At 68.8% G+C, this 56,159-nt stretch carries 58 protein-coding genes (1 of these 58 running past the window's edge); 33 read left to right on the plus strand and 25 right to left on the minus strand.

Features of this window, described 5'->3' with window-relative positions; all coding sequences use genetic code 11:
• The first annotated feature begins 297 nt into the window (after window positions 1–297).
• From DEU38_RS24410 to DEU38_RS24425, 4 genes are read left to right on the plus strand one after another with little or no spacing between them, the layout of a single operon-like run.
• Complete coding sequence (locus tag DEU38_RS24410; protein ID WP_397484753.1) at window positions 298–693, plus strand: VOC family protein; 396 nt, start codon at window positions 298–300, stop codon at window positions 691–693.
• 33 nt (window positions 694–726) lie between these two features.
• On the plus strand, window positions 727–1,383 hold the full coding sequence (locus DEU38_RS24415; protein ID WP_114723975.1) for a carboxymuconolactone decarboxylase family protein: 657 nt from the start codon (window positions 727–729) through the stop codon (window positions 1,381–1,383).
• The gene (locus DEU38_RS24420; protein WP_114723976.1) at window positions 1,380–1,739 is read left to right on the plus strand and encodes a DUF6285 domain-containing protein; all 360 of its coding nucleotides are present in this window, start codon (window positions 1,380–1,382) and stop codon (window positions 1,737–1,739) included. Before DEU38_RS24415 ends, DEU38_RS24420 begins: the two co-directional genes overlap by 4 nt.
• Window positions 1,736–2,926, plus strand: a complete 1,191-nt coding sequence (locus tag DEU38_RS24425) for an acyl-CoA dehydrogenase family protein (RefSeq protein ID WP_114723977.1) — start codon at window positions 1,736–1,738, stop codon at window positions 2,924–2,926. Before DEU38_RS24420 ends, DEU38_RS24425 begins: the two co-directional genes overlap by 4 nt.
• 140 nt (window positions 2,927–3,066) lie before the next feature.
• On the opposite strand, the gene DEU38_RS24430 is transcribed toward DEU38_RS24425, so the two are convergent.
• Window positions 3,067–4,068 carry a phosphotransferase family protein gene (locus tag DEU38_RS24430; RefSeq protein ID WP_220181964.1) on the minus strand — a complete coding sequence of 334 codons (1,002 nt, stop codon included), beginning with the start codon at window positions 4,066–4,068 and terminating at the stop codon, window positions 3,067–3,069.
• 59 nt (window positions 4,069–4,127) lie between these two features.
• Between DEU38_RS24430 and DEU38_RS24435 the strand changes: the two genes are divergently transcribed.
• Complete coding sequence (locus DEU38_RS24435; protein ID WP_114723978.1) at window positions 4,128–5,063, plus strand: hydroxymethylglutaryl-CoA lyase; 936 nt, start codon at window positions 4,128–4,130, stop codon at window positions 5,061–5,063.
• Here DEU38_RS24435 and DEU38_RS24440 read toward each other — a convergent pair.
• Window positions 5,031–5,762, minus strand: a complete 732-nt coding sequence (locus tag DEU38_RS24440; protein WP_114723979.1) for a GntR family transcriptional regulator — start codon at window positions 5,760–5,762, stop codon at window positions 5,031–5,033. The genes DEU38_RS24435 and DEU38_RS24440 overlap by 33 nt on opposite strands.
• Window positions 5,763–5,907: 145 nt before the next feature.
• Between DEU38_RS24440 and DEU38_RS24445 the strand changes: the two genes are divergently transcribed.
• Window positions 5,908–7,122 carry a CaiB/BaiF CoA-transferase family protein gene (locus tag DEU38_RS24445; RefSeq protein WP_114724048.1) on the plus strand — a complete coding sequence of 405 codons (1,215 nt, stop codon included), beginning with the start codon at window positions 5,908–5,910 and terminating at the stop codon, window positions 7,120–7,122.
• A 47-nt stretch (window positions 7,123–7,169) separates the two neighbouring features.
• On the opposite strand, the gene DEU38_RS24450 is transcribed toward DEU38_RS24445, so the two are convergent.
• Window positions 7,170–7,931, minus strand: coding sequence for an SDR family NAD(P)-dependent oxidoreductase (locus DEU38_RS24450; RefSeq protein WP_114723980.1), 762 nt, complete (start codon window positions 7,929–7,931; stop codon window positions 7,170–7,172).
• 302 nt (window positions 7,932–8,233) lie between these two features.
• On the opposite strand from DEU38_RS24450, the gene DEU38_RS24455 reads away from it, so the two are divergent.
• From DEU38_RS24455 to DEU38_RS24490, 8 genes are all read left to right on the plus strand, one after another.
• Window positions 8,234–8,761 carry a hypothetical protein gene (locus DEU38_RS24455; RefSeq protein ID WP_114723981.1) on the plus strand — a complete coding sequence of 176 codons (528 nt, stop codon included), beginning with the start codon at window positions 8,234–8,236 and terminating at the stop codon, window positions 8,759–8,761.
• 41 nt (window positions 8,762–8,802) lie between these two features.
• Window positions 8,803–9,813 carry a hypothetical protein gene (locus DEU38_RS24460; RefSeq protein WP_114723982.1) on the plus strand — a complete coding sequence of 337 codons (1,011 nt, stop codon included), beginning with the start codon at window positions 8,803–8,805 and terminating at the stop codon, window positions 9,811–9,813.
• A gap of 143 nt (window positions 9,814–9,956) precedes the next feature.
• Window positions 9,957–11,510 (plus strand): succinic semialdehyde dehydrogenase, encoded by a 1,554-nt coding sequence (locus DEU38_RS24465; protein WP_114723983.1) that lies wholly within the window; start codon window positions 9,957–9,959, stop codon window positions 11,508–11,510.
• A 152-nt stretch (window positions 11,511–11,662) separates the two neighbouring features.
• Entirely contained in the window at window positions 11,663–12,322 is a 660-nt protein-coding gene (locus DEU38_RS24470; protein ID WP_258558137.1) for a response regulator, read from the plus strand.
• Window positions 12,319–14,055 carry a hypothetical protein gene (locus tag DEU38_RS24475; protein ID WP_114723985.1) on the plus strand — a complete coding sequence of 579 codons (1,737 nt, stop codon included), beginning with the start codon at window positions 12,319–12,321 and terminating at the stop codon, window positions 14,053–14,055. The genes DEU38_RS24470 and DEU38_RS24475 overlap by 4 nt, the downstream gene beginning before the upstream one ends.
• Before the next feature lie 171 nt (window positions 14,056–14,226).
• Entirely contained in the window at window positions 14,227–14,904 is a 678-nt protein-coding gene (locus DEU38_RS24480) for a GAP family protein (RefSeq protein ID WP_114723986.1), read from the plus strand.
• Between the two features lie 29 nt (window positions 14,905–14,933).
• Window positions 14,934–16,496: a carboxylesterase/lipase family protein gene (locus DEU38_RS24485; protein ID WP_114723987.1), complete on the plus strand. Its 1,563-nt coding sequence runs from the start codon at window positions 14,934–14,936 to the stop codon at window positions 16,494–16,496.
• Between the two features lie 137 nt (window positions 16,497–16,633).
• Window positions 16,634–18,271 carry a DHA2 family efflux MFS transporter permease subunit gene (locus DEU38_RS24490; protein ID WP_114723988.1) on the plus strand — a complete coding sequence of 546 codons (1,638 nt, stop codon included), beginning with the start codon at window positions 16,634–16,636 and terminating at the stop codon, window positions 18,269–18,271.
• Between the two features lie 20 nt (window positions 18,272–18,291).
• Here DEU38_RS24490 and DEU38_RS24495 read toward each other — a convergent pair whose 3' ends face one another.
• Together DEU38_RS24495 and DEU38_RS24500 are read right to left on the minus strand one after the other, a co-directional pair.
• On the minus strand, window positions 18,292–18,705 hold the full coding sequence (locus DEU38_RS24495) for an SPW repeat protein (RefSeq protein ID WP_397484754.1): 414 nt from the start codon (window positions 18,703–18,705) through the stop codon (window positions 18,292–18,294).
• Window positions 18,706–18,817: 112 nt separating this feature from the next.
• Window positions 18,818–19,681, minus strand: a complete 864-nt coding sequence (locus tag DEU38_RS24500; RefSeq protein ID WP_114723990.1) for an SDR family NAD(P)-dependent oxidoreductase — start codon at window positions 19,679–19,681, stop codon at window positions 18,818–18,820.
• A 263-nt stretch (window positions 19,682–19,944) separates the two neighbouring features.
• Between DEU38_RS24500 and DEU38_RS24505 the strand changes: the two genes are divergently transcribed.
• The 3 genes from DEU38_RS24505 (at window position 19,945) to DEU38_RS24515 (ending at window position 22,322) form a co-directional block, all read left to right on the plus strand.
• Window positions 19,945–20,460 (plus strand): hypothetical protein, encoded by a 516-nt coding sequence (locus DEU38_RS24505; protein WP_114723991.1) that lies wholly within the window; start codon window positions 19,945–19,947, stop codon window positions 20,458–20,460.
• 66 nt (window positions 20,461–20,526) lie between these two features.
• Window positions 20,527–21,549 (plus strand): DUF916 domain-containing protein, encoded by a 1,023-nt coding sequence (locus tag DEU38_RS24510; RefSeq protein ID WP_258558139.1) that lies wholly within the window; start codon window positions 20,527–20,529, stop codon window positions 21,547–21,549.
• Between the two features lie 2 nt (window positions 21,550–21,551).
• Window positions 21,552–22,322, plus strand: coding sequence for a hypothetical protein (locus tag DEU38_RS24515; protein ID WP_114723992.1), 771 nt, complete (start codon window positions 21,552–21,554; stop codon window positions 22,320–22,322).
• A gap of 10 nt (window positions 22,323–22,332) precedes the next feature.
• Here DEU38_RS24515 and DEU38_RS24520 read toward each other — a convergent pair whose 3' ends face one another.
• From DEU38_RS24520 to DEU38_RS24540, 5 genes are read right to left on the minus strand one after another with little or no spacing between them, the layout of a single operon-like run.
• The gene (locus DEU38_RS24520) at window positions 22,333–23,277 is read right to left on the minus strand and encodes a CopD family protein (protein WP_114723993.1); all 945 of its coding nucleotides are present in this window, start codon (window positions 23,275–23,277) and stop codon (window positions 22,333–22,335) included.
• 19 nt (window positions 23,278–23,296) lie between these two features.
• Window positions 23,297–23,842, minus strand: a complete 546-nt coding sequence (locus DEU38_RS24525) for a copper resistance CopC family protein (protein ID WP_114723994.1) — start codon at window positions 23,840–23,842, stop codon at window positions 23,297–23,299.
• The gene (locus DEU38_RS24530) at window positions 23,839–24,501 is read right to left on the minus strand and encodes a YcnI family protein (RefSeq protein ID WP_114723995.1); all 663 of its coding nucleotides are present in this window, start codon (window positions 24,499–24,501) and stop codon (window positions 23,839–23,841) included. Before DEU38_RS24530 ends, DEU38_RS24525 begins: the two co-directional genes overlap by 4 nt.
• 43 nt (window positions 24,502–24,544) lie before the next feature.
• Window positions 24,545–25,072, minus strand: coding sequence for a hypothetical protein (locus DEU38_RS24535; RefSeq protein ID WP_114723996.1), 528 nt, complete (start codon window positions 25,070–25,072; stop codon window positions 24,545–24,547).
• Between the two features lie 19 nt (window positions 25,073–25,091).
• Window positions 25,092–25,721 (minus strand): DUF6474 family protein, encoded by a 630-nt coding sequence (locus tag DEU38_RS24540; protein ID WP_114723997.1) that lies wholly within the window; start codon window positions 25,719–25,721, stop codon window positions 25,092–25,094.
• 214 nt (window positions 25,722–25,935) lie between these two features.
• On the opposite strand from DEU38_RS24540, the gene DEU38_RS24545 reads away from it, so the two are divergent.
• Together DEU38_RS24545 and DEU38_RS24550 are read left to right on the plus strand one after the other, a co-directional pair.
• Window positions 25,936–27,495 (plus strand): TM0106 family RecB-like putative nuclease, encoded by a 1,560-nt coding sequence (locus DEU38_RS24545; protein WP_397484755.1) that lies wholly within the window; start codon window positions 25,936–25,938, stop codon window positions 27,493–27,495.
• Between the two features lie 159 nt (window positions 27,496–27,654).
• Window positions 27,655–28,164: a pyridoxamine 5'-phosphate oxidase family protein gene (locus DEU38_RS24550; RefSeq protein ID WP_114723998.1), complete on the plus strand. Its 510-nt coding sequence runs from the start codon at window positions 27,655–27,657 to the stop codon at window positions 28,162–28,164.
• Window positions 28,165–28,168: 4 nt separating this feature from the next.
• Here DEU38_RS24550 and thrS read toward each other — a convergent pair whose 3' ends face one another.
• From thrS to DEU38_RS24585, 7 genes are all read right to left on the minus strand, one after another.
• Entirely contained in the window at window positions 28,169–29,422 is a 1,254-nt protein-coding gene (gene thrS / locus DEU38_RS24555) for a threonine--tRNA ligase (protein WP_258558148.1), read from the minus strand.
• Between the two features lie 153 nt (window positions 29,423–29,575).
• Window positions 29,576–30,343 (minus strand): SDR family NAD(P)-dependent oxidoreductase, encoded by a 768-nt coding sequence (locus DEU38_RS24560; RefSeq protein WP_114724000.1) that lies wholly within the window; start codon window positions 30,341–30,343, stop codon window positions 29,576–29,578.
• Window positions 30,344–30,435: 92 nt separating this feature from the next.
• Entirely contained in the window at window positions 30,436–31,623 is a 1,188-nt protein-coding gene (locus DEU38_RS24565; RefSeq protein WP_114724001.1) for a VWA domain-containing protein, read from the minus strand.
• Window positions 31,620–33,893: a DUF5682 family protein gene (locus DEU38_RS24570; protein ID WP_114724002.1), complete on the minus strand. Its 2,274-nt coding sequence runs from the start codon at window positions 33,891–33,893 to the stop codon at window positions 31,620–31,622. Before DEU38_RS24570 ends, DEU38_RS24565 begins: the two co-directional genes overlap by 4 nt.
• Window positions 33,851–34,954 carry an AAA family ATPase gene (locus tag DEU38_RS24575; RefSeq protein WP_114724003.1) on the minus strand — a complete coding sequence of 368 codons (1,104 nt, stop codon included), beginning with the start codon at window positions 34,952–34,954 and terminating at the stop codon, window positions 33,851–33,853. The genes DEU38_RS24570 and DEU38_RS24575 overlap by 43 nt, the downstream gene beginning before the upstream one ends.
• Window positions 34,951–36,366, minus strand: a complete 1,416-nt coding sequence (locus DEU38_RS24580; RefSeq protein WP_258558140.1) for a DUF5691 domain-containing protein — start codon at window positions 36,364–36,366, stop codon at window positions 34,951–34,953. Before DEU38_RS24580 ends, DEU38_RS24575 begins: the two co-directional genes overlap by 4 nt.
• Complete coding sequence (locus tag DEU38_RS24585; RefSeq protein ID WP_114724004.1) at window positions 36,363–37,652, minus strand: SWIM zinc finger family protein; 1,290 nt, start codon at window positions 37,650–37,652, stop codon at window positions 36,363–36,365. The genes DEU38_RS24580 and DEU38_RS24585 overlap by 4 nt, the downstream gene beginning before the upstream one ends.
• 357 nt (window positions 37,653–38,009) lie before the next feature.
• On the opposite strand from DEU38_RS24585, the gene DEU38_RS24590 reads away from it, so the two are divergent.
• From DEU38_RS24590 to DEU38_RS24635, 10 genes are all read left to right on the plus strand, one after another.
• Window positions 38,010–38,600, plus strand: coding sequence for a hypothetical protein (locus tag DEU38_RS24590; RefSeq protein WP_114724005.1), 591 nt, complete (start codon window positions 38,010–38,012; stop codon window positions 38,598–38,600).
• 5 nt (window positions 38,601–38,605) lie between these two features.
• A complete protein-coding gene (locus tag DEU38_RS24595) occupies window positions 38,606–39,298 on the plus strand; it encodes a hypothetical protein (protein ID WP_114724006.1) in 693 nt (230 codons plus the stop codon).
• 102 nt (window positions 39,299–39,400) lie between these two features.
• Complete coding sequence (locus tag DEU38_RS24600) at window positions 39,401–39,769, plus strand: RidA family protein (RefSeq protein WP_114724007.1); 369 nt, start codon at window positions 39,401–39,403, stop codon at window positions 39,767–39,769.
• Window positions 39,770–39,939: 170 nt separating this feature from the next.
• Window positions 39,940–41,397, plus strand: coding sequence for an NAD(P)/FAD-dependent oxidoreductase (locus DEU38_RS24605; RefSeq protein WP_258558149.1), 1,458 nt, complete (start codon window positions 39,940–39,942; stop codon window positions 41,395–41,397).
• Window positions 41,398–41,607: 210 nt separating this feature from the next.
• A complete protein-coding gene (locus tag DEU38_RS24610) occupies window positions 41,608–42,192 on the plus strand; it encodes a hypothetical protein (RefSeq protein WP_114724009.1) in 585 nt (194 codons plus the stop codon).
• Window position 42,193: 1 nt separating this feature from the next.
• Window positions 42,194–42,829, plus strand: a complete 636-nt coding sequence (locus DEU38_RS24615) for a DUF6308 family protein (RefSeq protein WP_114724010.1) — start codon at window positions 42,194–42,196, stop codon at window positions 42,827–42,829.
• Between the two features lie 82 nt (window positions 42,830–42,911).
• Complete coding sequence (locus tag DEU38_RS24620) at window positions 42,912–43,103, plus strand: hypothetical protein (protein WP_147283585.1); 192 nt, start codon at window positions 42,912–42,914, stop codon at window positions 43,101–43,103.
• A gap of 337 nt (window positions 43,104–43,440) precedes the next feature.
• Window positions 43,441–44,190 (plus strand): type I restriction-modification enzyme R subunit C-terminal domain-containing protein, encoded by a 750-nt coding sequence (locus DEU38_RS24625; RefSeq protein WP_309473116.1) that lies wholly within the window; start codon window positions 43,441–43,443, stop codon window positions 44,188–44,190.
• Window positions 44,191–44,362: 172 nt separating this feature from the next.
• Window positions 44,363–45,580, plus strand: a complete 1,218-nt coding sequence (locus tag DEU38_RS24630) for a TerD family protein (protein WP_114724013.1) — start codon at window positions 44,363–44,365, stop codon at window positions 45,578–45,580.
• A 10-nt stretch (window positions 45,581–45,590) separates the two neighbouring features.
• Window positions 45,591–47,144 (plus strand): TerD family protein, encoded by a 1,554-nt coding sequence (locus tag DEU38_RS24635; protein ID WP_181818932.1) that lies wholly within the window; start codon window positions 45,591–45,593, stop codon window positions 47,142–47,144.
• A 63-nt stretch (window positions 47,145–47,207) separates the two neighbouring features.
• On the opposite strand, the gene DEU38_RS24640 is transcribed toward DEU38_RS24635, so the two are convergent.
• Together DEU38_RS24640 and DEU38_RS24645 are read right to left on the minus strand one after the other, a co-directional pair.
• The gene (locus DEU38_RS24640; RefSeq protein WP_258558141.1) at window positions 47,208–47,474 is read right to left on the minus strand and encodes a hypothetical protein; all 267 of its coding nucleotides are present in this window, start codon (window positions 47,472–47,474) and stop codon (window positions 47,208–47,210) included.
• 118 nt (window positions 47,475–47,592) lie between these two features.
• Entirely contained in the window at window positions 47,593–48,126 is a 534-nt protein-coding gene (locus DEU38_RS24645) for a DUF3558 domain-containing protein (RefSeq protein WP_258558142.1), read from the minus strand.
• A 154-nt stretch (window positions 48,127–48,280) separates the two neighbouring features.
• On the opposite strand from DEU38_RS24645, the gene DEU38_RS24650 reads away from it, so the two are divergent.
• A complete protein-coding gene (locus DEU38_RS24650; protein WP_147283586.1) occupies window positions 48,281–48,751 on the plus strand; it encodes a hypothetical protein in 471 nt (156 codons plus the stop codon).
• On the opposite strand, the gene DEU38_RS24655 is transcribed toward DEU38_RS24650, so the two are convergent.
• Together DEU38_RS24655 and DEU38_RS24660 are read right to left on the minus strand one after the other, a co-directional pair.
• A complete protein-coding gene (locus DEU38_RS24655; protein WP_114724018.1) occupies window positions 48,743–49,249 on the minus strand; it encodes an SMI1/KNR4 family protein in 507 nt (168 codons plus the stop codon). The genes DEU38_RS24650 and DEU38_RS24655 overlap by 9 nt on opposite strands.
• The gene (locus DEU38_RS24660; RefSeq protein WP_114724019.1) at window positions 49,236–50,030 is read right to left on the minus strand and encodes a DeoR/GlpR family DNA-binding transcription regulator; all 795 of its coding nucleotides are present in this window, start codon (window positions 50,028–50,030) and stop codon (window positions 49,236–49,238) included. The genes DEU38_RS24655 and DEU38_RS24660 overlap by 14 nt, the downstream gene beginning before the upstream one ends.
• A 180-nt stretch (window positions 50,031–50,210) precedes the next feature.
• Between DEU38_RS24660 and gnd the strand changes: the two genes are divergently transcribed.
• The 3 genes from gnd to pgi are packed head-to-tail and all read left to right on the plus strand — an operon-like array spanning window position 50,211 to window position 53,763.
• Window positions 50,211–51,104 (plus strand): phosphogluconate dehydrogenase (NAD(+)-dependent, decarboxylating), encoded by an 894-nt coding sequence (gnd, locus tag DEU38_RS24665; RefSeq protein WP_114724020.1) that lies wholly within the window; start codon window positions 50,211–50,213, stop codon window positions 51,102–51,104.
• Complete coding sequence (gene fgd, locus DEU38_RS24670; protein WP_114724021.1) at window positions 51,101–52,108, plus strand: glucose-6-phosphate dehydrogenase (coenzyme-F420); 1,008 nt, start codon at window positions 51,101–51,103, stop codon at window positions 52,106–52,108. Before gnd ends, fgd begins: the two co-directional genes overlap by 4 nt.
• A complete protein-coding gene (gene pgi, locus DEU38_RS24675) occupies window positions 52,108–53,763 on the plus strand; it encodes a glucose-6-phosphate isomerase (RefSeq protein WP_114724052.1) in 1,656 nt (551 codons plus the stop codon). Before fgd ends, pgi begins: the two co-directional genes overlap by 1 nt.
• Before the next feature lie 73 nt (window positions 53,764–53,836).
• Here the strand turns inward: pgi and DEU38_RS24680 are convergent, their stop codons facing one another.
• The 4 genes in view from DEU38_RS24680 to DEU38_RS24695 are tightly spaced (at most 14 nt apart) and all read right to left on the minus strand, a layout consistent with a single transcriptional unit that may run on beyond the window.
• Entirely contained in the window at window positions 53,837–54,304 is a 468-nt protein-coding gene (locus DEU38_RS24680) for a nuclear transport factor 2 family protein (RefSeq protein WP_114724022.1), read from the minus strand.
• Window positions 54,305–55,456: a CaiB/BaiF CoA-transferase family protein gene (locus tag DEU38_RS24685; protein WP_220181965.1), complete on the minus strand. Its 1,152-nt coding sequence runs from the start codon at window positions 55,454–55,456 to the stop codon at window positions 54,305–54,307.
• Window positions 55,453–56,067, minus strand: coding sequence for an NADPH-dependent FMN reductase (locus tag DEU38_RS24690; protein ID WP_114724023.1), 615 nt, complete (start codon window positions 56,065–56,067; stop codon window positions 55,453–55,455). Before DEU38_RS24690 ends, DEU38_RS24685 begins: the two co-directional genes overlap by 4 nt.
• Before the next feature lie 14 nt (window positions 56,068–56,081).
• On the minus strand, window positions 56,082–56,159 hold the 3' portion of the coding sequence (locus DEU38_RS24695) for an acyl-CoA dehydrogenase family protein (RefSeq protein WP_114724024.1). The gene runs 1,095 nt beyond the window's last position; only the last 78 of its 1,173 coding nucleotides appear in the window; its start codon lies off the right edge, out of view; it ends in the stop codon at window positions 56,082–56,084.

Genomic DNA, 56,159 nt, shown 5'->3' on the forward strand with positions numbered 1-56,159 from the left:
TCAGTGCCCGCGGGCGGTTGAGGGTGATGATCGCGACGCTGCCGCGGCGCTCGTACAGCGCGGCGGGCTCAGTGTTGGTCGGCTCGTCGGCCATGCGGCCTCCTTCAAGAAGAAAGGGGGGTTATTTAGCGATCGCTAAATAGCTATCATGATGACACTGGATGGTCAACGCCGGGATCTCGCAGTGAACACGATCGGCCCCGGCGTCCTCACCTCTCGACGGAGGCATCCTGCGCATCACCATCGACCGCGCCGCTGTCACAGCGAGACCTCATGCCCGTGAAAGGAGCCTGGACCTTGACGAATGCCGAGTTCGACATCAGCGGAATCAATCATCTGGCGCCCGTGTGTTCAGACATGGAGCGCACCGTGGACTTCTGTGCCAACGTGCTGGGGATGCCTCTGGTCAAGACCCTCGAGCTTCCCGACGGTAGGGGGCAGCACTTCTTCTTCGACCTCGGTGGGGCGAACCACCCGGCGTTCTCCTGGTTCCCCGATGCCCCGCCGGCTGCGCCGGGTATCGCCTCGGCTGTGACCATTCCCGGTACGGGCGAGATCGCCAGTGCCGTCGGCTCGACGAACCACGTGGCGTTCACGATCCCGGCGGACAAGTTCGCCGCCTACACCCGTGAGCTGACCTCTGCCGATGTCCGACACCGTCCGGCCAAGTCCGCCGAACCGGCTGCGATCTGACCGACACCACCACAACCACGGAAGGACCCTTCGATGCCCCGTTTGAAGCAGGTTTCACGGAGTGAGGCCCAGGCCGACATCGTGCTCACCATGTACGACAAGTTGTTCGGGCCGGACCGCGATCCGGTGGCCGAGCCCGGAACCGAGGCCGGCACCCAGGGCGACTGGTGGACCGTCTTCGCGTTGGTGCCGGACGTACTCGAGCATGCGGTGCGAGGCTTCTCGCTCTACCGGAGCCCCGATCGGCTTCTCGACCCGGTACTGCGCGAGCTCGGTCAGACACGTGCGGGATGGCTGCGTGGCAGCCAGTTCGTCTTCTCCCAGCACTGCAAGTCGCTCCGCTCGCTCGGAGTCAGCGAGGAGCGGATCGCGGCCATCCCGTCCTGGGGTGTCTCGGATCTGTTCACCCCGCTCGAACGAGCGGTGTTGTCCTACGCCGACAGTCTGGTGACCGGTGGCGGCCGTGTCGACGACGGTACCTTCCAGGTGCTGAAGGACGGGCTGACCGACGAACAGATTCTCGAGCTGACCTACGTTACGTGCCTGTACGACATGCACGCGGTGATGAGCCGGGCGTTGCGGCTGGAATTCGACGACCGGGACGAGCCCGTCGTCGAGGTCGCCGCACCCGAAGGATACGCCGCCGTCGATGTCGGCGCGGCAATCAGTCTGTCCGAGGATCGCCGATGACTGCACCGGAGACGTTGTACGACGTTCCGACCGCCGCCGAACTCGTCACGGCAGTTCGAGAGTTCCTCGCCGACAAGGTTATCGACGAGTTGGACGGAGCGATGCGATTCCACACCCGGGTGGCGATCAACGCGTTGGCGATCGTCGAGCGAGAACTCGAACACGGGGCGGTCGATACCTCCGAACACCGAGACAGACTGGCCCAGCTCGGATACGCCGACGATGCCGGCCTCGCCGAGGCCATCCGCACAGGTCGCGAAGACTCACGATTGGCTGAGGTCAAACGCCTCGTCACCGCGAGCGTGGAGGCCAAGCTCCGCGTGGACAATCCCGGCTATCTCGGAGGGCCCGCATGACATTCGATGTCCCCGATCACATTCGCCCCATGCGCGACAAGGTCTACCAGTTCATGGTGGAGCGGGTCGAGCCGAGCGAGCCGATTCTGGATGCGGGCGGGTCGGAGGCCCGCAGCCTCATCGCGAACCTGCAGAAGGAAGCCAAATCCGAGGGCCTGTGGGCGCTGGGGCATCCGGCCGAGCTCGGTGGCGGAGGGCTTCCGTTCCTCGACTACGTCTACATCAACGAGGTCCAGGGGCGCAGTGAGTACGGCCAGCTGGCGCTGGGCACCTGGACGCTCCAGGACTCGATCATGCTGAACCGGCACGCCAGTCCGAGGTGGCGAGAGGCCTACCTCGAGCCGCTCGTGCAGGGAGAGATCTCGCCGAGCTTCGGCATGACGGAGCCGGATGTCGCGGGGTCGGATCCGACGCAGCTGCAGACCACCGCCACGCTCGACGGTGACGAGTGGGTGATCAACGGCCGCAAGTGGTTCACCACCGGGGCCGCGGACGCCGCGTACACGACGGTCATGTGCCGCACCGAGACCGACGCTGCGCCACATGCTTCGTTCAGCATGATCATCGTTCCGACGGATCACCCCGGTTACCGGATCGTCAGGGACACACCCGTACTCGGTCTGTCCAGCGGACACTACGAGGTCGAGTACGACAACGTACGGGTGCCGGCCGAGAACCTGCTCGGCGAGCGGGGCAACGGGTTCGTGATCGCGCAGGAACGATTGGGCCCCGGCCGGATCTTCCACTCGATGCGATGGCTCGGCCAGGCGCAGAGGGCCTTCGATCTCATGTGCCACCGCCTCAACGAGCGAGTCGCGTTCGGCGAACCGCTCGCGAACAAGCAGCTGATGCAGCAGCACGTGTTCGACTCCTACACCGAGATCCAGGCCAGCCGGTTGCTCACCCTGAAGGCCGCCGAACAGGTCGACAGAGGTGACCAGGCGCGGGTGGAGATCGGCGCCGTCAAGGTCTTCGGCGCGCGAATGCTGCACAACGTCGTCGATCGCGCTGTGCAGGTCTTCGGTGCGGCCGGCGTCACCGAGGACACGCCGCTGAGCCACATGTACCGTGCCGCACGGTTCGCGCGGATCTACGACGGCGCCGACGAGGTGCACATCCAGAGCGTCGGCCGCAGGATTCTCAGTGAGTACCGCCGCGGCGGAAACTGGGAGTTCGGGCTGCGCTGACCGCGGCACCGTTCCCGGAAAGGGTCCCGAGGGCCGGAGTGTCGACGTTCGAAGTCACACTCGAATTCCCTCGGGGCCCTTCGTATCCGACGGGGTCGTCGGATACCGGCCACCGACGGTGGCGCAGACGCCCGGTGTGGTCAGGGAAGAAGCTCGAGGAGGTCCCATTCGGTCTCACTGACGCGGCGTCCGATCGCTGCGAGTTCCACCGAGCGGGTGGCCCCGGAAAGGTGCCGTTCCGCCTGATGGAGGCACAGGATTCCCCACTTGAGCGTGCCGAGAACCAACCACCAGTGGAGGGCGTCGCGATCGACGGTCGATCCGCTCTCTGCTTCGTAGGCTGCGACCAGATCGTCGACGGTTCCGAATCCACCCACCGGAGGCTGCTGGCCGAAGCGCCACGTCTTCACGCACAGCCAGCCGAGGTCTTCGAGTGGATCTCCGAGGTGGGCCAACTCCCAATCGAGCACGGCACGAATGCCTTCGGGGCCGACGATGAAGTTCCCCAGACGGAAGTCGCCATGGACGACGCGGCGTGCCGCGGCAGGCGGACGGTTCTGGTCCAGCCATCGAATCGCGAGCTCGAAAGCGGGGTGCGCTCGACCGGTGTCCGACAGGGTCTTGCGCCACGTGTCGAGCTCGTCGCGCTCCTCGAGGCCGGCGACCGATGCGGGATCGATGCTATGGATGCGTGCCAGGATCTGGCCACACTGTCCCGCCATTCGCGGACGGGCCGACGAGTATTCGCTGTCGCGCAGGATTTTTCGTGGGATGGACTCGCCCTCGACTCGGCTCATCACGATGTACGCGGCACCGAGTTCGTCGTCACCGCTGCCGGAGGTTACAACCCTCGGGGACGGCACCCGGGCGCGGCCCGCGGCCGTCATCAGGGCGGACTCGCGGTTCATCGACTCGGCCTCGAACGCGCCGGGCGCGTCGATTCGCAGAATCAGTTCCTCGCGCTCGGTCGTCTCCCCGTATGCATCGAACGACCAGGTGTGTCGTGATGCTCCTGCGGGGACGCGGCGCAGGTTCTCCACGCGCAGTGATGGGTCCTGGGTGGCGCGCCTCATGATGAGCGTGAGCCGGCCTTCTATCACGCCGGCCTCGTTTGCGACCGGGGTCGATTCTGCGGTGGACACGGCAATCCCTTTCGAACGACGGCACGGCGCATCGGCCGGATTCGCTCATTGTATACAATATGCTCGGGACTCGGGCGTCGAGCCACGGATCGGGAAGGGCTGGAGTGACGGTGGAGATTGTTGAGGTAAGCCCCCGCGACGGGCTGCAGAACGAGTCGGTGCCGGTGTCGACGGCCGACAAGATCGAGTTGATCGAGCGGGCCGTCGACGCGGGACTCCGTCGTATCGAGGCAACCAGCTTCGTGCACCCGAAATCGGTGCCGCAGATGGCCGATGCCGAGGCCGTGATGGCCGGCGTCCCCCGCCGCAGCGAGGTGTCGTACAGCGGTCTGGTGCTCAACCGTCGAGGATTCGACCGCGCGCTGGCAGCGGGTGTGGACGAGGTCAATTGCGTCGTTGTCGCCTCCGAGACCTTCAGCCAGCGAAACCAGCGCATGTCGGTCGCGGACTCGGTCCGGACCGTGCAGGATCTCGTCGACGACGCCAGGTCGGCCGGTGTGCTGGTGTCGGTGACGATCGCGACCGCTTTCGGGTGTCCCTTCGAGGGCGAGGTCTCCGAGGCCACCGTCGTCGAACTGGCGCGGCGGACAGCGGATTTCGGGGTGGACGAGATATCGCTGGCCGACACCATCGGTGTCGGGGTGCCGCGCCAGGTGACCCGGCTGGTCGCGGGTGTTGCCGCGGTGGCGCCCGGCGTTCGTCTGCGTTGCCATTTCCACAACACCCGCAACACCGGCTACGCCAATGCGGTCGCGGCGCTCGATGCCGGTGTGACCGTGCTCGATTCGTCCATCGGCGGCATCGGTGGTTGCCCCTTCGCCCCGAACGCGACCGGCAACATCGCGACCGACGACCTGGTCTATCTCCTCGAGCGCAGCGGCGTGGTCACGGGTGCGCGGTTGCCGCAGCTGATCGACGCGTCGAACTGGCTCGGTGGGGTACTCGGCACGCCGGTGCCCGGCTTACTCGTCCGTGCCGGAGCCTTTCCGGGTTGACGGGATCGCGAACAACTCGTCCACCTTGGTGTCGTTTGCCGCGAGGTGTCCGAGCAGGACGTCGCGGCCCTGGAGGACATGCTCGTGCATCAGGGCGGACGCCCGCAGGCCGTCGCCGGCGACGATCGCGTCGCGGATGAGTTGGTGGAACAGATGTGACCGCTCGATCTGGACACGGTCGTACTGGCGGAAGGCCTGGAAGACGAGGGGGACGTCGGTAGTGCGTTCGAGTAGGCGGGAGAGCCGTTCGTGCCTGGCCGCCCTCAGGATTCCGCGATGGATCTGGCCGTTGGCCGCGTCCACGGCCCGAACCAGGTCGAGTGGATCGGCGGCGTCCATGCCGAGCGCGACGGCGAACGCTTCGATGCCGGCGTCGATCTGCTCACGCTGCGCATCTTCGATGCGTTCCGCTGCCAGTTCGGCGGCGTACGCCTCCAGCCGTGCCCGGAGTCCGTACAGGTCGGCCACATCGGACAGCGAGAGGGTTCGTACCATCGCACCGCGGTTCGGCTCGCTGTGAACAAGTCCTTCCGCCTCGAGTCGGCGCAGTGCCTCACGGACGGGTGTCCGTGAGAGCGAGAACTCCTCGGCGATCCGTTGCTCGATGAGACGCTGTCCCGGCCGGTATCTACCCTCGATGATCGCTTGCCGGATCTGTTCGTAAGCGACTCGACTCGGTGTCGATGGTGTCGTCGTCACGTCGCCCCTCTTGCAGTGGTCGGTGCATGGTCGCTGATCAGACTAGCTCCCCCGGAGGGGCTGGCCCGAACCCAGTTTGTATGCAGTCACGCCCGTTTTATCCCGAGATGGCGCCACATCGACTTGGATTGTGTACAATTCGGAGATGACTAAGACTGCTGGTCCGCTCAGCGGACTTCGGGTGCTCGAGCTGGGAAGTTTCATCGCCGGACCCTTCGCCGGGCAATTGCTGGGCGACTACGGGGCCGAGGTCCTCAAGGTCGAGTCGACCGGCGCCGGTGATTCGATGCGACGGTGGGGCGTCACCGTCGACGGTGAAAGCCTGTGGTGGCCTTCGATTGCACGGAACAAGAAGTCCGTCGCGATCGACCTGCGTCGCCCCGAGGGTCAGGACCTGGTCCGCAAGCTGGCCGCCGAGGCCGACATCGTCCTGGAGAACTTCCGGCCCGGCACGCTGGCGAAGTGGGGACTCGACTACCCGGCTCTCTCGGAGGTCAACCCGCGAGTGATCCTCGTGCACGTCTCCGGATTCGGGCAGACCGGGCCACGCTCGGGCGATGCGGGATTCGGGAGCGTGGGGGAGGCCATGGGCGGCATCCGGCACACCACCGGCAATCCGGATCTTCCGCCGACCCGCAGCGGAGTCAGCCTGGGCGATTCCCTCGCCGCCCTGTTCGCCGTCATCGGGACGCTGGCCGCTGTCCATGAGCGCTCGGTCAGCGGCAGGGGCCAGGAAGTTGACGTGGCGATCTACGAAGCCGTGGCCGCCTTGATGGAGTCCACGATGGCGGATCACGCGATCGGCGGCGTGACCCGAGGACGGACCGGGTCCGTGCTTCCCAAGGTCGCGCCTTCGAATGTCTACCCCACCTCCGACGGTGCGGAGGTTCTGATCGCCGCCAACGCCGACACGGTCTTTCGACGGCTCTGCGTCGCAATGGGCCGACCCGAACTGGCCGACGACCCGAAGTTCGCCGAACACGGCCCTCGTGGCGACAACATGGCCGAGATCGATGCGGTGATCGGTGCCTGGACTCGGGCGATGACCGCCGACGAGTTGCTGAAGACCATGGAGGACAACGGCGTTCCGGCCGGCCGGATCTACACGGCCGCGGACATGCTCGCCGACCCGCACTATGCTGCCCGGGACATGGTGGTGGAGCTGGTCAACCGGTTCGGTACGGCCGTCCCTGCCACCGGCGTGGTTCCGAAGTTCTCCCGCACGACGCCGCAGACTCCGGTTCCGGGACCGATCCTCGGTGACCACACCCGCCAGGTCCTCGCCGAGCTCGCGGGCATCGACGAATCCCGTTGGGCTGATCTCGAGTCCACCGGTGTCGCGTTCCAGGCGCCCAGCTGACGAGCGTGGGATCGGATGGCGGGAACGCCATCCGATCCCACGTGCACTCAGACGGCGCTCATGCCGCCGTCGACGACCAGTGATGCTCCGGTCATGTACGACGACGCATCGCTGGCGAGGAACAGCAGCGCCGAGTCGAGTTCCTCCTGCGTCCCGAAACGGCCGAGGACGGACTGATCGGCCACCATCTCACGTAGGGCCGATTCGCCCTCAGCGGTCATCTCACTGGCGAAATACCCCGGGCACAGCGCATTGACGCGAATTCCCTTGCGGCGTGACCACTGCTGTGCCAGATCGCGGGTCAGTCCGAGCACGCCCGCCTTGCTGGCGGCATACGCGGCCTGCGGGAAACGGGACGCCACCAGGCCGTGAACGCTGGCGATGTTGACGATGGATGCGCCCTCGTTCATCACCGCGGCGCAGGCCTGCGCCATCCAGAACGTGCCGTTGAGATTGACGTCCACAACGGCCCGGAATCGATCGGGGTCCTCGCGGAGTGCCGGGGTCGACCCGCCGAGACCGGCGTTGTTGACCAGCACGTCGATCCGCCCGAACTCGGCGGCCGCGGCGGCGGCGAGTGCCCGACAGTCATCGACCGAGCTCACGTCGGTGGCGTGGGTGAGGACGGACGAGCCTTGCGCGCGTAGCTCTTCGGCGAGCGCGACGAGCCGATCCTCGCGCCGCGCCGCGAGAACGACGGTCGCGCCCACCGCGGCAACCGCCCGGGCGAAACCTGCACCCAGCCCGGAGCTTGCCCCGGTGATGAGCACGACTCGGTCGTCGAGGCGAAATCTGGACAACGGATCCATCGGAGGATTCCTTCCGGTCGGAGGTCGGTGGGGTGAAGTAGTGAGGCGGCAGGTGACAGTGCGCCGCGAGTACCGGTGATTGTATACAAAAAATGCCTCGCGGAGGCGCCCCGTGACCCCGAGGCGGTGGGGGTGCGGATGTGAAGGAAGTTGCGACCGCAGGCTTGGCCGGGACCTGCCCGGATCTCGATCAGCGAAAATAGACAAGCGTCCAATTGTTTGTTGAAATGAGTCGCTTCGAGCGCATCGTGACCGTCGTCTCGGTAGCCCCTGACTTCCGTAGACCTCACTGGAGGAACCAGATGCGTAAGACGACGGCAGCGCTCGGCGCCGGAGTCATGGCGGTCGCGTTGGCAGTCGTTCCTGCGTCGATCGCCGGCACGGCCTCGGCCGACACCAGCGGTACCACCGATGTGACGTTCACCGTCGCCGGGCAGAGCGGTCCTCTCGAGTTGTCCGTTCCGCGAACAGCTCCCATGGTCTGGGTGAGCGGGCAGAACAACGTCAGCGGGACGGTTCCCACCTCCGCAGTTCGGGACCGTCGTAGCGGGACCGGCCGCTCGGTCACCGTGTCCGCCTCGATCTCCGACTTCACCAACGGCGCCACGACGATCCCCAGGTCCAAGGTGACCTATACGGCGGGCGGCGAGACGATGGGTTTCCGGAGCGCCGGCCCTCGGACGCTGGATTCGACCAAGGCCGTGGCCGGGATCGCGCGCCACGACTGGCCGGACGCGACGTTCCTCTGGACCCCGATGCTCTCCATCGACGTATCCGACGGTGTGACCATCGGGAACTACAGCGCGACACTTACCCACTCCGCGGTGTAGGTCGACACCGGCCTCCATCGATATCTCACGAAAGCGTCTACATGCGTCTCCTGCTTCGGAACCTGCTCGCACTCCTCGCCCTGCTCGCGTCGTTCGTCGCGGCAGCTACGACGGTCGTCCACGCCGCCCCCGTCGTGGGTGGGATCGGTATCAAGATCGTGGATCCGCAGCGCGATCCGACCTTTCCGAGTTGGGAGACGGAGGTCGGCGGCACCCGTGCGCCCGGCGACACGCTCGAGCGAACCGTGCGGGTCTCGAACGACGGGCTCACGGCCCGGACGGTCGACTTCTACACGGGTGCGGCGTCGATGAAGACCGGCGCGTTCACGGTCGAGGACCGCGGTGGCGCCAACCGGCTCACGTCGTGGACGAGCCTGGACAAGCAGCAGATCTCGCTGGCGCCCGGGGAGGACACCGACGTCAAGGTGACCGTTCGGGTTCCGGCGGACGCGCCGACGGGCGACCGGTCCGCGGTGGTCTGGGCGCAGCCCGCTTCCGGTGCTGGTGGCGGGGTGGCGACCCGCGTCGGCGTTCGCGTGAATCTCCGGGTGGAGCCCCGCGCCGGCACGATCGCGGACTTCGCGATCGACCGGTTGACGGCCGAACGGGATTCCGACGGTCAGGCCGTCGTCGTCGCCGGCATCCGCAACACCGGTGGCTGGGCCGTCGAGGTCGGCGGCGAACTCACGCTGTCCGACGGGCCCGGCGGTAGGATCCTCGGCCCGGTGTACGCCGAGGAGGCGGTCGTCGCCGTCGGCGCCGCCGGGACGGTTCGGTTCCGGATCGCGGACAGCGCCGACCTGCCGGCCGGACCGTGGCAGGCATCGGTGAAGTTGCGGAGCGGTGCGATCGAGCGTGCACACACCGCATCGGTCACGTTCCCGACGCCGGACACCGGCGGGACCGGTTCGCTCGGCAGCCTCGGATCGGCCGGCCTCGGATCGTCGAACTCGCCGTTGATGTGGGTTGCCGGCGTCGGCGCGGCCGCTGCGGCCGTCGGCGCGATCGGGTGGACGGTGTGGCAGCAGCAGGACGCCCCGGCAGTCCGCTAGGGGACGGTTCTACGCGGCCTGCGTGCCGCGGAGTCCTGAGCCGGGCCCGGGATCCGGGGCGTTCGACCCGGATCCTGTGACGACGGCCACCGACGGGGTACGTTGTGTGTAACTCGAAATCTACTCACCAGTAGGGGTGCGAAATGCCTGCTCCGTCAGCGGCAACGTTTGCTCGTCTTGCCGATCTCATCGCGATCCCGGACGCGGCAAGCCGTCCGACGAAGCCGATCGTCGAGGCCTTCACCGGGCGCCAGCTCGCGACCGTCCCGGTCGGTACGGCGGCGGACGCGCTCGCCGCGATCGAGAAGGCGCGCGTCGCGCAGAAGGCGTGGGAGAAGCGATCTCCCGTCGAGCGTGCGCAGATCTTCCTCCGCTACCGCGATCTCGTGCTCGAGCACAAGGATGCGCTGATGGACATGGCGCAGGCCGAGACCGGCAAGTCGCGGGCGTCGGCGCAGGAAGAGGTCCTCGACATCGCCATGACGTCGCGATTCTATGCGCGTCTGGCGCCGAAGCTGCTGCGCCCCAAGCGCGTCCAGGGCATGCTGCCGGGCCTGACGAAGACGGTGGTGCGGCACCACGCGAAGGGCGTCGTCGGTGTCATCTCGCCGTGGAACTACCCGATGACCCTCGCGGTGTCCGACGCGATCGCCGCGCTGCTCGCCGGCAATGCCGTGGTGATCAAGCCCGACAGTCAGACGCCGTACTGCGCGCTCGCGTGCGCCGAGCTCCTGTACCGGGCCGGCCTGCCGCGTGAGCTGTTCGCCGTGGTCCCGGGCCCGGGATCGGTGGTGGGCACCGCGCTGGTGGAGAACACCGACTACCTCATGTTCACCGGCTCCACCGCGACCGGCCAGCTGCTGGCGGAGCAGGCCGGACGCCGACTGATCGGCTTCTCCGCCGAGCTCGGCGGCAAGAACCCGATGGTCGTCACGGCCGGTGCGAACCTGCGCCAGGTGTGTGACGCGGCCGTGCGCGCGTGCTTCTCCAACTCGGGTCAGCTGTGCATCTCGATCGAGCGCATCTACGTCGAGGAGACCATCGCGCCCGAGTTCATCCGCCTCTTCGGGGAGCGGGTCCGGAACATGAGCCTCGCGCCCGGCTACGAGTTCGGCATCGAGATGGGCAGCCTCGTGTCCGAGGCACAGGTCAAGACCGTGTCCGGCCACGTCGACGACGCCGTCGCGAAGGGTGCGACCGTCGTCGCGGGCGGCAAGGCCCGACCCGATCTCGGTCCGCTGTTCTACGAGCCGACCGTGCTCACCGGCGTCACCGAAGAGATGGAGTGCTACGCCGCCGAGACGTTCGGACCGCTCGTGTCGATCTACCCGGTCGCGGACGTCGAGGAGGCGATCCGTCGCGCCAACGACACCGAGTACGGCCTCAACGCGAGCGTGTGGGCCGGCAGTCACGCCGAGGGTGAGGCCATCGCGGCCCGCGTCATGGCCGGAACCGTCAACGTGGACGAGGGCTACGGCCCGACGTGGGGCAGCACCGCCGCCCCGATGGGCGGGATGGGCGTGTCCGGTGTCGGCCGCCGTCACGGACCCGACGGCCTGCTCAAGTACACGGAGGCGCAGACGGTCGCCACCACCCGTGTCGTCAATCTCGGTGGCCCGCGGTGGCTTCCGGCCAAGGTGTGGGCCAAGCTGCTGCCGCCGTTCATCAAGGCGATGAAGTACGTACCGGGGCGCTGATCCGGGCCTGAACGGACGGGCGTCGTGCGCATCGGTCGCACGGCGCCCGTGTGCGTTGTCGTTCCGGCGGCCCGCTCCCGTCCGCGATCGGCATTTCGTTAGGCGCGGTCACCACCTCCTGGAGTCGGATCAGGCCCGTTAGTCTTTTTCCTGTGAAAGAAGCCATGTGGGTGCGGACAGCCCTGGTCGTCGAGGACCAGCCGCTGATGCGCTCGCTGGTCGCCGACGCGCTCCGTCACGCGGGCTTCGACGTGCAGGAGCGGTCCTCCGCGGCGGCCGCGCTCGCCGACTTCGACGAGATCGATCCCGACGTCCTCGTGACCGACATCGATCTCGGGGCACGCCCCAACGGCCTGGAGATGGCGACGATCGTCCATGCTCGGGCGCCGCACTGCGCCATCGTGTTCCTGACGAATTACCCGCGGGCGGGGATCGCTCCGGGCGAGGGCGGCCCGGCGGGTTCGGTGTTCCTCGACAAGGTCGCCCTGGAATCAGTCGAGGATCTGGTGGCGGCTGTCGAGTCGGCACTCGCGGAGAAACCTGTTCCGACCGGCCCTGTGCGCGAGGGCAATCCGGACTCGGTGCTCGACCGTCTCACCCGGACGCAGCTCGACGTGCTGCGCTGCATCGCACTCGGCTGGTCCAACGCCGAGATCGCGCGCCGACGCGAATCGAGTGTGCGCAGCGTCGAGAAGATGGTGACCCGCACCTTCGACGCCCTCGGGGTCGGTCACAGCCCCGAGCTGAACCCGCGGGTCGCGGCCGCCCAGCTGTACGTGCGCCGCTTCGGCATGCCGGTGGAGATCGGTTGAGCAGTCGGTTTTCCTGGCTGACACGGATCGGCGGCAGTTCGGCCGTCACCGCCTGGTCGTGGATCCTGACCGCGCCGTTCGCCGTCACGGTGATGGGCAGCTACATCGCCGCCCGCAGCCCACGGGACTGGCCGGCGTACTTCGGTATCGCGGTGATCGTGCACCTGGTGATGGGTGCGGCCATGCTGATTGCCTGGCTCACGGTCCTGCGCGGCAACCGGATCCGTCCACGACCACTGGTGTCGCTGTCGGTCTTCGCCGCGCTCGGGGCGTGCCGGCCGATCCTGCTCGACGTCCTCGTCGGGTTCCAGGGCCTACCGACCGATCCGCGCACCTTCGGGGTACGGATGGCCATCAACGTGACGACGGCGGTGGTCGCGCTGTCGCTCATCGCGATACTCGTCGACTCGGTGCGCGAGCACAACGCGGTGAGGCAGCGCCTGCGCGGCGCCCGCGCGGCGCTCGACGAGCAGCGCCGGATCGACGAGGAGTACCTGGCCGGGATCGGTCGTCGGTGCGCCGAGGACCTGGCGGGCCGGATCGGCTCGGCGCTGTCGCAGACCGATCGGGTGAACATCGATCCGGCGCGTGCGGCGCGACTGCTGAGGGCGATCTCGGAGGATGTCGTGCGGCCCATGAGCCATGCGCTGTTCCGGGACGTCACGCCGCTGCCGAAGCCGCCGGTCGCACCTCCGCTGACCCGCCGGGAGTGGCTCGCGAACGTGCTCCGCGCCGTGGAACCAGCACCCCTGGTGCTGCCTGCGGCCCTGTACACATCGGTGATCCTGACGTTTCTGCTGACGAGCTACGGGCTCCGGACAACGGTGCTCCAGGTCGTGCTCGGGATCGCGCTGTGCGTGGCGGGGAACTGGGTGGTGCGGCGCTTCGCGCCCCGGGCGCGCAGCACGACCGTCCGGCTGAGCCTCATGGTGACCGCTTACACGGTGGTCGCCGTGGCTACCGCGCTCGGGTTCTACGTCATCCTCGGCGGCACCGGATTCCCGCCGGCGTTCCTGGTCCCCGGAATCGCCTTCTACCCGTTCGCGGCCGTCGCGGTGTGCGTGATCCGGGCCGCGAACGTGCAACGCGCAGTGGAGGAACAACAGCTCGCGACGGCCCTCGGTGAGCAGAGTCGTCTCGCCGCCGAGGTGCACCGACAGGTGCTGTCCGCGCGCCGGCGCCTCGCGCACGTGCTGCACTCGTCGGTGCAGGGTGAGCTGGTGGCCGCGGCGCTGGTCATGCACGGTGCCTCGACGGGTGCGCCGACGGCCGCGGCGCCGACCGCCGTGGACGCGAGGGTGGACGAGATCATCGACCGCCTCGTGGGCGAGGTGGCACGGGAGGAGGCGCTGCCGACTGTTCCGCGGGCAGACGCCGAGCGGCAGATCACCGAACTGATCGGGATGTGGTCGGCCGCCGTTCCGATGCAGGCAGACATCGCTCCGGAGGTGTGGCCGCTGCTGTCGGACAGCCCTGTTCGCCTCGAGCATGCGATCGACGTGCTGTCCGAGGGATTCACCAACGCGATCCGGCACGGAACCGGCGGGTCGCTGCAGCTGACGATGTCGGTGGATCCCCGAACATCGTTGATCTGCATCGGGATCCGCTCTCCCGGCCGGATCGCCCGCGACCGCGGCGAGGGACTGGGGCTGGCGTCGCTGTCGAGCAAGGTCGACGCCGCCCAGTTGGTCGAGGAGTCCGGATCCGTGCTGCTCTCCGTTCGCCTCGACTGACCGCGCGCACCCCGTCGTGACGGCCGCTACAGGCCGGTGTCGCAATACCCGAACATCGGTCGATGGTCGTGTCCCGCGGTTCCTATCGTTCGTGTCGGATGTCGGCGACGACACCGTCGAGCTGACGATCGACCCCGGCATCCCGCACGAGACGAAGGGATGTGAGCCGCTATGGGACACACAGTGGCGCAATTGGTTCCGCTCGGGGTCGGCATGATCGTGAGCCCCATTCCGCTGGCCGCGTTGATCGCGATCCTGCTCTCCGCTCGCGCCAGGACCAATGCCCTGGCGTTCACTGCGACGGCGCTCGCTGCCTCGACCCTCATCGTGGGCGTGACCGTGTTCACGAGCAAGGGCGGCGCGGACAGGGCGGGCAGTGCCGCCCATTCCAGTCAGATCGTGTTCGCCTCCGTGTTCGGTCTGGCGTTCCTGATGCTGGCCGCACTCAGCTGGAGGAGCCGGCCGAAGAACGGTGCCGTCGCTGCGATGCCGTCGTGGATGGCGCAGATCGACACGATGAACGCCGGCAAGACCGCGGTCCTGAGTCTGCTCCTGACCGTCCCCAACGCCAAGAACCTGCCGCTCGAATTGAAGGCGGGCGCCCTCATCGCCGAGGCGCACCTGCCGACCACCCAGGCGGCGCTGCTGACCGTCGCGTTCGCGGCGCTGGCGGGGCTCGGGCTGATCGCCCTCACCGTTCTGGCGGCGGTGCCGTCGAAGCGGGTCACCGCCGCGCTCGGAGTGGTCAAGGAAGAACTGATCCTGCACAACGCCGCCATCATGACCGTCCTGTTCCTGCTGTTGGCCGGGCTGCAGGCCTCGCACGTCGTCACCGCGCTCACCGCGTGAGTTCCCGCCGATCCGAAGGAGTCAACGACATGACACTCATCGCTCCCGACAGCACCACCGTCGTCCGCACCACCAACGGACCCGTGCGCGGCACCACCGACGGGCCCGTCCACGTGTGGAAGGGAATTCGCTACGCGGCCGCACCCACCGGGGACCTCCGGTTCCGGGCGCCGACGCCCCCCGAGCCGTGGACGGAGGTGTTCGAGGCGGACCGCTTCGGCGCAGTCGAACCGCAGAGTCGGCTCGCCGCGATCCCGCTCGGCGACGACATCCGGATGGACGAGGACTGCCTCTCGCTCAACGTCTGGGCCCCGGGCGCCGGAGCGGCGGGGCCGTCCGGCAAACCGGTGATGGTGTGGATCCACGGGGGCGCCTACTTCCGCGGCGCGTCGAGTCAGCCGGTCTACGACGGGCGCGCGCTCGCGGAGAACGGCGACGTCGTGGTGGTGACCCTGAACTACCGTCTGGGGGTGTTCGGGTTCGTCGACTTCTCGTCGCTGACCACCGACGAGCATCGCTTCGACACCAATGTCGCGTTGCAGGACATGATCGCTGCGCTGCGCTGGGTGCAGGCGAACATCGCCGCGTTCGGCGGTGACCCGAACGCCGTGACGCTGTTCGGTGAATCGGCCGGTGGCGGTGCAGTCACGACGCTGATGACGATGCCGTCCGCGCACGGGTTGTTCCACCGTGCGATCGCCGAGAGCTCACCGGCCACGTCCGTCTACAACCAGGATCGGGCGGCGGGTATCGCGAACACCTTCCTCGAAATACTCGGTGGCGCAGGTGATGCTGCGGATCGGCTGATGTCGGCGACCACCGATGAGCTGCTCGCCGCCTCCGAGGAACTGTTCGCGCGGATTCCGCGCGAGACCCCGGGGACACTGGCCTACGTGCCGATCGTCGACGGTGAACTCGTGCCCGACTATCCGGTCAACGCCTTCTGGAACGGCACCGCCGAGCGGATCCCGTTGCTGATAGGCACCAACAAGGACGAATCGTCGTTGTTCAAGTTGATGAAGTCGCCGCTCATGCCGATCGAGCCGGACGTGATCCGCGCGATGTTCGCGGAGATCTCGGCCGAGCACCCCGACCTCGAACTGCCCGACCAGGCGCGGATCGAGGCGGCGTACTCGGGGCTGGCCACCGAGGACGACGCGTTGGGCCTGACCCGGGACTTCGGGTTCCGGCTGCCGACACTGTGGATCGTGGAGGCGCACAGTAGGTATGCCCCCACCTGGCTGTACCGCTTCGACTACGCCACCCCGATGCTCAGGGCGCTCGAGATCGGCGCCACCCACGCGACCGAGCTTCCGTACGTGTTCGGCAACATCGCGCACGGCCCCAAGGAGATCACCTACCTGCTCGGCGGCCTGTCGACCGGACGCAAGGTGTCGGCACGCATGCAGCACCGGTGGATCGAATTCGCGAAAACCGGTGCGCCGGTCGGTCTCGACGGTGAGCCGCGATGGGACGCCTATGACCGGTTCGGCCGCGACTCGCTGGTGATCGACAAGCACGACCGGGTGGTCCGCGACCTCGACGGCCCGCTCCGCGAGGCGTGGGGCGAACAGGTCATCGCCTTCACATGAGGGCAGGCCCGGTTCAATCGAAAGATTGAAATGCCCGAATTGTGGCCGTCATTCGCCGGTGCGCCCCCGTGTCCTCTGCCGGAATCGCGGTAGCGTCGACGGATGGCGAGCCACATCGTCGGAGGAGGGGCGCAGCAATGACCATGGACCCGGCTGAAGTCGAACCCCGTGTGGGACGACGGGACTGGATAGGTCTGGGGGTTCTCGCTGCCGGACTGTCGCTGATCGTCGTCGACGGCACCATCGTCAACGTCTCGCTGCCGGTGATCATCGATGAACTGGACCTGGACCTCACCGACGCGCAGTGGATCAACAGCATCTACTCGGTGGTGTTCGCGGCGCTGCTGCTCACCGCCGGACGGCTCGGCGACCGGCTGGGCCGGCGGCTGCTGTTCATCGTCGGCGTGGTCGTGTTCATCGTCGGCAGCCTGATGGCCGCGGCGTCGGACAGTTCCACCGCGCTGATCGTGGCCCGTGTCGTGCAGGGCGTCGGCGGAGCCCTGGTGCTGCCGTGCACGCTGTCGACGGTCAACGCGACGTTCCGGGGCCGGGACCGGGCCATCGCATTCGGTGTGTGGGGCGCGGTGATCTCGGGCATGGCGGCCGTCGGCCCGCTGCTCGGCGGCTGGCTCACGACGTCGTTCACGTGGCCGTGGATCTTCCTGGTCAACGTCCCGATCGGCATCCTCGTCATCATCGGCGCGTTCCTAGCGGTCCCCGAGACGCGGGCGAAGATCACCGTCCCGGGACTGGACGTGGTGGGACTGCTGCTGAGCGCAATCGGGTTCGGCGCGTTGATCTTCGCGCTCATCGAGGGCCAGACCCTCGGCTGGTGGAAGCCGATCGCCGAGCTCAACGTGTTCGGGGCGACGTGGCCCGTGACCGCGCCGATCTCCGCGACGCCGGTGATGGCGGCGGTCGGCGCCGTGGCACTCGTGGGGTTCGTGGTGTGGGAGCGGCACCGCGCCCGGATCGCGCATTCGGCGATCCTGGATCTCGCGCTGTTCCGCTTCCGGACGTTCAGCTGGGGCAACTTCACCGCGATGGCCGTCGCGATCGGCGAGTTCGGTCTGCTGCTGGTGCTGCCGCTGTTCCTGGTCAACGCGTACGGGCTCAGCACACTGGGGGCCGGCTACGTCCTCGCGGTGATGGCGGCCGGTGCCTTCATGTCCGGCGCCGCGGCCCGGCACGTCACCGCGAGGTTCGGTGCCCCGCGGACCGTGATGATCGGTCTGGCGCTCGAGGTGATCGGCGTGCTGGCCTTCGCGCTGTACCTGCGGCCGTCGTCGTCGGCGTGGCTGCTGGCGCTGCTGTTGGCAATCTACGGGCTCGGCCTGGGCCTGGCGTCGGCGCAGCTCACCGGCACCGTCCTGGTCGACATTCCCACCGAGGAATCCGGTCAGGGGTCGGCGACGCAGAGCACCGTCCGCCAGCTGGGTGCCGCTCTGGGTACCGCGATTCTCGGCACCGTCCTGTCGCTGGGGCTGGCGCACAGCCTCACCAACCGGCTCGAGCCGGTCGCGTTGCCGCCGCAGGTGTCGTCACAGCTGGTCGACAGCACCCGCGACTCGGCCGGCGGCACCATCCCGCCGATTCGCGAGCAGGGCGACCACGGCAAGCTCGGCCCGGCCGGACCGGAGACCGCCGACGCGCTGTCCGACGGGTTCGCCGACGCCACCCGGTGGTCGCTGTTCGTCGCAGCCGGATTCCTGGCCGCGGGCCTGGTCTCGGCCACGCAGCTACAGCCGCGCCGGCGCGAGGAGGCCGCGGCGTAGGGCTGCTCGATCGGGTACCGCTATCGGCGCATCCGTCCTCGGGTCATGCCCATGCCCATGATCCCGGCTCCGAGAGCGAGGACCACGGCGCCGACCACGACGTTCGACCAGATCATCCCCGTGCTCCTGCTCAAGCCGGAGACCAGCCACGGCGAGACGATCAGCCAGATCCCGAGCAGCGGGGCGACGAACGCGAGGCCGTGGGTGCGGCCGAACGTCGTGGCGTGACCGACGGCCAGCAGCGCGACCGCGAGACCGGCGAACAGGTTGCACATCATCAGCGACGTCTGCCCGCTGAAACCGACGATCCACGGTGACGCGGCCGCGTACAGACCGGCGAGAACCATCAGCCCCTCGGCGACCTGCGGAACCGGGCTCTCACCGAATTCGTCGTAGCGGGCGCGTAGCTCGGCGATGTCAGGGTGGGTTTCCATTGACGTGGACGGCGATGTTGGTGTTGTCGACATGGCGAATCATCTCCTCGACCTTGTGTCCTAATGTCGAGACTAGTCCGCTTCCGGGGTGTCGAGTGGGGCCGAAGAGGGCTCAGATACCCGACTTGAACCGGCGGTGCCGTGCGGTGTCGGCCCGTTCCGGATTGATCACGTCCACCAGCTGCTGCAGCCGTCCGAACGTGGGGCCGATGCGGCGCGGACGGTCGACGATCGCGTCGCAGAGGACCCGGCCGGCCTGCTCGGGCGTGAGCGCAGCGGCCTCGAGGTACTGCGCGTTGGGCGCGATCATCGCCGTCCGCACCAGTGGCATGTATACCGACGTGAAAGTGATGTTCTCGTCCAGGGTTTCGGCCTGGAACGACGTGGAGACCTCGTCGAGTGCCGCCTTGGACGCGACGTACGCGGAGTACCCGGGGCCACCGAACAGGTTCGCCGCCGACAGCACGTTGATCACCTGGCCGAAGTGTCGTTCCCGCATTCCCGGTAGCACCGCCAGCATCAGCCGCACCGCCGCGAAGTAGTTGAGCTGCATGGTGCGTTCGAAGTCGTGGGCCCGGTCGTACGACTGGGCGAGGTCCCGCCGGATGGAGCGTCCGGCGTTGTTGACGAGGATGTCGACGCCACCGTGCTCGTCGAGGATCTGGCCGATCGTGGCGTCGGACGCCTCCGCGTCGTTCAGGTCGCACGGATAGGCGAACGCCTTGCCGCCGCGACCGGTCACGGCGTCGACGAGCTCCTGCAGCTCAGGTTCGCGGCGGGCCACCAGCAGCACGACTGCGCCGGCGTCGGCGAGGTCGATCGCGGCGGAGCGACCGATGCCGGACGACGCCCCGGTGATGAGGACGCGACGCCCGGCCACCGCGTCACCGAGCGTGCGGCGCCGCCGCCGCCGCGGGAACGGTCCCCGCGTGTCGAGCCCATGCTTGGCCTGGAACCACCACCCCGTCGAAGTCATGGTGACGGATCCTAGTGCCGCCGGAGGGCTGCAAGTGGGAAAGTAATCAGAGTCGGTGCCCGACAACGGCATCACCTCGGCCCTGCGGGCACGCCCGCCGGGCCCGGCCCGACTAACAAACGCTCTGCAAATATATTTCACGCTCCCTACTGGACACTTGACCAACTGTCGAGTATCAATAATCGACCCCCGAATCGGGCCGTTTGGTTCTATTCGGTACGGGCAGCTGTCTGTTCGACCCGAACGCCCCCCGAAGAGGAATCATGCGCAAAGTAACGCTTCTCGCCGCTGGTTTAGCCGCTGCCGCCGGACTTCTGGTCCCGGCCACCGCCGCCAATGCCGCTGACTCGGCCGACACCACCGTCACATTCGCCATCGCCGGCGCAGGCGGGAACCTGTCGCTCATCACGGGCGGGCCGGTCGGCACCATCGTCCCCGGCGCCGGCAAGGCGACCGGCACCCTGCCCACCGTCACGGTGAGCGACAACCGCAACGGCGCGCCGCGCGGGTGGGTCGCCAGTGCCACGTCGACGGACTTCGGGACCATTCCCAAGAGCGCGGTCGTCTACAAGGCCACGGCCCTCGCCGGCAAGGTCGGCCCGGGCACCCTCGAGTCGACCGGTGACCAGGCGCTGGACGCGGCGAAGACGGTCGTCAATCGCACCGGCCTCACCTGGCCGCTCGAGGTCATCACCTGGACCCCGGCGCTCACCGTCAACTACCCCGACGGTGCCGCCATCGGAGAATACTCCGGCACCATCACCGTCTCGGTCGCCTAGAACGACCGGCACCCATCGGCCGGGGACGCTGCATGCGTCCCCGGCCGTTCGGCCAGAAAGTGATCCATGCGTTCTCTCCCCGCGCTGCGTAACCTCCTCGCGTTCCTCGCCGTCGTCCTCGTCGCGGTCGGCGTCCCCGCATCCGCGCTCGCCGCCCCGGATCAGCCCGCGGGCGAAACCCCCGCCGGGTCCATCGGCATCCGTCTGCTCGACGCGCCGGTCGCACTCAAGGACGATCCTCGGGCGCTGCGATACATCGTCGACAACCTTCCGCCCGGGACCACCATCACCCGACATGTGTTGGTGTCCAACGACACCGGCGCGCCCGCGAAGATCGACGTCTACCCCGGCGCCGCCCGCGTCGCCGACGGCGCGTTCGCGCTGGCGGAGCCCGGCGAGAAGAACGCCCTCACGTCGTGGATCACCGTCGATCGCCCGACCGTGGAACTCGCCGACGGTGAGCAGGCCGAGGTGGCGGTGACGATCGCGGTGCCGAAGGATGCGCCGGAGATCGAGCAGTACGCGGTGATCTGGGCGTCGCACAAGGCCCCTGCCTCCAACGGCATCACCAACGAATCGCGGGTAGGGGTTCGCGTCTACCTGTCGGTGGGGCCGGGCAACGGGCCGCCCGCCGACTTCACCATCTCCAGCCTCACCCCGCGGCGCGGGCCGGACGGCCTCGCGTCCGTCGTCGCGACCGTCACCAACACCGGCGGCCGCGCGGTCGATCTGTCCGGCGCACTCAACCTTTCGGGTGGACCCGGTGGGCTGTCCGCCGGCCCCATCGACAGTGCGGTCGCGACCATCGCACCCGGCGAGGACGGCGAGGTCGTCATCTCCGTGCCCGACAGCACCGCCCTGCCCGCCGGTCCGTGGAACGCCGACGTCAAGCTCGAGAGCGGAATCCTCGAGCACGACATGTCGGCGACCCTGATGTTCCCCGACAAGGGTGACGGCGACTCCGTCGGCGCGTCCGATTCGACGTCGTGGCCGCTGATCGGCGGGATCGTGGTGGCGGTGCTCGCTGTCGCCGGAGTCGGTGCCTACCTGGTGGTGCGGAAGCGTCGTCCCTCGGGAACGGATCAGTAGACATGTGGCACAGCAGGATGCCCCGCGCGCTTCGGCTGTCCCTCGCTGCCGCCGGCGTGTTGGTTCTCGCCTGTGCGCCGACCGCGACGGCCGCACCTTCGGACGTGTCGGACGAGGCGACGACGGAATCGACGGCAGAATCGACGACGACGACGACGGCGCCGACGACTACGACCGCGGCGCCGACGACGACCCCTCGTCGGTACGTCTCCCGGGAAGATTCCGAGGAAGCCACGACCACGCCGTCCACGACCACGAGCGCACCGACCACGACGGCTTCGACGACCGCGGCGCCGACCACGTCGAGTGCGGCTCCGACGACTACCACCGGGCAGACCCGGAGCGGCGCACTTACTGCCACTGCGGGCCGAGCTGGGCTGTCGATCACCGTCGCCGGGAAGTGGGGCACCATCGTCCCCGGGGCGGAGAGGGCGAGCGGAACCCTGACACTCATCTCCGTGACCGCGACCGGTGGTGTGGTCGGCTCGCCGGTCGATTGGACCGCCACCGCGTCGTCGACCGACTTCGTCGGACCCAACGGCACGATCCCCAAGAGCGCGGTCACCTATTCTGCGACCGCCCTCGCCGGCAATGTCGGCGGCTCGACATCGGCGCCGACGCAGACGCTCGAAGCCCCGAAGACCGTCGTCGCGCGTACGGGCAGCATCTGGCCGTCGGAGACGGTCACCTGGACTCCGGCGCTGCGGGTCGACTACCCCGACGGTGCGGCGGTCGGGACCTACACCGGAACGATCACAGTCTCGGTCGCCTGACCGTTTCGGATCAGGCGGTGGTCGCCAGCGCGGCCGCGAGTCCGAATGCGATTGCCATCGCGGCGGATTCACCGACCGCGCGGCGCAGGGACGCGTCGGCCCCCATCCGGTGCGCGGCGGCCGGGACCACCCACGTGCGGCGCAGCCACCAACCGGCCGCGACCAGTGCCGCGAGCGCGGCCACCTTGGCGAGCACCACCCGGCCGTATCCGGTGGTCACCAGGGGTGCCACGCCACCGAGGCGGACCGCGGCGTTGACGACGCCGGTGGCCGCGAGCACCCACACGCACCGCCACGCGACGGTCGAATAGCGCGGCAGCAGCGTCGACCACGCACCGCGGGAGCCGGCGGTCAGCGCGAGCGCCGCCAGCATGCCGAACCACGTGGCGGCCGCGAGGACGTGTCCGGCGTCGAGCAGGGATCCGAGCGTCTGCTGCGACATGTGCCCGCTGATCGGGCGCGCGATGAGGGCCAGGCCCGCCAGTGCCAGGACGGGGGCGGCCGGCCACGGCAGGCTGCGGCGGTACGCGATCGCCGAGATCAGGGCCACCAGCGCCGCGCACACCACCGTCGCGGCGCCGAGACGACCGGTGTTCACGATCCGCACGAAGTCGATGACGGTCTCCGGGGCGACCGCGAACCGGGACCGCCCCTCTGCCTCGGCCGCCTCGAGCACCAGCAGCACGGTCTCGGCCGCGGTCCATGCACCGGCCACCGCGGCGGTGGTCTGCCACAGCAGGCCGGGGTCCAGTGCGGGCCGACGCTCGTCGCGCTGCAGCCACTGCCACGCGGCGAGACCGAACGCCGTCGCGCCCAGGCCGACGGCGAGCACCCGCACCACGCTGGTGGGGGAGGGCCCGTCGGGAGTGGCGAGCAGCCACCCGATCGCCACCCCGGCCAGCGCGGTGAGGACGGCGAACAGCAGCCAGGGGCGGCCGATGTTCACCGTCCTCATCCGCGCGCTGTCCGGCCGGTCAGTTCTCGCCGCGCGGCTTGCGCAGCGCGAACCACAGGCCGCCGCCGAAGACGACGACGCCGACGCCGACGAGTCCCCAGACCAGCAGGTTCGGTCCGGAGTCGTCGGTGCTGCCGGTCTCGTTCTGTCCGTTGACCTTCGGGCCAGGCGTGCCGGTGCCCTCCTGCGTGAGGGTGAACACCCGGGTACCGCTGACGGGGTGGCCGTCGGCGGAGGTCACCCGGAACGCCATCGTGTACTCGCCGACCGGTCCGAGGCCGTCGAGCGGGACGCTGACGCTGTCGCCCTGGACCGTCGGGTCGCCCTTGGACCACAGGTTGCCGTCCGGGCCGACGACGGTGAGCGACGCGAACTTCTGCTGCAGCGCCTCGTTGAACGTGACGGTGACCCGCTCCGGGGCCGTCGCGATCTGCGCCGCGTTCTCGGGATTGCTGGAGAGGACGGCCGAGTGCGCGGACGCGGTGCCGGCGCCCAGCATGGTCGCGAGCATCGCGACGAATCCGACGGCGATGATGCGGACGCGGTGGACCTTGTGCGCGCTCATGAGCGGCGGTTCCGGATGGTCGCGCCGATGCCCAGGGCAGTGCCCAGCGCGCCCAGCACCAGGCCGATGCCGCCCAGCCAGCGGGCGGTGGTGTCGGCGTTGTTCGTGGTCGCGTCGACCGTGACGGCCGTGTCGGCCGCGGCGTGTGCCTTGCCGCCGCCGCTGCCCGCGGCGAGCGTCAGCGTCGGGGCCGGCTTGTCCGGCTCGCTGCCGTCGGCGCCGGGCTTCTGATCCCACTGCACGACGGTGCCGTCGCTGTAGGTCTGGGTGGTGGGGAACTCCACGGAGCCCTGCTCGGGCAGCGGTCCGGCCGAGAGCACGAACTGCTGGAACTGTCCGGGCCCGACGCTCACGCCGGGATCGGCCGTCCAGGTCACCGACGTCGCGGTGGCCGACGCCGGATCCTTCTGGACCGTCGAGGTCCAGCCGGGCATCGGTTCGGTGCGGGCCGACTTGAGGTTCGGCAGCTGCACCGTGACCGCGGTGGTGCCCGCGGTCTCGGACTCGGTGGGGACGCGGAAGGTGAGGACGGAGTAGCCGCCCTGCTCGGCGCCGGGTGCGGCGACCGAGACGTGGGCGGAGGCCACGCCGGTGGCCAGCAGCAGCGCGCCGCCGGCGGCGCCCACCGTGAGGAGGGCGCGGGAGAGGATTCTCTTCATTGCTCGGGTGTCGTTTCTGTGCGGAGGGTGCGATGGACGCGGCTTACGCGTGCACCGGCGGTCCGCGCCGGGTCAGCCCGGCGGCAAGCACAGTCAGACGGGGTGCGCGGCGGTCGAGCGGCCGCGGCGCGGGTGCCGACGTCGGATCGACGTCGCGAAACAGCGGCGCCAGGACCGTGCGCAGGACACGGGTGATCGGCCCGTACAGGCGTTCGGCACCGTGGACCAGGCTCGCGCACACGACGGTGGCTGCGGCGTGCGCGGCCAGCATCGCGGCGGCGGGCACGCCGGCGTGCGCGTGGGCGTCCGACGCGAGCGTGAGCGTGAGGTGCCCGGCACCCTGCCCGGCCGCGAGCGCCGCGAACAGCGCCGTGCGGCTCCGGCCCAGGACGGGCAGACCGCCGACGATCACGCCGACGCCGGCACACGACGCGAACAACAGGGTCAGGGCCGCCGAGTCGGGGAAACCGCCGCCGGCGATGCCGTGCGCGGCGATGGCCAGGGCGGCCGCCGCCGCGCCCACCGCGCCGCCGCGGAGCGCGGCGGTCGGGGCGGGACGCGTGACGGACACGGCGATCGGGCGGTGACGGCTAGCGGACGCCGAGGCGGGCCAGGATGTCGGCCTCGACGCCGTCGAGTTCGGCAGAGATGGCGTGGTGGGCCTGCTTGCGGCGGGCCGGCGGCATCTGCTCGGCGGCGTGGACCGCGGTGCCGAGGTCGGTGAGGCGGGCGCGGATCGCAGTCGCGAACTGCTGCGTCTCCGCGTCACCGGGGTGGCGGGTGACGATCTCGTCGACGGACTTCTCGGCGCCGGCGATGCGGGCACTGAGCTTGGCGCCGTGGCCGGTGTACTCGCCGAGCTGGTCGACGGCGATGCCCATGCGCTGCGCGCGCTGGGTGTCGAGCTGGCCGCGCAGGGCGGTCGCGCCGCGGTACGCGAGAGGCACTACGACCGGCGCGAGCAGGCGGGCCACACCCAGGTATCGGCGCAGCTGAGCGACCGTCAGACCCTTCTCGGCGGCCTTGACGGCGGCCTTCTCCTGGGCCTTGAGCGCCGAGATCTGGGCCTTGTCGACCTTCTTCTGGGCCTTCGAATCCGACCGGTGCTTCTTGCGGTCGTTCTTCGCACCGAGCTTTGCCTCGAGCTTCGCCTTGTGCTTGAGCGCCTTCGCCTCGGCCTTGCGCGTGGCGCGCCGCTTACGTTTCTTGAACAACCCCACTGGAAAGGCCCCTCCATCTGGTGTTTCGGCGCGGCGGCGGACTGCGTCACAGCTTATCCGTGCTTGTTTATGCTCTGCCGCTTTCGGCTTTACCCTAGGTGAGCACATAATCTTCCACATCGTGTGTTCCCCGATCGGCCCGCAGGACGGCGCCGACACCGCTGATACGGCGGCGTCGGCGAGACTCGGCGCCTCCCTGGTCCCTGTGCCCCCCGTGCTTCTGGAGCCGGGCGCACTGACGCGGTGCCGCCATCGGGTGCACCTGGATGCCGCCAACCCGGATCTGCTGGTGGCCGCGCCCGAGAACACCGGGGTCAAGCAGCGGCAGGAGGCGGCGGCCGCGCAGCGCGAGGCGGTCCGGGTCCGGCTGATGGACGCCGACCCCGACGCGTGGGTGCGGATCGCACCCGACGGCCCGGCCGGGCAGCGGGCCCGCGACACCCTCGAGGCCTGCCGAGCCGGAGCCGACAAGATCTGGGGCGCGATGCTGCCCGCCGAGCGCGATACCGGACGACGCGGCCGCATCGAGATCCTGCTGCGCGACGTCGACCGCGGCGGCTATATCCCGGTGATCGTCGTCAACCACAAGGTCACCGATCCGGGTCGGGGCGCCACCACGTCGGGGCTGTTCGAGTGGGCCCCCGCCGTTGACGAGAAGCGCAAGGTGCGCGCGCAGCTGCGCGACCAGATGCGGCTGGCGCAGGTGTACCGGATGCTCGAGCGGCACGACCTCGCCAGCCCCGCCCTGCTGGGCGGCGCCATCGGCTACGGCGCCGACTGCGTGCTGGTGCACGATCTGTCCACCGTGCTGAGCGACTACGACGAGCGCTTCGCGGACCGGATCGCCGTCGCGCGCGGCGAGATCGTGACGGTGCCGTCGCAGATCGGCGAGTGCCGGTCGTGCCCGTGGTGGTCCGGATGCCGCGCGAAGCTCGAGGAGACCCGCGACGTGTCGCTGGTCGCGACAGGCTCCCGCGCCGACGTGCTCCGCGAGCACGGCGTGACCACCATCGAGCAGCTCGCCGCGTGGGAGGGCGATCCCCCGGAAGAGTGGCCGCACAATTCGTTCCACGACACCGTCGTCACCGCGAAGGCGTGGCTGTCCGGTGCCGCGCTGGTGCGCCGGCACGAGACGGTGACCGTGACCCGCGCCGACGTCGAGGTGGACGTCGACATGGAGAGTTACCAGGAGCACGGCGCCTACCTGTGGGGCACGCTGCTCAACGTCGCCGGCACGTCGGTGTACCGGCCGTTCGTGAGCTGGGACCCGGTGCCGACCGCCGACGAGGCCCGGTCCTTCGCCGAATTCTGGACCTGGCTCATGGCCGAACGCGCCGGCGCCGCCGCCGTCGGGAAAACCTTTGCCGCCTACTGCTATTCCCGCTCCGCCGAGGACAAGTGGCTGCTCGACTCGGCGCGCCGCTTCGCCGGCGCCCCGGGCATCCCCACCGTCGCCGAGATCCGCGAGTTCATCGACAGCCCGCAGTGGGTGGACATCTACCAGGCCGTCGGCGACAACTTCGTGTGCCCGAACGGCAAGGGGCTCAAGAAGATCGCCCCCGTCGCCGGATTCCACTGGCGCGACGCCGAGGCCAGCGGCGAGGCGTCGATGAGCTGGTACCGCGAGGCCGTCGGCTACGACGGCGACCCCGACCTCACCCAGCGGCAGCGACTCCTCGAGTACAACGAGGACGACGTCATCGCCACCAAGGTGCTGCGGGAATGGATGTCCGACCGGGCGATGGACGAGATCCCACACGAGTCGGAGCTGTAGCGCGGGTATCTCGAGCCCCGGTTCCCCGCGTTTTGCGCACTTATCGCTCTTTCGCGGCCCTCGATTCCGCGTTTTGCGCACTTAGCGCGGGGGCGATGAGTTCTGGGGACGTTGCGGGTCTGTACCTGTGACAGCACCCCACGAGACGGGAGACACCCCATGACCGCGCAGTTGCCCGCCGCCGAACTCGACCGACGGTACAGCGCCGAGAGCGCGCCGCCCTCCACGTGGGAGCAGGTGACGGCGGCGCTCGACGCCGCCGAGGTGTTCTGGCTGTCCACCGTCCGGCCCGACGGGCGACCGCACGTGACACCGCTGATCGCGGTCCGCGTCGACGACCGCATGCACTTCTGCACCGGCCCGGACGAGCAGAAGGCACGCAACCTCTCGGCGGCCGACGCCTGCGTGCTGACGACCGGGACGAACGCCCTCGGATCCGGGTTGGACGTCGTGGTCGAGGGCCGGGCGGTGCAGGTCTCGGATCCGGAGTCGTTGACCCGGATCGCCGACGCCTACCGCGCGAAGTACGGGCCGGACTGGAGCTTCGACGTCGCGGACGGCAACTTCGTCAACACCGTCGGCGGGCCGGCGACGGTGTTCCGCGTCGAACCGGCCGCAGTGTTCGCCTTCGCGAAAGGTGAGTACGCGCAGACGCGTTGGCGGTTCTGACGGCTCAGTTCTCCCACAGCTCGGCGCTGCGGGTGTCGATCGACCCGACGATGCGCCGTAGGGCGTCGTCGACCGGTTGCGGGTCGATCCGGCGGCCGTCCCGAAGGCGCAGGGCGACATGGCCGTCGGCGGCCTCCTTGGGGCCGATCACCGCCTGGTACGGCACTCGCCGAGAGTTCCGGATCCGGGCGCCGAGGGTGCCGTCGGCCCGGCTCACCGCGTGCGCACGCAGGCCCGAATCGAGGCAGCGCTGCACCAGACGCTCGGCGTCGTCCGTCTCGTCGTCGGTGACCGGCAGGACCACCACCTGGGTCGGCGCGAGCCAGGCCGGAAAGGTGCCGTCGTGCGCCTCGATCAGGTGCGCGACGACTCGTTCGAGGCTGCCGATGATGCTGCGGTGGATCATCACCGGCCGATGCCTGGCGCCGTCGGAGCCGATGTAGTGCAGGCCGAACTGCTCCGGTTGGTGGAAGTCGACCTGGACGGTGGACAGGGTCGATTCGCGGCCCGCGGCGTCGGAGATCTGCACGTCGATCTTCGGGCCGTAGAACGCGGCCTCGCCAACGACGGCGTCGTACGGGACGCCGGAGGCGTCGAGGACCTCGGTGAGTATCGCCACCGACCGCCGCCACAGTTCGGGTGCCGCGACGTACTTGCCGCCCGGTCCGGGCAGCGACAGCCGGTACCGGGATGGCCGGATGCCGAGCGCGTCGTAGGCACGGCGGATCAGGTCGAGGGCGGCGCGCGCCTCGTCGGCGACCTGGTCCGGGGTGCAGAAGATGTGGGCGTCGTTGAGCTGGATTGATCGGACGCGGGTGAGGCCGCCCAGCACGCCGGACAGCTCGGAGCGGTACATTCCACCTAATTCGGCTATGCGTAAGGGTAATTCGCGGTGGCTGTGCGATCGGGAGCGGTAGATCAGGGCGTGGTGCGGGCACAGGCTCGGGCGTAGCAGTACCTGCTCGGCGCCGAGTTGCATCGGCGGGAACATGTCGTCGCGGTAGTGCGACCAGTGGCCGGAGATCTCGTACAACTCACGTTTGCCCAGGACCGGCGAGTAGACGTGCCGGTAGCCGGCCCGCCGCTCGATGTCGCGGACGTACTCCTCGAGGGTGTGGCGCACGGCCGCGCCGTCGGGCAGCCAGTAGGGCAGGCCCGCGCCCATCAGTGGGTCGGTGTCGAACAGGTCCAGTTCGCGGCCGAGTTTGCGGTGGTCGATCATCTTCGGTCTCCTCGCGGATGGGGAGCGAGTGACCAGACGACGAAGCCCCGGGGCACTCGCCCCGGGGCTTCGGACTCAGTCAGCAGTCAGCGCGCCGGGACACTCTCCGGCGTCGTCGTCGCAATGGCGCGCTGCATGTCGGCCACGGTAGCAGCCGAATCAGGCACGCGCATCAACTTTTTCGCATTGTTACCGCGGCGCCATGCGCAGCGCGCCGTCCATGCGGATGGTCTCGCCGTTGAGGTAGTCGTGCTCGGCGAGGAACTGCGCGAGCTGCGCATACTCGTCGGGCTTGCCGAGGCGCGACGGGAACGGGATGCCCGCCTCGAGGTTCTTGCGGTACTCGTCGGTGACGCCGGCGAGCATCGGGGTGTCGATGGTGCCGGGGGCGATGGTGTTGACGCGGATGCCGACCTGCGCGAGGTCGCGTGCGGCGGTGATCGTCATCGCGTGCACGCCACCCTTCGACGCGGTGTACGCGATCTGGCCGATCTGGCCCTCGAACGCCGCCACCGACGCGGTGTTGACGATCAGGCCGCGCTGGCCCGAGTCGTCGACCGTCGGTAGGTGCTGCATCGCGTTCGCCGCCAGGCGCATCACGTTGAACGTGCCGAGCAGGTTGACGGTGATGACCGTGCGGAACAGTTCCAGGTCGTGCGGGCCGTTCTTCGACAGGATGCGGCCCGCCCAGCCGACACCGGCGCAGTTGACGACGATGCGCAGCGGCACGCCCGACTCGGTGATCTGGTCGATCGCCGCCTGCACCTCGGCCTCACTGGTGACGTCGGTGGGGATGAGGGTGACGCCGGCCGGCACGCTGTCGCCGGCGCGCTCGATGGACTGGGCCAGGTCCAGGCCGAAGACGGTGGCACCCGCATCGGCGAAGCGCTTGGCGGTGGCGGCCCCGAGACCGGATGCCGCTCCGGTGATCAGTGCCGCGGTTCCCTGGATTTCCACTGCTGTTCCCCTTCGGTCCGGGTCGGCCCTCATCGGCCGGCCGTGGTGATCTGCACCCTAACGCGGGGTGGTGGGCGGCGCTGGACCTGTGCTCACATCGGTCCACCCGATGTCGCCGCGAGGTCGTGCCGGTGCGCCCACGCGGCGACGTCGCCGCGCTCGAGCGCCACCGCCAGCAGGTCCGGGAACCGGTCCGGTGTGCACGCGAACGCCGGAACGCCCAGTGCGGCAAGTGCTGCCGCGTTGTCCCGGTCGAACGCCGGTGCGCCGTCGTCGGACAGGGCCAGCAGGACCACCACCTGGACCCCGGCGTCACGCATCGCGGCCACCCGCGAGAGCATCTCGGCGCGGATCCCGCCCTCGTACAGGTCGGAGATCAGCACGAACAACGACTCGGTCGGGCGGGTGATCAGCGACTGGCTGTACGCGATCGCGCGGTTGATGTCGGTGCCGCCGCCCAACTGGGTACCGAACAGCACGTCCACCGGATCGGACAGCCTGTCGGTGAGGTCCACCACCGCCGTGTCGAAGACCACCAGCGACGTGCGCAGCGCCCGCATGGATGCGAGGACCGCACCGAACACCGACGCGTACACCACGCTCGACGCCATCGACCCCGACTGGTCGATCGCCAGCACGACGTCGCGCTGCACCGCCTGGGATCGGCGGCCGTAGCCGATCAGCCGTTCCGGCACCACCGTCCGGTACTCCGGCAGATAGTGCTGCAGGTTCGCGCGGATCGTGCGGTGGAAATCCAGGTCGCGCAGCTTCGGATTGGTGGAGCGCGCCGCCCGGTTCAGGGCCCCGGTCACGGCGGAGCGGGTGGCCCGGGCCAGGCGTTCCTCGATGCCGCGCACCACCCGTTCCACCACGATCCGGGCGGTGGCCTTGGTGGCTTCCGGCATCACCCGGTTCAGGCTCAGCAGTGTCCCCACCAGGTGGACGTCCGGTTCGACGGCCTCGAGCAGCTCCGGTTCGAGGAGCAGCTGGGTCAGCCCGAGCCGTTCCATCGCGTCCCGCTGCATCACCTGCACCACCGAGGTGGGGAAGTAGGTACGGATGTCGCCGAGCCAGCGCGCCACGCGCGGTGCGGAGCCGCCGAGACCGGCACTGCGCCGGGGGTTTCCGTCCGCGGAGCCGCGGTCGTCGTACAGCGCGGACAGGGCCGAGTCCATCGCGGTGTCCGACGCCGATGCCAGTCCGCCGGTGGACTCCTCGGCGACGTCGCCGAGCAGCAGCCGCCAGCGGCGCATCCGCTCGTCGTCGATCGGTGTGGTCATGCCGGGATTCCCAGGATCAGGGCGGTGGCCGTCAGGGCGCGACCGCCGCGGTCGGTGTCGAGGGCACCGTCGGTGACGGCGGCCCGTTTCCCGTCGCGCAGCACCGCGCCGAGCGTGCGGCGTTCCGCGGGTCCGAACCCGCCGAAGGTGCGGCGCAACGCCGGCAGCGCGTCGACGAACTCGTCGGCGTGCAGCCCGGACACCCAGGCGTCGACGAGTGTGAGCAGGTCTCGGTCGTGGACGAACAGCAGTCCGCTGCCACCGGCGAAGCCGTCGATCCACCGGGCCTTCGCGGCGGCCGCGACACCGGCCGACAGCGCCCGACCGACCCGGGCGGTGGTCTCGGGGGTGTCGAGCCGGCCCACGTCGCGCAGCAGTCGCACGGTGCGGCCGGTGAGCAGCCCGTCGGCGTCGTCGCGTCCGGCCAGCGTCGTGAGGGTGTCGAACCACCGGTCGGTCGACGCGGGATCGTCGCGCAGGGTGAGCGCGGCGTGGACGGCGTCGAGCGCGTCGCGCAGCCCGTCCGCCGCGTCGGTGTCGAGACCGGTCACCGCCGCGGGCAGGCCCGCGCAGATGCGCACCAGCAGCGCGTCGACGACGTGGTCGAGCGCGGAGAGGTCGGTGCCGCGTACGTCGCCGTACCGGAGGGTGCGCACCAGCGGCGGCAGCGCCGCCATCAGGTGTGCGACGTCGTGGTCGAGGGCCGCCGCGGTGTCGACGGCGTCGAGCAGGTCCGCGACGGTGTCGCGCAGGTCGGCGAGCAGGGCCTGCTCGAGCAGCCCGGTCACCTCGGCCAGCGTGACGTCGGGCCGGGCGGCGCGGTCGCGCACCACCGCGTCGGCGGCGGTGGCGACGGTGGTGCCCCAGCGCGCCGCCTCCACCACCGCCACCGCGAGTTCGGGACGCCACCGCAGTTTCCACGATTCCCGGAACGTGCCGGTCGACCGCACCGTGGACTGGGTGGGCGCCGCCCACTCCACCTCGATCAACCGCAGCCGGTGCAGCAACTGCGACCGCTGCCGGTCGATGTCGGTGCGCAGATCCAGGTCCAGATCCTTGTCTGTCGGGGAACGCTTGAGCCGCAGCGACTTCGATCGGGCCTGCAGATCGGCCTCGAGCGGGACGGTCGGGGTGGAGTCGGGGACCTCGCCGAGGGACTCCCCGACGACCAGGCGCCGCGTCACCAGGTCGAGCAGCACTTCGTCGCCGTCGCACAGCACCGCGCGCGTGGCCTCGGTGACCTCCGCCAGTCCCGGCAGCGGCCGGTCCCGCAGGGCCGCCAGGGTGTCCGCGAGCCGGGTCGCCTCGATGACGTGTGCGCTCGACACCGGTAGGTCCTCGGCGCGCAGAACCCGCGCGACCCGGGTCAGCCACCGCGCGACCGTGTCGTCGGGGGCGGTGAACAGGTGCTCGTACCAGCCGGGGGAGACGATGCCCGCGCCGTAGCCGGACGCGATGGACAGCCGGGAGTGTGTCCACGGCACCCAGGTGAGCGACGCCTTGACCTTGGGGAGCCCGCGCAGCAGGCGGGCGTCCGGCGCGGCCGGGCCGAGTCTTCCGGCCAGGGCGGGCGCGTGCATCGCCCCGCACACCACCGCGATCCGCAGCGCACCCGCCTTGATCGTCGTGCGGAGCACCTGCCGCATGTGCGCTTCACGGCGCGCGGTGTGGTCGTCGAGCTCGACGCCGTCGCGCAGCGCCGCCATCGCCTCGGTGATCGCATCGAAGGCCGAGGCCGGGTCGTCTCCGTCGCCGGTATGATCTTCATCTTCGACTGCAGGGCAACGGGATTCGACGACGGTGTCCCACCACTGCTCGAAGTCGCCGTAACCGGCCGCCGCCGCGAGTGCGGTCAGCGGATCCGGCCGGGTGGCCTCGTCGGCGCCGCGGTCCGCGGCGAGCGCGAGCGTCGCCGGCAGGTCGCAGAACCGGACATCGGCGTCGTGGGTCACCGCCCAGTGCAACGCCTGCCACTCCGGCGAGAACACCGCCAGCGGCCAGAATGCCGCGCGCGCAGGATCGTTCGCAGCGTAGCCGAGCAGGGCCACCGGCGGCCGCAGCCCGTCGTCCGCGGCGAGTGGGACGAGCGCATCGGCGTCGGCCGGCCCCTCGATGAGCACCGTGTCCGGCTCGAACGCGTCGAGGGCGCGCAGCACGGCCCGCGCGGATCCGGGACCGTGGTGGCGGATGCCGAACACCCGCACCTGCGCGCCGGCGGTCGCGGTGGTCACCCGGTCACCTCGCGGCACGCCCGGTAGAAGTCGTCCCATTCGGTGCGGTGGCGCACCACGGCTTCGAGGTATTCGGTCCACACCACCCGGTCGGCCACCGGGTCCTTGAGGACGGAGCCGAGGATGCCGGCGGCGACGTCCGCCGGTCGCAGGGTGCCGTCACCGAAGTGCGCGGCCAGGGCGAGACCGTTGGTCATCACGGAGATCGCCTCGGCGGTGGACAGCGTGCCCGACGGGGACTTGAGCTTGGTGCGCCCGTCGGCGGTGACACCGTCGCGCAGTTCCCGGAACACGGTGACGACGCGGCGGATCTCCTCCGCGGCGGCCGGTACCGGCGGTAGTTCCAGTGCGGCGCCGAGCTGTTCGACGCGACGGACCACGATCGCGACCTCGTCGTCGGCGCTCGCCGGCAGCGGCAGCACGACGGTGTTGAAGCGGCGACGCAGCGCCGACGACAGGTCGTTGACGCCGCGGTCGCGGTCGTTGGCGGTGGCGATGACGTTGAACCCCTTCGCCGCCTGCACCTCGGTCCCGAGTTCCGGAACGGGCAGGGTCTTCTCGGACAGGATGGTGATGAGCGCGTCCTGCACGTCGGCGGGGATACGGGTCAGTTCCTCGACCCGGGCGATGGCGCCGTCGCGCATCGCGGTCATCACCGGCGACGGCACCACCGCGGCGGGCGTGGGGCCCTCGGCGAGCAGTCGCGCATAGTTCCAGCCGTAACGCACCGCCTCCTCCGCGGTGCCGGCGGTGCCCTGCACCAGTCGCGTCGACTCGCCGGAGATCGCCGCGGCCAGATGTTCGGACACCCATGTCTTCGCGGTGCCGGGCACGCCGAGCAGGAGCAGGGCGCGGTCGGTGGCGAGGGTCGCGACCGCCACCTCCATCAGGCGGCGCGGACCGATGTACTTCGGGGTGATCACGGTGCCGTCGGCCAGTGCGCCGCCGAGGAGGTACGTCACCACGGCGTGCGGCGACAGGCGCCACGACGGCGGCCGGGGGCGGTCGTCGGCCGCGGCGAGCGCCGCGAGTTCGTGTGCGTACTGCTGCTCGGCGTGGGGGCGCAGCAGTGCGGGCTCGGTGGTCAGGGTGTCGGTCACGTCAGCTCCTCGTGAAGGTGTCGGCGGTGGGTGAGGATGTCGGCGGCGGCCGCGAACAGGGCCAGTCGATCGAGGTCCCCGGTGCGGGTCGCGGCGTCGGACAGGACCGACTCGAACTCGAACGGCGCGCGGTGCCCGAGCAGGTCCACCGGGTGCCGCACCCGGGCCGTCTGGTCCCGGGACGCGTACACCGCCCGGAGCACCGCGGCGGTCACGTCGTGCGGCCACGGGGCAGGCAGCGCCTCGAGCAGGCTCGCGTCCGGCAGCACCCCGTCGGGGGTGGCGAGCAGGTGCGCGACGACGACGTCGCGCGGCACGTGCGCGGCCACCGGCGCGGCGACGGTGCCCTCGCGGCGCAGCAACGCCACCGCCCAGGCAGGGTCGCGCTGCGCGGCGACGGCAGCCGACCACGCGTGCTCGAGCTCCGACCTGAACGGTTCGGCCACCGTCAGATGCGGCAGATCCTCTGGGGTGACACCGATCTCGGGCCACACCGACAGCGGTGCGGCCTGTACGGCCAGGGTCAGCACGACGTCCGGGCGCCGCGCGGTGCGGTCGTCGAGGCCGTCCCGCCCTGCGGCGTCGTCGAGGCGGTCGGGCAGGGCCGCGGTGACCACCCCGTCGGCGACCTCGATCCACTCCCGCAGGCGCCGCGCCATCCGCTGTCCGTACGCGGAGTGCGGCAGCTGACGCAGCAGCCCCGCCGCGGCCTGCCGCACGCGTCGGCTGCGGTCGTCGAGGGCCTGCTCGAGCAGGGGTTCGTCGTCAGGGCCGATGCCGACGGCGAGTTCGGAGACCAGGGCGGCGCGTGAGTCGGCGTTCTCGGACCGCCACGCCGCCGACAGTCGCGAGGTCGCCGCGGCCGGGTCGCTGCGGCGCAGGGCCGCGAACCATCGCCGCCGCACGGCGGGGGTGCCGTGCCGCCAGTCCTCGTCGTCGGACGGGTCCGGGTCACGTAGCGCTGCCCAGTCGAGGTTGCGGGCGGCGAGCCATTGTCCGCGCGGTCCCGCGAGCGCGACCAGTCGCTCCCGGTGCGGGGTGGGGCGGACCGCGGCGCCGAGCACCTCGACGAGCATCTCCGGCGGGGATCGGAAACCTGCAGCGGCATCGAACCATTCGGGCAGCAGCGGGGAGTCGACGACGAGCAGGGAACGCAGTCGCGCCGCGGCCGCCGCCGGCAGCAGCGGACGCGGATCGTCGGGGGCGGGTGCCGGTATCGCTCCTGTCGTCGGTGCGCTTGCCCCGGCGAGGAACACCGACTCCAGCGCCGCCGCCGCGAGAAGCGTCGGAGCAGGCTCGCCGTCGAGGGCCGTCGCCGCGGTTGCGGTGTGCAGGCCGGACAGCGGCGTCGTCGATCTCGCGGTCCCGAGAAGTGCTGTCGCCGTGAGGGACTCCGGATAGGGACGGATCATGCGGCGATCACCGTGCCGGCGTCGAACACGGATGCGGGCAGCAGTGCGGTGCCGGTCCAGTCGCCGCACACGGTGACCGGGTGGCCGCCGGAGACGGCGAGCAGCTGCCATCGTCCCGTGTCGTCGCCGCCGACCGGGAGGGCCCGCCCGGTACGGTCGACGACGTGCCAGGTTCCTGCGGTGACGGTGGGGGTGACGTCGGCGAGGAGCATCGGCCACGCGCGGATCCACGGGTCGGCGGCGAGTGCGGTGGTGTAGCTGTCGAGGGCGGTGACCGGGTCGGTGGCGCCGGGCAGGGTCGTGAACGGTTCCGGGGCGGCGTGCTGGGTGCCCAGTTGCGCACGTAGCGGTGCGGCGCCGGGGTAGTAATGCAGGTCGGCGTCGATGAGAGTTCCCGGAATCGGTGCAGCCGTAGTGAATTGGGCGCTGCCGTGGGCGAAGTCGAGGAGCAGTGCCCAGCGGCCGGAGTCGCGTCCGCGCAGCCACGCCCGGCGGGTAACCAGACGCCCCTCCTCGGCGGTGCGGACCGCCAGTACCTGCCAGCGGTCGCGCACGGCGGGCTCGGCGCGCACCTCGTCGGCGCGCACGGGCACCCCGAGGTGTGTCTGCACCGAGCGATTCAGCGGTTCCGGCAGCCGGCCGCGGTCCCGAAACGCGCGGATCAGCAGGTGCAGGCGCGCGTACTCGGTCAGCAGCGGCGCCGGCCAGTCCGGGTCGGTGGCGACGAGCGTCGGCAGCGCGCGCAGGGTGGCGGCGGCGCCGGGGGCCTGCGCGTCGACCATGCGGGCGGCGATCGCGTCGTAGGCGGCGGCGTCGTGGGCGACGGAGCCCAGGCCGGCGACGATCCGATCGGTCAGCCACCGGTCCAGCTCGTCGAGACCGGCGGCGATCCGCTCGGTGCGGCGCTCGGTGGTGGCCGGATCGGGTGCCGCCTTTGGGGATGCCTCGGGGGTGGCCGCCGCGCGGGCGGCCCGGGTCGCGAGCCAGTCGGTGACGAACTCGGGGGCGTCGGCGGTCGGCACGGCACCGTCTGACCAGCGCAGCAGCAGGCTCACGGCGTGCTTGCACGGGAACTTGCGGCTGGGGCACGAGCAGCGGTACGCGGGGCCGGTGAGGTCGACCGCCGCGAGGTACGGATTCTTGCCGCTGCCGCCGCACGACCCCCACAGAGCGGTGTCGGTGCGGCCGGTGTCGGCCCATTTCGTCGCCAGCCCGCGGGCAGCCGACAGTGACGCCGCATCGGGTGCGGCGGCCGCGACCTGCGCGGAAGACCAGGGTTCTGTCACGTCAGCAAAACGTACGGCAGATGCCCGACAAGATGCCAAGCGCGCAGGCCGTCCGTGGGCTTCGTCACGCAGGGCGTTACCGTGGTCGGCGAGTGTCCTGGGGAGGAGACATATGTACGGGGAGGGTCGTCTGGCGTTGCCGCCGGTTCCGGATCGGGAGACCGGTGAGCCGCGTCCGCCCGCGGCGCCGGGAGGGTCGAGGGGGACGAACGCGTTGTCCTCCGGACCCGTTCCGGATGCGCATCCTCGTGTCCCCGACCATCTGGGCCCGATGCTGGAGTGGTCGCTACCGAATCGCAGGTTCCGTCTGCAGATGAGCTTCGCCGCGGTGGCGCTCGGGGTCGTCTATTCGACCGCGTGGACGGCTTCGCCTGGCTGTCGAATTGGCAGCTTTGGGCGTTCCTGGTTGCCTTTGGTGTCTTCGCGTACTGGCGTTTCGGCGGGCAGGAGTGGCGGGCGGCCGGCGCGGTGTGGTTCCAGGCGGGAAAGTCCTGGGCGAACACCTACGAGCTCGTCGAGGTCAAGGTCTCCGGGGGAAACCGCCCCACCTTGGAACTGAGGGATTCGTCGGGTCGACAAGCCGTGACGGCATTGGAAGATATTCGAGCAAGTCCGCGAACATGGGATCTCGTCTACAACGGCATTTTGCATTCGGCGGCCTCGGGCGACTGTTATGTGAGTGCGTCGGCGCGGAAGGCGTTGAAGCTGCCGTCGGTGGTCGTGACGGTGGATGGCTCTTCGGGTGATCGGATCCGATCAACTCGTCGACGGTCGGCGCGGGACGTGGCAGGGGGAGGCGTGATCTCGCGCGGGAACGGAGTCGTGCGGTGGCCTGATGAATGGCCGCGATCCGTGATCTCGATCTGGCTCGCGGCACCGCTGGCAGTTGCTTTCGTGTCCGGTGGTGTGGCACTTCTCAGTGTCACGGCTGGGCTGCCGGCGCAGTAATCAGCATGTGGTTCTTCGCGATTGGGGCGATGTTCCTGTCGGCGTGTGGACGGCCCAGGCCGTCGGCGCTGTCGGGGCGGGTGCGGGTCGAGAAGCTGGTCCCGAGCACCGGGGAGATCATTGACAGCGGCACGCCCGGGATCCTGATCCCGGCGTCTCGTTGGTTCTGGTTCCGGAATCTATCGATCTCACTCGTGGTGCTGCTCGCCGGACCGGCCTTCACGTTCATGTACATCGATCCGGAGTCCGATATCCCGCTTCCTGTCATGGTCGGCGCGTGGATCTTCACCCTGTTCGGGATCTGGTTCGCCGGTGTGACTTTGCTCCCCGGAGGCGGCTTTCGTCCCCGAATCCACCTGTCGAGAGAAGGCATGTTCGTGAGCAGCAACACCTCGTGCGCGTTCACGCGGTGGACCTCGGCGGACTCCGCAACCGCGACCCGTCAGGGGAGGGTGAGGACCATCGCGGTGAGCGGCGGCTACCCCGCGGCCGTCAAGCGACGGCGCTGGGGCCGCGACAACCTGGTCGAGTACCCGGACATAAACGTCAGCGCCCTGTCCTTCGATATCGACAGCGCCCTGCTCCTCGAGGTCCTGGACCGAGCTGTCGGGGACGAACCGGGCTGGCGGGACAAGCTCGGGAACGGCGAGGCGCTGCGGGAGTTGAAGTCCCTCCACTCCCAGGTGAACGCGCGATAGGGATGCAGGTGGGGTCAGCTGGTTGGGCAGTCGACATGCCGATCCGGCCGCGGGCTATGGTCTGGGCGAATTCGTTGCTGCCTACCGCAGAGGGAGTACTCGATGTCCATGACCGAGGTTTCCGCCGACCACCCGTACAGCCCGGCGTTCGTGGCCGCGGGGCTCGTATTCGTCTCCGGCGCACTGTCCGTCGATGCGACGGGGGTTCCGGTGCCCGGCCGCATGGCAGCGCTCGACGCTGCGGTCGACCGGATGGTCGAGCGACTGGCGACGGTCGGCGACGAACTGAAGGACGTCGTCAAGCTCACCTACTTCGTGACCGACCTGTCGCTGCGCGAGGAGGCGAACCGACAGTTCGAGCGTCTCTTCGACGCTCCGCGTCCCGCCCGCACCTTCGTCGAGGTGAGCGGGCTCCCTTACGGCGCGACGGTTGAGATCGACGCCGTCGCGGCGGTCGACGCGCGCGCCTGAGACCGGACGGCCAGCGCGGGCGACGCGGCGTCGGCGACCGATCGAGCCGAAACCCTGGCCACACCCGGACAGATGAGTGACACTGAAAGTGACACATATCTGGGGAGGGTGAAGCTGTGGAGCGGAACACGCAGTACGACGCCGTGATCGTCGGTGCCGGTTTCGGCGGGATGGGTGCGGCGATCGCGCTGAACCAGCTCGGCCTGACGAACCTGGCGATACTCGAACGCGAGGACGACCTCGGCGGCACGTGGCACGTCAACCGCTACCCGGGCCTGGCCGTGGACATCGCCTCGGTCACCTACTCGTACTCCTTCGAGCCGAATCCGTACTGGTCACGGCTGTTCGCGCCGGGCGCCGAACTCAAGCGGTACGCCGAGCACGTCGCCGACAAGTACGACCTGCGCCGGTACATGCGGTTCCGGACGGTCGTCACCGGCGCCTGCTGGGACGAGACCGCCCGGCACTGGGTGGTGTCTCTCGAGAGCGGCGAACAGGTGACCGGGCGCTACCTGCTCACCGCGACCGGATTCCTGTCGCAGCCGCAGCTGCCGGACATCGACGGAATCGACACGTTCTCCGGTCACGTCCTGCACACCACCGCGTGGGAGGACGGTATCGACCTGGCCGGGTCGCGGGCCGCGATCATCGGTACCGGTGCGACCGCCGTCCAGTTGATCCCTGAGGTCGCCCGGAAGGCGAGCGAACTCACCGTCTACCAGCGCACCCCGATCTGGGTGGTGCCGAAGGCCGACGTTCCGATTCCCGGTGTCGTGCAACGACTCTTCTCGCGTGTTCCGGCGACGCAACGTGTGGCCCGCTTCGTCAGCGACACGATCCTCGAGGGCATCATGGTCAGCGCGGTGCTGCACTACCGGCAGGCGAAGATCCTCAACAAGGGGGCCGCGGCGGCGTCACGGCTGTTCCTGCGCGCACAGGTGCCCGACGCCGATCTGCGCCGCAAACTGACCCCCGACTACGACTTCGGGTGCAAGCGACCCACGTTCTCCAACAGCTACTACCGGACCTTCACGAAGAAGAACGTGAGCCTCGAGACGACGTCGATCGCACGGATCGAACCCGACGCGATCGTCACCACCGATGGCCGTCGCACCGAGATCGACACCCTGATCCTGGCAACCGGGTTCAACCTGTGGGACGTGAACTTCCCTGCCATCGAGGTCATCGGACGCGACGGCCTCAACCTCGGGAAGTGGTGGCGCGACAACCGCTTCCAGGCGTACGAGGGCGTCGCGGTGCCGAAGTTCCCGAACTTCCTCACCCTCGCGAGCCCGTACTCGTACAGCGGACTGTCGTACTTCACCACGATCGAGTCGCAGATGGCGCACATGACACGACTACTGACCGAGATGCGCCGCCGGGGCACCGACGTCTTCGAGGTGACCGAGGACGCCAACGCCCGGTTCCTCGACCGGATGACGGCGAACCTCGACGACTCCGTCTTCTACGGTGGCAGATGCGGCTCGGCGCGGTCGTACTACTTCAACCAACACGGTGAGGCCGCCCTGCTGCGTCCGACGTCGACGGCCAACGCGTTCACGGAGGCGCGGAGCTTCCCGCTCGGCGACTACGACTTCTCCGCGTCGGACCCGACACCGGTGCGGTAGCGGCGGGGTTGCGGAGGTCGCTCTCGGACGCACGCCCTGGACCGGATTTCGTGTGGCGCTGTGGCAGTGGTTTCGTGGCTGCCTCAGGCGGGGGAAGCGCAGAGCCGTCGGTGGCCGGTTCTATACAGTTCTGTCTGGGTGTCGTCGAGCAGAACAATTGTGCGCCTGACCGCCGTCGTAAATGCGCCATGCAGCACGAGAGAGACAGTGATGAGTGAAATCAATCCGGCCGCAAGCGATGAGAACTTCGAACTGCTGCGCCGCGAACCGTTCTTCGAGGTAGCAGTCGACCTGATCGCCGGCTACCTCGCCTCGGCGTTCGACGATCCGGCGTCGGGCGAGGTGGACGAGTGGACACTGACGTGTCTCCCGACGACGAACAAGACCGCCGAGAGTGAACGTCTCTTCACGCTCAACATCGGACCGATGGAAGTGCTCTACGTGGAGCGCTACACCGAAAACGGCGAGACCGTCGACTACCGCACCGTGCTGTACACGTCGTTGTCCGCGCTGATGCGCGGCACCGGGTACAGCCTCGACGGCCTCACGATGGCAAACCCGTTGCTGCGCTTCCGTGAACCCGACCTGGCCTCCGCGGACGGCGACGGCGTGGTGATCGACTGGTTCCTCTCCGACGAGGGCGCGGACGACCAGTTCTTCGAGCTTCCCCTCGACGAGACGACCATCCGCCCGCTCGCCGAGCGACTTGTCGGCAAGGGTCGAGGCCCGTACGCGCAGTATCACAATCGACGGTTCGCGCAGCATGTGCTCGACGTGATGACAGAAGAGGCCTGACATGACGATTCGTCTTCCGAAGGTCCTCGCGTCCGGTGACGACGGCGCCGCAGTCGAGGTGTTGCAGCAGTACTTCCGCGCGCCGTGGGTGAAGACCGGCCGGCTGCGCAGCGGCGCGCTGTGGGACGAATGGGATTCCAGCGGAACCCGCGAGCGCGACGTCGACGTCTTCACCGCCGACGACCTGGTCGCCGTCACCCTGCTCTCGGTTGCGGTATCCCCGGACGGCGCCGACATCATCCTGCGCGAGCGCCGCGACGAGTTCGCCGAGCTGCTGCGGGAGGTCGGCGCCGACCGCGACCTCGTCGACGAAGCGGACGAGATGACCCCCGAGTCGCCGGCGTGGCGGCTGGAGACTGCGCTGTGGACGGTCCCCAGCGTCGGGCGGACCGTGGCGTCGAAGCTGATCGCGCGCAAGCGGCCGCGGCTGTACCCCATCTACGACCGCGTCGTCGGCGAGGTTCTCGACACCAAGAAGGCGCACCTCAACCCCGTCCGGCAGGCCCTGCGGGACAACGACCGCGAACTGCACAACCGGCTCGTCGCGTTGCGGGAACGGGCGGAGTTGCCGGCCGCGGTCCCGGCCATCCGGATTCTCGACGTGCTTGCGTGGATGCAACTGAAGGCACCGGGCTGATGCGGAGGTTGCTATCCGCGACAGGCCGTACGACGCGCATCCGGTTCCGGGAACTTCTGTCGAGGATCTCGACATTAGATTGGTGACAGCAGGATTGGCTGTCTCCAGTGGTGACCGCGGCGGCACGACCTACCATCTGGCGCCAGACCTCGTCGACGGCGCCGTGCGCGCGGTACCCAAAGTCGAGATTCTCGAGCTCGCCGTTTCCATGGGGCTCAAGCAGCATCAGGTCAAGTATGCACTTGGAAAGCTGATCGACAGCGGGGCGGAGTGATCCCTTTCCGAAGCGGGCAGGACCAGGAGCTTTGTAGGTCAGTGAGGGTTGCCCAGCGTGAGTGTATATACACTGACAGTCACTGTATATACACTGTGGCGTGCGATTCATGCAGTGATGCTCGGAAAGGGGACCGGTGGACGCAGCGAAGCTGGCTTCTGTGGTCGCGACGTTGCGGAAGGCCGGAACCGACACCGCTCTGTCGAAGTGAAGAGCGCCGCGACGAAGATCGGGGCAAGCCTCTGGCCGACGCTGAGTGCATTCAGTAACACTGTTGGTGGTCTGGTCATCCTGGGGCTGGATGAGAAGACCGGATTTACTCCGGTACCCGGATTCGATGCCTCAAGGGTCGTCGAACAAGTCAAAGAGGCCGCGCGGCCGAGACGCCGACCGGGCGGAGTGGGACTCGCTCTCCGAGCAGAGGGTCGCCGAGATCATCGAGAACCTCGCACCGCTGCCGACCACGGTGCGCGATACCGACGAGCTGGCCAAGAGGTTCGACCTGATCGTCCTGCGCGGCCAGTTGGCGGTCGTGCACGCCGACGGCACCCTGCCCAAGTTCGAGGCGCCGATCCGGCAGGTCGCCGACGGCCTGCTCGACGAGGGGCTGAACATCCCGAAGGTGCGCGACTACCTGCGGCGGCAGCCCGACAACCTGGCGCTGTCGAAGGTCCGCCACGGCAAACCGCTCACGACCGCGGACCCCGCCTCGCTCGAGGAGATGCTCGCCCGCAGTGGTGCCGGTGAGCCGCAGGATCTGGAACGCGCGGTCGAGAATGCCAAGGGACTGGCCCGATTCATCCGCTCACTCGTGGGCCTTGATCAGCAGTCCGCCGCCGAGGCGTTCGCGGAGTTCCTGCACGGCAAGACTGCGACGGCGGACCAGATCGATTTCGTGAATCTGATCATCTCCCACCTGACACGGCACGGCGAGATGGATCCGTCGCTGCTGTTCGAGTCGCCGTTCACCGACAAGGCGCCGCACGGACCCGGGCAGGTATTCGGCGACGACCAGGTGATGCGCCTGGTCCAGGTGATCCGGTCGATCAACGAGTCCGTCGACACCACCGACGCCGCCAGCGCCTGATCCGACCCGCGGCTGTCCCCAGCAGTCACGGTGGCACCCAGGATCGCCGCCGGCGGGAGACTGTGGCGGGTTCGCGGGTGGTTCACCCGACGGACTCGACCTTCGTGTATACCCGATCTTTGACCCGATATGTCCGCATCGACCACTTTCACATCGAAGGAGCCGTAACGCCGTGACCGCACCGCTGACCAAGGGGCAGAACGCCCCGATCACTGCCGGCGACGTCGTCGTCCTGCTCGATCTGACCGCGGCCGCTGATTTGTCGGCTCTTCTGGTCACCGCGAACGGGAAGGTTCGCTCCGACGCCGACTTCGTCTTCTTCAACCAGCCGAGCGGTCCTGGCGTGCAGCTGCAGCCGGGCCCGCCCGGTCAGGCTGCAACGCTGCGCGTTTCACTCGCGTCGGTGCCCGCCGACATCGACCAGATTCGTACCGTCATCACCCTCGAGGACGCCACGTCGACGTTCGGTCGCTATGGCGCTCCGACCGCGCGTCTGGCCGATGCCAACGGAAACACACTGTACGAGTATCGGATCGACGGCCTCGACACCGAGTCGATCGTGATCGCACTCGAGCTGTACCGGCGACAGGGCGGGTGGAAGGTACGCGCCGTCGGGCAGGGATACGCGGGCGGTTTCGCCGCGCTGGTCACCGACCACGGCGTCTCGGTGGACGACGAACCGGCCGCTCCTGCGGCTCCTGTCGCGCCGCCGGCGCCCCCCGCGCCGCCTGCGGCTGCGCCGGCCCCTGCCGCGCCGCCGGTTCACCCGGCGCCCCCGGCCGCGGGTGCCGAAGTCAGCCTCGTGAAGGGCCGCCCGGTCAGCCTGACCAAGGGCCAGAAGGTGAGCCTGCGCAAGGACGGCGGGGTGGCCCTCACCATGGTGAGCATGGGCCTGGGTTGGGATCCGATCGAGAAGCGAGGAATGTTCGGCAGCCGCGCCGTCGACGTCGACCTCGACGCCTCGGCCGTCCTGATCGCCGACAACCAGATCGTCGACGTCGCGTACTACGGGCAGCTTCGGTCCAAGGATGGCTCGATTCTTCACGAGGGCGACAACCTCACCGGCGTCGGTGACGGTGACGACGAGGTGATCCATGTCGACCTGACGCGGGTACCGCCGTACATCACCACGGTCATCTTCCTGGTCACCTCCTACAAGGGGCACACCTTCGAGCAGGTCAAGAACGCCTTCTGCCGGCTCGTCGACGCCACCACGAGCAGCGAACTCGCCCGATACACCCTGCAGGGTGGCATGCCATTCACGGGCATGGTCATGGCCAAGGTGTTCCGGTCGGGCGGTGACTGGAAGCTCGAAGCGATCGGCGAGGGAATCCAGGCCCGGCACGCCGGCGAGGCCGCACCCCAACTGCACCGGTTCATCGGCGCGTAGAGGACCGACAGTGCACCTGACGCCTGGACAGAACACCGTGCTGTCGACCGCGACTCTGCGGTTCACCGCCAACAGCGCAACTGCACTCGACGTGTCGGCCCTGGTGACCGATTCCTCGCTCCGTGCACTGTCGTCCGACGACTTCGTGTTCTACAACCAACCACGGACGAGCGGAGTCCATCTGGGACCGGACGGCGTCGAGATCGATCTCGACGCCGTCCACCCCGATGCCGGCGCCGTGCTCTGCATCGCGAGCGTCGACCCGAACGCTGCCCCCGATGCGGCTTTCACCCAGCTCACCGCGACGCTGCACGACCACAGCGGAGCGCCTGTCGCCACCGTCGACGTCGGCTGCAGATCCGCTGAATCGGCAGTGATCTGTTGGGAGCTGTACCGGCGAGCCGGGCAGTGGAAGGTCCGCGCAGTCGGGCAGGGATACAACGACGGGCTTGCGGGCCTGATCACTCGGCACGGCGTGGACGTCGACGACAACGCGAGTGAACAACCCGCGGCGCAGATGGCAGCCCCAACCACCGCATACGCGCCGATCGAGCCGCTCGACCCGGACAGGATCGTCGAACGGTTCGGGATGATCCAGGAAGACGCTGCTCGCTCGGCCGGTGCCCTTATCGCCGCGCGCCAGTTCGCAGAGTCCCGCCTCGACGACGAGATGACCGCGGCGGTAGCCGATCCCGCCACCCGCAACAGCCCGGAAGCGGGGCAGGCGAGGGCACGAGCGCAGCAGCGACATGACACGGTCGTCGAAGAGGCCTTCATCCGATACCGCCGAGACAGCGCCCACCTCGAGGCTGAACTCCAAGCCGTCGGACCGATGCTGCCGCGACCGTTCGCAGACTGGAACTCTCCAGCCTGGACCAACCTCAGTGCAGGTGGCGGAACCGCAGACGGAATCCGCATCGGGGAACTGTCAGCCCCCCAGTGTGGTCCACTGCGAATCCCGGTGTGTCTGCCGTTCCCACTCCGGCAGCCGCTTCGAATCATCGGCCCGGACACACCCGGAACTTCAGCCGTCGTCTTCGCTGTCGCACTGCGGATGTTGGCCTCCTACGACGACATTGCCCTCGATATCGTCGATCTCAGCGGCGGACTTCGACCGCTGACGTCCGCGCTGTCCCATCGTCCCCACGGAACCACGATCGCAGGTGTCGACGAAGTAGCCGCCTACCTCGAGTCGATCTCCGCGTCGGTCGAACTCGGCATACTCGACGGGGCCGGCGGAGTCCGATGTTCCGCACGTCCCCAGCGGCTTCTCGTTCTGAACCACTTCCCGTTCGGCTACGAGCAGCGGCACTGGCCGGCGATCGCGTTCCTCGCAGAGCATGGCCCGTCGATGGGTGTTTCGATGGTGATCGTGGGCGAAGATTTCTCCTCCGTCGAGGCGATCGACAGCGACCTCGTCCACCGCAGCTACGCCCTTCCGGCCGCGGACCGATCCGAGTGGTGTGACCCGTGGACCTTCAACGACTGGACCTTCACCCCCGATCAGATACCGGCCGACGCCAACCGCCTGGCACAAGTGCTCGCGCACTTCGCGGACCGGTAGCAGGTGCGGTCGGCACCTGTTCTTGGGTCGACGCTGGACTGTGCTGAGTTCTCGGGTGGTGGATCAGCGGCCGGGAGCGACCGCCGTGATGGCCTGTGTGTTCGACTGTTCGGTGGCGTCGAAGCTCGCCGCGATCTTCTCGAACACCGACTGCATCTGCTCGACGACGGTGATGTGATCGGCCAGAGCCTGATCGAGCGGGTAGGCGCCGCCGGACGCCTTCTGCTCGAACTTGCGGGCCAGCGCGACTCCGGAGGGGAGGATGCCGAGGCCGTCGACACGGCTGAGTCCAGCGGCTCCGCGCTTGATCCGATCGAGTTCCCTGACCATTTCGGCGCAGCGTTGCGCACACTGCTCGGCAACGCCAGGTTCCAAGTAGAGAAGACCCGCATCGACCTGATCACCGAGTGCACTCCACGAGTTGCTGTTCACAGCGTCGGCCGTCCTGTCAGTTGGGGATCGTCGGAGCGAGGACCTGGGCGTTTCGAATGGCGAGGGGGCACGGGCCTTCAGGTGGAGTTCTTCCGACGAAGTAGCCCGATTTGATCATCACGGTGTCGGTTCCAGAACTGAACATGACATCGCAGTACTCATTGCGAGTGTCGGATGCCTCGCGGAAGGTGAAGGCCTTCCGGCCGCCCAGATCGACGGGAGTGAAGTCGGTGAAGCGGTCGTTCTCTCGGACCTCGTCGAGGGTGCGTGCCGCAATGAACACCGTTACCGCTGTGCTTTCACCGCCCCAATCGCACAGATTCCACCCTGGCTGTTTGACCCCGAGGATGTCGCGCGTCTCTGACGCCGGATCCACCCCCGCCGCTCGCAGCGCCTCGTCCGGGATGCTGCACGGGTCGAATGCCGGTTCTGCGGCCCCGGGTATCGCCGGGTCGGCCTGACCCTCGACGCTGGTCGATCCGCAGCCGGCCAGGCCCAGAACCCCGACCGCGGCGACGGCAACGGCACTCCACCGTCCCACAGACCTCACGTTTCCCCTCTCGTTCGGCGACGATCCGCTCATTGGATCAGACGCACGGTGACCCCCCTCGGTTCCACCGAAGATCTCCACTGACGACCGGTGACCCGGGCGCCGCCACGGATTCGACACCGGAGTCCTGAGCCATCCCGGCTAGGTTCTGCTCGTGACTTCTACCTCCGGCGCCTACTCCGGCCGGCCGCTGCGCCTCCCCGCTCCGCCGACCGTGGAGAACATGCCTGCCCTCGCGCAGGCATGTTCGCACTCGGTTCGCGCCAACACCGGACACGACCTGCCCTTCACGCTCGCATCTGCACGCGATGTCGACGCCTTCCTCGGCGAGATCCGCGACCAGGAGGGCGGTGGCGACTACCTCGCCGAACTCGTGTTCAAGTTCGGCGCCTACCTCGGCGAACTGCTGGTCCGCCACGCCGGAGGGAGGTGGGTCGAGCCGCCCACCGAGATCGGTGGCTGGCCCGGCATCGAACTGCCTGACGGGACCTTCGCGGACCCCATCGGCAAGGCGTTCAAGCGCGTCGACAACGGCTCCGAGGACGCCGTGCAGTCGTTCGTCGACGTGGCGGTCGACCTCGCCCGCCCTGCCCCGAAGCGGCGCTGGTTCGGGCGGTCACGGTAGCCGCTGCGCGGCAAGCGGTTCGAAGTCGACCTCGGTCGCGCCGAACAACGTCGCGGATTCCGCCCGCAGCACCGGCGCCGCAGCATCCAGCGACGGTCCGAGCAGCCGCAGCGAATTCATCCGCTGCGAGCAGTACACCGGGAACTCGCCTCGCTCGTCACGAGCGGCGGTGTCCCACAACAGCACATCGCCGTTCTCGCTGATGGCGAAAACCTGGAGCGAGTCGACGAGCGCCCAGTTGCCGTCCGGCTCGATCATCCAGTCGAACTCCTCGACCTGCCCGTCGCGGTAGGCCTTCGCTCGTGAGGATCGCGCTCCTGGCCTGGCAGCTGCGGCGTAGCCGCCCCGCACGGGCGGGTACACGAGCCAGAGCCCGAACAGCCTGCCCCAGCCCAGTTCTCGCACGAAGGCCCGGTACGAGTCGGGAAACCCCGCGCCGTCGGGGAACCGGAAGGTATCGAGGAAGTCGACGTCGATGTGGGTATCAGGCGCGCGCACCCGGACGGTTCTCTTCGGCGTCGGAATCGGCGCGGATGAGTCCATCGCCGTACCGATCGGCATCCTCGACGGCGAGTCCGGAGTCCGTGATGATCAGGTCGACTTCGCCGAGCGCGGCCACCCGCGTCAGTGCTCTGTGTCCGAACTTCGAACTGTCTGCGACGACGGCCGAGCGGGCGGATGCCGCGATCATGGCCCGTTTGATCGGGACCTCGAGGGTGTTCGTATTGGTGACCCCGGCGGTGGGATCGATGGCGTCGGCCCCGAGGAATGCCCAGTCGACGGAGTAGTCGGCGAGGAACTCCACCGAACGCTCGCCGACCAGCGTGAATACCGACCCGAGGAGTTCTCCGCCGGTCACCAGCAGGCGCACCTCCGGGAACGTGGCGACGTACTTTCCGATGCGCAGGTCGTTGGTGATGATCGTCAGCTCGGACCTGTGCCGCAGCGCGGCCGCGACCTGGTAGGTGGTGGAGCCGCTGTCGAGAATGACGCTCGCGCCGTCGCTCACGAGGTCCGCGGCCGCACGAGCGATGGCGATCTTCTCGGCCCTGTGATCGCTCTCCTTGACCGCGTAGGGGATCTCGGACATCGCACCGGCGATCGGCCGCGCGCCACCGTGTGTCCGTTCGGCTTTGCCGAGTCGGACGAGAGCGTCCAGATCGCGCCGGATGGTGGACGCGTCCACGCAGAGCTCCCGCGACAGCGCCTTTGCCTCGACGTAGCCGTCTGCCACGAGCCTGCGAAGTATGTCCTCGCGCCGCTGTGCACTCCCGGACAAGCCAGTTCCTCCTCGGACGGTGCCCGCCGTTGCCGACCGGGCGGGCTGGTCGATTGTAACTTCCGGGCTGCGCAGATATTGACAGATCAGGCAACGGTTTGCATGATTTCACGCAACGGATGCGCGAATTCGTGCAATCCGATTTCTGTCCGGATGGCGTGTCGATTCCGAGGAGTGCCAATGCAGATGGGTCTGATCGGCCTGGGCCGGATGGGCGCGAACATGCGCGAACGCATACGCGGCGCCGGGCACGACGTCGTCGGGTTCGATCCCGGAACCACCGCGAGTGACGTGGAGTCGCTCCAGGAACTGGTTGCCCGGCTGGCGACTCCACGGGTGGTGTGGGTGATGGTTCCGGCAGGCGAGCCGACTCGCACCGTGATCGAACAGCTGAGTCACCTGCTCGGGGCCGGCGATCTCGTCATAGACGGGGGAAACTCGCGCTTCACCGACGACAAGGATCATTGTGAGTTGCTGGGCGACAGGGGAATCGCCTATCTCGATTGCGGTGTGTCCGGGGGTGTTTGGGGTCTGCAGGAGGGGTATGGCCTGATGGTCGGCGGTGCAGCGGGCGACGTCGCGCGCGCCATGCCGATCTTCGACGCCCTGCGGCCCGCCGGCGAACACGCCGAGGGGTTCGTCCATGCCGGACCCGTCGGTGCCGGGCACTACGCGAAGATGGTGCACAACGCCGTCGAGTACGGGCTCATGCAGTCTTACGCGGAGGGCTACGAACTCCTTGCTGCCGAGCCTCTCATCACCGACGTCGGCGCCGTGCTGAAGGCCTGGCAGCGGGGGACCGTGGTGCGCTCGTGGCTGTTGGAGTTGCTGGTGGCCGCGGACAGCGATGATCCGGGGTTCGAATGCCTGACGGGCTACACCGACGACTCCGGTGAGGGGCGCTGGGCCGTCGAGGAAGCGATCGCGCACGCGGTACCCGCGCCGGTGATATCGGCGGCGTTGTTCGCCAGATTCTCCTCGCGCCAACCCGATTCCCCGGCGATGAAGGCGGTCTCGGCGCTGCGCAACCAGTTCGGTGGACACGATGTACGTCTGAAGGAGTTGTCGGCATGAACCTGCGGTTGGGGTACAAGGCATCCGCGGAGCAGTTCGGCCCGCGGCAGTTGGTGGAGTTGGGTGTGCTGGCCGAGGCCCACGGGATGGACTCGGCGACGGTGTCGGATCATTTTCAGCCGTGGCGGCACGAGGGTGGTCATGCGCCCTTCTCTCTTGCGTGGATGACGGCCGTGGGGGAGCGGACATCGCACCTGATGTTGGGGACGTCGGTGATGACTCCGACGTTCCGGTACAACCCGGCGGTGGTGGCGCAGGCGTTCGCGACGATGGGCTGCCTCTACCCGGGGCGGGTCATGCTGGGCGTGGGTACGGGTGAGGCGCTGAACGAGATCGCGACCGGATTCGCCGGGCCGTGGCCGGAATTCAAGGAACGGTTCGCGCGGCTGCGGGAGGCCGTCCGGTTGATGCGGGAACTGTGGTCGGGGAACCGAGTGGATTTCGAGGGGGAGTTCTACCGGACGACGGGTGCATCGATCTATGACGTGCCCGAGGGCGGCATACCGGTGTACATCGCGGCGGGTGGTCCGGTGGTGGCACGGTATGCGGGCCGGTCGGGCGACGGGTTCATCTGTACGTCGGGTAAGGGGATGGAGTTGTACACCGACAAGCTGATGCCCGCGGTCGCGGAGGGGGCGGACACCGCAGGACGCGACATCGCCGCGATCGACAGGATGATCGAGATCAAGATTTCCTACGACACGGATCTGGAACTGGCACTGGAGAATACGCGGTTCTGGGCGCCGTTGTCGTTGACGGCGGAGCAGAAGCACAGCATCGATGATCCGATCGAGATGGAGAAGGCGGCGAATGCGTTGCCGATCGAGCAGGTGGCCAAGCGGTGGATCGTGGCATCGGATCCGGACGAGGCGGTGGCGCAGATCCAGCCGTACATCGACGCGGGGTTGAACCACCTCGTCTTCCACGCGCCGGGCCACGATCAGAAGAGGTTCCTCGAGCTGTTCGAGAAGGACCTCGCTCCACGACTGCGTGCCCTCGCATGATCGGAGTCGATGTCACGAAATCCGCGTTGTGGCAGGAGCTCACGGTGCATCAGTCCACGATCGCGTCGACCGATCTGCGCTCGCTGTTCGCGTCGGACCCGAGCCGCGGCCGTCGCCTCACCGTGAACGCCGGCGATCTCTACATCGACTTCAGTAAGCACCTCGTCACAGCGGAGACGCTCGACCTGTTGACCGCGCTGGCACGATCGGCCGGTGTCGAACGGTGCCGTGAGGCGATGTTCGACGGCAAGCGCATCAACAGCACCGAGGATCGGGCGGTGCTGCACACGGCACTGCGAGCGTCTCGGGGCGCACGACTGGTCGTCGACGGAGAGCACGTTGTCGACGACGTGCATGAGGTTCTCGACCGAATGGCAGACTTTGCCGATCGCGTCCGATCCGGCCGGTGGCGCGGCGCAACGGGCCGTCGAATCCGATCCGTCGTGAACATCGGAATCGGTGGATCCGACCTCGGCCCCGCCATGGCGTACCGCGCTTTGCGGTCCTGTGTCGACGGTCCGGAAGTGCGCTTCGTGTCGAACGTCGACCCCGCAGACCTGGCCTCCGCGCTGGCCGGGTTCGAGCCGGAAACCACTCTCTTCGTGGTGGTTTCGAAGACCTTCTCGACTCTGGAAACCCTGACCAATGCAACCGCGGCGCGCCGTTGGTTGACGAACGTGCTCGGGGAGGACGCTGTACCCCTGCACTTCGTCGCGGTATCGAGCGATGTCGAACGAGTCGAAGCGTTCGGCATCGATCGAGCGAACATGTTCGGCTTCTGGGACTGGGTCGGCGGCCGCTACTCGTTGGGATCGGCCGTCGGACTCAGTCTCATGGTCGCGATCGGGCCCGAACAGTTCGGCGAGTTCCTGACCGGGTTCAGGCGAATGGATCAGCATTTCCGCACCGCGCCGCTCGAATCGAACGCGCCGGTGCTGCTCGGACTGCTCGGTGTCTGGTATGCGAGCTTCTTCGGTGCCGACACACACGCGGTACTGCCGTACGCGAACGACCTCGCGAGGTTCCCGGCGTATCTCCAGCAGCTGGTGATGGAGTCCAACGGCAAGTCGGTCCGATCCGACGGCACCGGTGTGGGCACCCGGACCGGCGAAATCTACTGGGGTGAGCCCGGAACGAACGGGCAGCACGCCTTCCATCAGCTTCTCCATCAAGGCACCCGTCTGGTTCCCGTGGATTTCATCGGGTTCGTGAATTCGGCAGCCGGCGTCACGGAAGTCGACCCCGACGGGTCGATGCACGATGTGCTGGTCGCGAACATGTTCGCCCAGGCGAAGGTCCTGGCGTTCGGCCGCTCCGCGGCGGAGATCGAGTCCGAAGGTGTTGCGCAGGAACTCGTTCCGCACAAGATCATGTCCGGGAACCGCCCGTCGACGACGATCCTCGCGCCCCGGCTCACACCCTCGGTCCTCGGACAGTTGATCGCGCTCTACGAGCACCTGGTCTTCGTGCAGGGAACGATATGGGGCATCAACTCTTTCGACCAGTGGGGTGTCGAACTCGGCAAGAAGGCTGCACTCGAGTTGACGGCCGACCTGTGCGATGTCGGCGTCGCGGTCTCCGATGGGGACACTTCCACGACAGAGCTGATGGGGGTCTACCGGCGGGAGCGGGACAGCGTGCGGTGCCCGCACTGACGGCAGGCACAGCGAAACGCCCGGGGGCCGTCGAACCGTTTCGGTCGGCGACCCCCGGGCGGGGCGCGTGGGTCTACACGTCGCGCTTGCCGAGCCTCATCACCTCGCGATTGCCGGTGCACCACCGCTGGACCGCGCGCACCGAGCTGATCCGCCAGCCGTCCTCACCTCGCCGGAGACCCATGTCGTACTGACCTCCGGAGGTCCACAGCGGTCCACCGCTGTTGTTGGGCTTCACGTGGGTGGCCACCACCTGGGAGATGCACCTGGCCTCGTCGCCCGAGCCGCTCACGAGGTGCCCGGACACCTGGTGCTGCGTCGCGTCGAGGTTGCCGAGCAGACGCTCGGCGTTCCTGACGTAGTCGGCGCGCGGAGTGTCGGTGGGGGCACCGCCGAAGACACCCACGTAGTCCAAAGTGATGGTCTCGGTGAAGATCTCGTGGAGGTCGGCCCACCGGCGCTCGTCGATGTAGTACGTCATCTTCGTGCAGGTCTCGATGATCTCCGCACGATCGTCGGCGCTGAAGCGCTCGTCGGTCATTCAGTTGTTCCCTTCGTTCACGGATGATTGCGGACGCTCGCCGGCGGCGCCGCCGGCGAGGAGATCGTCGATCTCCACGGCGTCGACGCCCCACTCGCCCAGGACTTCACGAGTGTGCGCGCCGGGCGTGGCGGCCGGCGCCGGGGTCCGAGGAGGCGTGCGGGAGAAGCGTGGGGCCGGGGCCGGCTGTACGACGCCACCGACCTCGACGAACACATTCCGCGCGCGGTTCGCCGGATGCCGCGTCGCCTCCGTCGGGCTGAGCACCGGCGCGAAGCACGCGTCGGTGCCCTCGAGCAGGTCGCACCACTCCTGTCGGGTCCGGGTGGCGAACAGTTCGGCGAACCTGGACCGTGTCGCTGTCGCGTCGGCGGTACGGTCGACCTCGACACCCAGACGGTCGCACAGGTCGTTGTAGAACCGGGACTCCAGAGCGCCGATCGCGACGAACTGGTGGTCGGCCGTCTCGTACACGTCGTAGTGACCGGCACCGCCGTCGAGGACGTTGCTGCCCCGTTTCTCGGACCATTCTCCGGAGGCGATGAGTTCGTGGATCGCGGTGGTGAGCAGTGCCGCCCCGTCCACGATCGCGGCATCGACCACCTGGCCCTGTCCGGACGACCGCGCCTCGAGTAGCGCGCTGACCACACCGAGGGCGAGCAACATTCCGCCGCCGGCGAAGTCACCGACGATGTTGCCGGGTGGGACGGGACGCTCGGGTGTCCCGATGCCGTGGAGCGCGCCGGCGAGCGCGATGTAGTTGATGTCGTGCCCGGCGGTCTGGGCGAGCGGGCCGTCCTGGCCCCAACCGGTCATGCGCCCGTAGACCAGACGCGGGTTGCGTGCACGGCAGTGCTCGGGGCCGATGCCGAGGCGTTCGGCGACGCCGGGACGGAAGCCCTCGATCACCGCATCCGCGCTCTCACAGAGACGCAGGAACGTCTCGACGGCGTCAGGGTTCTTGAGATCGAGCGCGACGGAGCGGCGGCCTCGCCCAACCGGCTCGTGCTCCAGCAGTGCCTCACCGCGCGGTGCGAGACGGTCGATGCGTACGACGTCCGCGCCGAGATCGGAGAGCAGCATGCCGGCGAAGGGCAGTGGACCCATGCCCTGCAGTTCCAACACGCGGACTCCGGCCAGCGGGCCGCTCAATTCACGGCTCCCAGCCGGGTGGAGTACGCGCCCGCCGACCCGAGGGTGTGGACCAGCGTCACGAGGTTGTTCAGCAGTTGGCCAATGAGTTTCGTGGCCCCTGGATCGACGAGTGTTCCATCCTCGAACCGGGTGTGCGCGCGGGTGACGAAGACCTCCGGGTGGTTCACCACATGGGATTGCGTCGCCACGAACGACTGCCGCAGTTGGGATTGCGCGCGCGCCGTACCCAGGATGCTCGGCGATGCACCGACGAGGGCGACGGCCTTGCCCTCGAGTCCGGAGTTGCCCGGTGGCATCGAGATCCAGTCGAGCGCGTTCTTGAGCACCCCGGGGACGCCGTAGTTGTACTCGGGGGTCGCGATGACGATCGCGTCGGCAGCGCGTACGGCCTCTCGCAGCTCGGCCACCGCGGGAGGTTCACCCTGGCGGGCATGGTCCTCGTTGAACAGTGGAATCTCCGCCATCCGGGTGAACGGGTCGATCGCCAGATCGTCCGGGCAGAGCCGGATGACGTTGTCGAGCAACAGCTGATTGTAGGAACCCGCGCGGAGGCTGCCCACGATCCCGACCGCACGGAGGCTCCGGGGAATGGTCACATCATCGGTCATCGTCGGACTCTTTCCTACTGCTGTCGGACACGTGGTTCGCGCGGGAGTCCCAGGACGCGTTCGGCGATCACGTTCTTCATGATCTCGTCGGT

Origin of the sequence: Rhodococcus sp. AG1013, assembly GCF_003350365.1 — a bacterium.
Classification (GTDB): Bacteria; Actinomycetota; Actinomycetes; order Mycobacteriales; family Mycobacteriaceae; genus Prescottella.

What these genes read in the sequence shown, in the direction of transcription:
- DEU38_RS24605 (WP_258558149.1), top strand. Translation starts at nt 39,940, where the DNA reads ATGGGTGCGGCGATCGCGCTGAACCAGCTCGGCCTGACGAACCTGGCG.
- DEU38_RS24420 (WP_114723976.1), top strand. Translation starts at nt 1,380, where the DNA reads ATGACTGCACCGGAGACGTTGTACGACGTTCCGACCGCCGCCGAACTC.
- DEU38_RS24520 (WP_114723993.1), bottom strand. Translation starts at nt 23,277, where the DNA reads ATGAGGACGGTGAACATCGGCCGCCCCTGGCTGCTGTTCGCCGTCCTC.
- DEU38_RS24690 (WP_114724023.1), bottom strand. Translation starts at nt 56,067, where the DNA reads ATGACCGATGATGTGACCATTCCCCGGAGCCTCCGTGCGGTCGGGATC.
- DEU38_RS24425 (WP_114723977.1), top strand. Translation starts at nt 1,736, where the DNA reads ATGACATTCGATGTCCCCGATCACATTCGCCCCATGCGCGACAAGGTC.
- DEU38_RS24640 (WP_258558141.1), bottom strand. Translation starts at nt 47,474, where the DNA reads ATGGTCAGGGAACTCGATCGGATCAAGCGCGGAGCCGCTGGACTCAGC.
- DEU38_RS24435 (WP_114723978.1), top strand. Translation starts at nt 4,128, where the DNA reads ATGCTCGGGACTCGGGCGTCGAGCCACGGATCGGGAAGGGCTGGAGTG.
- DEU38_RS24625 (WP_309473116.1), top strand. Translation starts at nt 43,441, where the DNA reads ATGCCTCAAGGGTCGTCGAACAAGTCAAAGAGGCCGCGCGGCCGAGAC.
- DEU38_RS24490 (WP_114723988.1), top strand. Translation starts at nt 16,634, where the DNA reads ATGACCATGGACCCGGCTGAAGTCGAACCCCGTGTGGGACGACGGGAC.
- DEU38_RS24525 (WP_114723994.1), bottom strand. Translation starts at nt 23,842, where the DNA reads ATGAGCGCGCACAAGGTCCACCGCGTCCGCATCATCGCCGTCGGATTC.
- DEU38_RS24500 (WP_114723990.1), bottom strand. Translation starts at nt 19,681, where the DNA reads ATGACTTCGACGGGGTGGTGGTTCCAGGCCAAGCATGGGCTCGACACG.
- DEU38_RS24570 (WP_114724002.1), bottom strand. Translation starts at nt 33,893, where the DNA reads ATGGGACGACTTCTACCGGGCGTGCCGCGAGGTGACCGGGTGACCACC.
- gnd (WP_114724020.1), top strand. Translation starts at nt 50,211, where the DNA reads ATGCAGATGGGTCTGATCGGCCTGGGCCGGATGGGCGCGAACATGCGC.
- DEU38_RS24415 (WP_114723975.1), top strand. Translation starts at nt 727, where the DNA reads ATGCCCCGTTTGAAGCAGGTTTCACGGAGTGAGGCCCAGGCCGACATC.
- DEU38_RS24480 (WP_114723986.1), top strand. Translation starts at nt 14,227, where the DNA reads ATGGGACACACAGTGGCGCAATTGGTTCCGCTCGGGGTCGGCATGATC.
- DEU38_RS24610 (WP_114724009.1), top strand. Translation starts at nt 41,608, where the DNA reads ATGAGTGAAATCAATCCGGCCGCAAGCGATGAGAACTTCGAACTGCTG.
- DEU38_RS24550 (WP_114723998.1), top strand. Translation starts at nt 27,655, where the DNA reads ATGACCGCGCAGTTGCCCGCCGCCGAACTCGACCGACGGTACAGCGCC.
- DEU38_RS24680 (WP_114724022.1), bottom strand. Translation starts at nt 54,304, where the DNA reads ATGACCGACGAGCGCTTCAGCGCCGACGATCGTGCGGAGATCATCGAG.
- DEU38_RS24580 (WP_258558140.1), bottom strand. Translation starts at nt 36,366, where the DNA reads ATGATCCGTCCCTATCCGGAGTCCCTCACGGCGACAGCACTTCTCGGG.
- DEU38_RS24615 (WP_114724010.1), top strand. Translation starts at nt 42,194, where the DNA reads ATGACGATTCGTCTTCCGAAGGTCCTCGCGTCCGGTGACGACGGCGCC.
- DEU38_RS24515 (WP_114723992.1), top strand. Translation starts at nt 21,552, where the DNA reads ATGTGGCACAGCAGGATGCCCCGCGCGCTTCGGCTGTCCCTCGCTGCC.
- DEU38_RS24450 (WP_114723980.1), bottom strand. Translation starts at nt 7,931, where the DNA reads ATGGATCCGTTGTCCAGATTTCGCCTCGACGACCGAGTCGTGCTCATC.
- DEU38_RS24485 (WP_114723987.1), top strand. Translation starts at nt 14,934, where the DNA reads ATGACACTCATCGCTCCCGACAGCACCACCGTCGTCCGCACCACCAAC.
- DEU38_RS24595 (WP_114724006.1), top strand. Translation starts at nt 38,606, where the DNA reads ATGTGGTTCTTCGCGATTGGGGCGATGTTCCTGTCGGCGTGTGGACGG.
- DEU38_RS24600 (WP_114724007.1), top strand. Translation starts at nt 39,401, where the DNA reads ATGTCCATGACCGAGGTTTCCGCCGACCACCCGTACAGCCCGGCGTTC.
- DEU38_RS24460 (WP_114723982.1), top strand. Translation starts at nt 8,803, where the DNA reads ATGCGTCTCCTGCTTCGGAACCTGCTCGCACTCCTCGCCCTGCTCGCG.
- DEU38_RS24465 (WP_114723983.1), top strand. Translation starts at nt 9,957, where the DNA reads ATGCCTGCTCCGTCAGCGGCAACGTTTGCTCGTCTTGCCGATCTCATC.
- fgd (WP_114724021.1), top strand. Translation starts at nt 51,101, where the DNA reads ATGAACCTGCGGTTGGGGTACAAGGCATCCGCGGAGCAGTTCGGCCCG.
- DEU38_RS24510 (WP_258558139.1), top strand. Translation starts at nt 20,527, where the DNA reads ATGCGTTCTCTCCCCGCGCTGCGTAACCTCCTCGCGTTCCTCGCCGTC.
- DEU38_RS24530 (WP_114723995.1), bottom strand. Translation starts at nt 24,501, where the DNA reads ATGAAGAGAATCCTCTCCCGCGCCCTCCTCACGGTGGGCGCCGCCGGC.
- DEU38_RS24495 (WP_397484754.1), bottom strand. Translation starts at nt 18,705, where the DNA reads ATGGAAACCCACCCTGACATCGCCGAGCTACGCGCCCGCTACGACGAA.
- DEU38_RS24455 (WP_114723981.1), top strand. Translation starts at nt 8,234, where the DNA reads ATGCGTAAGACGACGGCAGCGCTCGGCGCCGGAGTCATGGCGGTCGCG.
- DEU38_RS24565 (WP_114724001.1), bottom strand. Translation starts at nt 31,623, where the DNA reads ATGACCACACCGATCGACGACGAGCGGATGCGCCGCTGGCGGCTGCTG.
- DEU38_RS24505 (WP_114723991.1), top strand. Translation starts at nt 19,945, where the DNA reads ATGCGCAAAGTAACGCTTCTCGCCGCTGGTTTAGCCGCTGCCGCCGGA.
- DEU38_RS24445 (WP_114724048.1), top strand. Translation starts at nt 5,908, where the DNA reads ATGACTAAGACTGCTGGTCCGCTCAGCGGACTTCGGGTGCTCGAGCTG.